We start from the raw sequence: 57671 nt of genomic DNA on the forward strand, positions 1-57671 counted from the left end.
CGTGATAAACTGCTTCGTTCGACTTGCATGTGTTAAGCACGCCGCCAGCGTTCATCCTGAGCCAGGATCAAACTCTCATGTTAATTATATAAGCAACCAAAGTTGCTTGAGTTCAATTCCAGGTCAGCACAAAACTGACTTGTTTACTGTAAATGTAAGAATCAAAGATTCTTACTAGAATATGAATTCAAGAATTCATATTCGCTTAATAAAGGTTTCGTTTCTTTAAGAAACTTAAATGAATTTCAAGGATACATGTTAACTATAAATAACTTGTATTAATTCAAGGTTTGTTTCACTGTTCAGTTATCAATCTTCGTTTATTTTTTGCTCTGTGTGACTTGCTGTCCCTCAGTGCTCGATTATAATATCATCCAATCTAGCGGTTGTAAAGTGTTTTTTCATAGTTTATTAAAGTAAATCTATTCATTTAAATGTTGGCTTTTGTGTGAATTGTGCTAATTCTTAGACCATTCGCCCAAATCGCTCTTATTGTTTAATTATACAGATATATCTGATTTTTATAAGTTGTAATACTTTTACAAAAGCATTATGTCTTACAGTTATGTTACGTTATCTCAAGTACTACCATGAAATTAGTTTAATGTTTTCTTTTATTAGGAAACAATATAATATAGAAGAAAGAGAAACTATAAAGGGGTGTATTTGATGAAGAACTTTAGTTTTGAAATTGATTTCGACGACGTGCTTGCGCCATTTTGCGGTATAGCTGTTGATATAGCGAACGAAGAAAATCCTGGGTTAAATGCTACAATTAATGACATTAAGTCATGGGGAAATGGAGAAGAGGGTTCTAAGCAATCAATCATTGCCCAGTATTATGACGATGAAAGAATACTGCGAAAACAAAAAATATCAGATGAAGCTAGAAACTTTATATATAGGTTGATGGATATTGGAGATGTATATATTAATACCGCAGTGTCTCCTAAATATGCCGGTTTACGTTATGAACAAATAGCTGATCAGCTTCCTGAATTTCCTCTGGAAAATGTAATATTGACTTTCTCTAAGCAAACTGTAAAGGTTGATTTTCAATTAGACGATGGTGGACACAATATTTTAAAGAGTCAGGCTAAATATCCCATACTAATGCGCCGACCATGGAATTCTCATCTTTCAGGTGTTTTGGCTGTTAATGATTATTCTGAATTCTTTTTGCTAGTTGATCAAATTATCCATGCATCAAGTAAAAAGATAAAGCCTACTGTTCCATCCGTATTGGCTTTAATTGGACCTAGTGGTTGCAATAAAAATGCAATAGCTGACAGGCTCGCCGAGGATGGATTTGCAAAGAGGATTCATTCTGTTACCACAGGTATGCCTAGCGATAATCACGACAAAGTTACAGAAAAAGAATTTTCTAGTCTAAAATTTATATCACATACTGTTTATGCTGGAAACAGATATGGCATTCCTAAGGATGCGATAGAAGAGGCTTTAGCATCTGGATTAAATGCTGTAATTCCTACAGATATTACTGGAGCAATTGCCATGAAAAAAGAATATCCAGTACTTTTAATCTTCTGCAAAGCAAGTCATGAATACATGATTGATAAAATACTGGATAAAGGTCTGGATAATGAAGCTATTAAATACCGATGGTTATCGATGGAAAAAGAACTTCTTAATAAAGAGTTATGCGACGTGATTGTAAACTCTGAACGTATCAACGATGCTGTTGAACTAATTAAGGGATTGTTTTCACAATGATTGTCATCATGTATCGACTATTATCAGGAATAGTCACTGCACTTGTAAAAATCTGTTCTGTCTCCATACCACAATCTATAACAGCACACACGGATATTTTTCCTTGTGCTTCCATATCAATAAGTAGCTCCTTTATAGCGGCAATATTTTTGCCGCTTTTCATTATTATTTTAGTACCTGACAGTTTTAAAATATATTCTATATTATTATTCTGTCCCGATATTATATGAATGTGCTCATCGCGCTCACTTATAAGGATTCCACAGGCAGCTGCCGTACCACAAAAAGAAGTGATACCGTTCACTATTTCCACATCAAATCCATCGGCTTTAGCCAACTTCATTATGTACCCAAAAGTTGAGTAAATAGTCGGGTCCCCTATTGTCAAAAATCCAAGATTATATCCATCCATAATAAGTTGTTTGTAATGCTGATAGAATTCTTTATGCATTGCAAATAGTGAAGCTCCATCTCGTGTCATTTCAAAATCGAAGCTAATTATTTTTTTATATCTAAGTTCTGGCACAGAGCAAACAGCAATCTGATATGCACGGCATTTTTCTTTATCCGCTTTAGGTAAACAGATTACGTCACATTCCTTTATGGCTTTAACCGCTTTGAGTGTAATTTGCTCTGGATCACCTGGACCTACTCCTATTCCATATAATATACCCGTCATGATATCACCTATTGTTATTAATGTTTTTATCTCAATTAGTCTCTTTAGTGTATTTTGTTTTATCTTTCAACTATTATTTCTGCAAGTAAATATTTGACCCATATATAAGCATCTAAAAACTATTACATTTAACTTAAAGAGTGCTAAAATGTTATTAACACAATATATTGTATCATTATTTGTTTTTTGAGTATATTGCGAATGAACTTTTAAGGACCCATTATTATGTTTGATACTACTAGAACAGAAGCAATAAAGGTTTCTGATAAGAAACAATACTCTGAATATCTATTAATAGCGTTTTTAACATACATGTCGCTATACATCATTATTAACTCTGCACTTGAACAATTCTTCAAGTCAAATCCAGTCTATAAAATTGGAAACTTTGTTGGCCTATTTCTCGCCATATGTACATTAATCCCATTGGCAAGAAAGGTTCCTACCGATTTTCTGACAGCACCACTGAAGGTAAACAAAGAAAAAATAAAACATGCACTCGTAGTAGGCCTATCAATTTGTCTACTATTTGGCAGTTTTATGATTTTTCTAAAATATTCAATTCTACAGATTAATCCCGAATTATTAAAAAGAGCCCAACCTTTCTTTTATTTCAAGAGGTTGAAACCCGAGTTTATAACTCCTAATACAATTCTTTATCCGTTTACAGCATTCTGGCAGGAATACTGCATCAACGTAATGGGATACGATGGTATGCGTACGCTCCTTGTAGGCAACCATCGAAAACATAAATCTGTTTCCGTGGTTGCACTATTCTTTGGAGCTATGCACTATCTATATGGCTTTCCAATGATAGTATTTACTGCTTTATTTGTTTTATTTATGAATTTTATCTACCGCAAGACTAAAAATCTTTGGGTATGTATGTTGGTACATTTTTTCCTGGGCCAATTGCTTTTTACTCTACAACTTCAAAAAATAGGACTTGGATTATAGTAATTATTCAAAGAATGCCATCTCTTCGTTAAGCTTTTCGGCAATCTCTTTCAAATAACTGCGGAATCTGCCAAACTAGATACAGTGGCTGACAATTCTTGAACTGAAGCTCCTGTAGTCTCTGATGAGGCAGCATTCTCTTGAGAGATTGCTGATAGCGATGACATAGCGTCTGAAACAACATCGTTAGATTTTACACATGTGTTTGCGCCTCCAGCAATCATTTTAACAACACTTACAGTCTCATAAATATCTGATAACATTCCATTAACTGAAGAAAGAGTTTGTCCCAATGCTTCCTGCTGCTCTATATTACCTTGTTTTACAAGTTCAGCTGCAGATACTGCCTGCCTAGCATCCTGCAGCAATACCAGAGATGCCCTCTACTCCTTCATTAACATCTGAAACTGCTTTCTGTGTAGCTGATATAGTTCTGGCAATATCTTCTATCTTTCCTGTCATCTCACTGCTAGATGATTGTAGATTCAACAACGAGTTGCTTGACGACTCTAACGCAATCTTCATTCTACCTGCGATATTTTCTACTTCTTCAGTAGAATTCTGTACGCCGCCAACTGCATCTGTTATTCTTCACTGAATTTGAATTACGAACTATTTCACCGAACTCATCTTTACGTACATCATAACCTTCGATTCTTCTAATCCTTCCATCAGCAAGAAGTGAAAGAGATTCGTTTACTGCAAGAATTGGCTTTGTGAAACCATTTGCTAACAGTCTCTATATAGTTGAAAGATGTATCAATTAGTTGATGTAAGCAAAATCTTGCATTGTATAATTGGAGAATACTACATAAATTTATTTTTTCTGTGCATAAAATGTGAAAATAGTTTATTTATCAAAAATCAAATAAAATAGAGGCGCAAATTGATTTTTAGAATCAATTTGCGCCTCATTACGTATAAACTTGCATCATATTTCTCATTATGCAAGTTATAAATCATTTGAACGTATATTTTGTTATCTAATAAATATATTCTCTCTATTCTAACGATTAAGCATTATTTTTTCAATTTCACTTAAATCATCATCTCTTTGTGAAAAATTATTGAATGAATTTGAGCTTTTTTTCGTAACTGCAACAGTAATTTTTCCACTTGTGCCATTTTCTATCATGGCACATAAATAGGCCAGTCTGTCTTCTACATCATTTAATTCTTGATTGTCTAATCTAGTTTTGAATGCAGAAATAATCTGCATCATAAATGCTGCATCTCTATTATTTCTTTTTGCACATTTGTATATGTTTGATATCTCAGTTGATTCAAACACAACACCTGACATATCAAGAAGCATTTTTATCTGATCTTCAAAAGGATCTACATCAATAATCTTTACTTCTTCTGGCTTTGCATCAATATAATTCTTCTTTGTTATGAGGAATCTATAACCAGCGACAGATCCATTAGCTTTTAAAGGAGAATAGTCAAAAGTAAAATCACATTCTTGAACATTATTTATACTTACTTTTGCAGGCTCTAACACTCTTCGTTCCATGTCCGTTTTGCCGTATGATTGAGGAATGGAAAACTGATGCTTTAACTCCTCCATGGACATTTCAAAAATACCTGGTTTAGCGCCTTTATATGTTTTGAAGTCTTTTTTATTTTCTAAAAACCAATATAAAGCAATAGTATATTTGCCTCTAAGCTGAGTTGTAACTTCAAGAGCTCCGTACGCACCATGAACTATCTGGGAACATAACGCTAAATCCTTAAAAAAATCTGAAGGAACAAACTCAATGAAGGCATTTTCGTCTTTAGTCGCATTATGATATCTAAGAACATTGAACCAAGGAACTTCAATATCATCTTTACCGTCTGGACCAAGTTCATCAAATACTAAGTGTCTATCCTTTAGCTTCTTTGTACCACTTCTAAAAGTCCTGTAAAGAGTTTGAACATTGTCGTACTTTGAAAACTTTACAAAATCTGTAGGTGCAATTCTGTATGATTTGTTCTCAGGAAATGATGACATTGTGCCGAGTATAGCATCAAAAACTACATTTTCTTCGGCAGAAAACTCCATTTTACAATGCATAATTAACGCATCTGTCCTATATGCAATATTTACGCCACCTTTTTTAAGTGGATGCTTGTTATCTTGCAAAGCAAGAAGCTTAAGCAGCGTTAAATGTGAGTTCTCATTGAAGGTTTCTATGAAATTATCAATGGAAATTGCTTGTTTTATAAAAGCTTTAATTTGAGCTTCATCTTCACCAGGAATTGATAGTCCTGTTTCATCAACTTCAGCTGGTTTAATTTCGTCTATCTCAACTATTGATCCAGATGCACTTAGAGATGTTTGTCCATTAATCTGTCCTATTGAACTAGCTAATGGTTGTTCATCTATAAAAGACTGGGTTTTCGTATCGAATAAACGATAGTTGCCATTTTCATCTAGTTTTCTGATTGCCATATTATTCTCCCTGTAAGACAAGACATTTTTGTGCCTTGCCTTGAATTATACCTTATTTAATGTTAATCATCAAATTAAAATATGACTTCTTTTAGACTATTTGAATAAAATGAAAGATGAAATTCATTTTTTTAATCAATATTTCCATAAGACAATATAGTTCTCCATCACCTATTTTCAAGTTCTTTTGAATGCTTCAGAATATAGAAGAATTTAGTGTCTAATTTGTCTTAATAAGACAGTTACGTTCGTTGTCTTGCTATGTGTCTAATTTGTCTTTCAATGTGTCCATTCTGTCTTATGATGCTTTTTACAGCAAAAAAATGCTTAAAAATAAGGGTTTTTTTCAGTTGTATAAGACATGAATCTGTTTTGTCTTATAATGTGTCCATTTTGTCCTACCATATTCCTTATAAATCCAAGCTGTCTTATAATAGTGTCCGTTTTGTCTTATGCTAAATCCATTTTGTCTTGCTTACTCCCGCCAAAAAGGGCTAAAAACTGGACTTTTTACTAGTTATTGTATGTTAAATCCGTTTTGTCTTATATACGATTTACTTATAATCAATAAGACAAACATATTTGTTGTCTTATTTTGGCTTTATAGGCTATTTATTCCTAATATTCAGGTGTCTAATCTGTCTTGTTTTAGATATAATGCCTTTAATTTTCGCTGTTTTATGTAGTGTCGATTTTGTCTTATGAGAATTGTTATATAATCCGATTTGCCTTGTTTTGTGTCGAAACTGTCTTATTCTGTGTCAGGAATGTCGTTAATAAAATCGAAATTGTCTTGATTGAAATCAGAACTGTCTTATTTTGTTGTCATAAATGTCTTGAGTAATATGAAAAAACCCCCAGAAAATCAACATTTCTAAGGGTTCTCTTATACATACTATACATATAATAATTATACTTTTTATATACTCTTTCCAAGAAAGAATTATAAATCCCATGCTGGACTAGGATCAGACAATCTTGCTTTATGTACACACATGGCAACAAATGCTGAACGTTTCATACCTACATTTGCAGCGGCTTGTTTGAGGTCAATAAGAAAATCTTCTTTTAAGGCAAATCTGTCATTTACCGGATTTTTAAGTCCTGTTTTTGTGTTTTGATAGGTTTGCTCTGTATAGTCGAATTTGTCTGCTTTAACTATTTCGATTGTTTCTAGCAGTAGTTCAGCTAAAAAGTCTTGGTATGTCATACCCAAGCGATTTGCTTTTATTTTGATGTAGGATATATCATTTTTATCACAAAATGCGAAAGTAGTATTTTTTCTTGTTCCTGTGTAATCTGAAAGTTTTGCTGACGAGTTTTTATAATTACGCTCATTAGATGTTTCTATACTTTGAACTGGTTCCGATTCTGTCTCAGTTTTTATCTCAAATTCATTTTGTGTTGGAGCTGGAATAGGAGTTTCAATTTCAGTTGAAACATCAGTCAACATTGTAGCTTCTGGTTCGGAAACAATTTCTTCTTCAGACACTTCTGTTGGTGTTTCAATTTTAACTGGAACTTCTTTAACAGAATCTTCTATAACAGGTTCTTCTTTTAATTGTTTTTCTGTAATTGATACGTTTTTAATTGGTTCTTCAGTAAGATTTTTCTTTGCTGGAAATTCAATTGGTTCAGTTTCAGGCTCTGGAGCTGGTTCTTTCGTTATTACAATTTCAGGTGATTTTTCAGCTACCTCGATTGGTGCTGGGGTCTTTGGTGGCTCGATTTCAGAGTTATTTTTGTGAAATGTATCGCGAGCTCTTGTATTTGTTTTCTTAGGTGCAGCAAATGGGAGATTTCCACTGTTTATTGCATATGAATTTCCTTGTCTTCCTATGGCCATTTTATGCTCCCTTCTTTGCTTCTTCAGAGGTTATAAACTCGTCTATAAGCTGTTTATAGTCTAATGATGAATTGCAGTATGGTTTATATTTTACTGCTGGCATTTGCTCTCCAATGGCGTCAGAACCGTCTTTACAGCCTCTAATGAACTGGAAGTATAATTTAGTACCTAATTCTGCTGCGATGGCTTGAGCGTTGATATAATCGTTTTTACAGCTATTATTCATTTTAAAGTCTGTAAAAACTAAACCATTAATGACCAAATTTTGGTTTAAAGAAGGTTCAACAACCTCACCTGCTTCATTTCTTACTGGATTTTTAACTGATTCTATAAGACTTATTGTTGCTTTTAATCCTTCTGTTGCATATTGATCACCTCTTGTAGGGATAATCACTTCATCAACTGCTGAAAGTACAGATTTGTTGATGTAATTTGTCAAATCTGGTGGACAATCACATAAGATATAGTCATAACCTTCAATTTTTTCCAAAACTCTTTCTTTGAAGGACTTTATATTTATTGTGCCTGAAAGAATGGCTGGGGTTACATCTGATAGAAAGCTGTCTCCTGGTATAATATCGCCCCATTCAGCTTGTTGGATACATTCCATAGGGCTTATTGGTCTACGTGGAACCCAGCAATCGTAGAGAGTTGCAATGCCTTCTGGGTTGATTCTAAAAGTATCTGTTGCGTTAGCTTGAACATCGCAGTCAATTATTAATGTTTTATAGCCTTTTTCGTTTAAAAGAGCAGCCATATTGATGGTTAATGATGTTTTCCATTGACCACCTTTTCCTATACAAATAGCAATACTTTTCATTTGATCTCCTTATCATTTTATTAATTTAAAATTTATGTTCAATTTTTAAGCATGATTCACATTATATGTGGTTTAAATGATATTTGCAATAAATATGCTATTTATATAAATACTGCAATATACATATAATACATCATTAATGTTAAATATGCAAAAAATATAAATTACAATTAAAGTGTAAATTACATATCTTATTTAAATAATATTTATAACGTAAAAAATATTTAATATAGAATATACATATATTATAGAAGAAACACATTTAGTATTAATAATGTATATAACATTTATAGTTTTAATATCATTATATATAGAAAATAGACTTATTACACATTTAATATTATTAATCATAATATTGATAATATTATAAACAGCGTAATATACATAAATAATTTTATATACATATATTACATCAAATATACAAATAATGCAAATAAGATATTAAATACTATTAGTATATATTACAAAAAACACATTAGAAACATTATTAATAATATAAGTACTAAATAAATTAAATACATAAGTAATAGAAAATATATTATATATGATAATAACACAATAAAAATTAAAAGCGTTATATACATCTAATACATCAAATATGTAAAATATATTAATAGCATAATAAATACTAATAATGTAACAAGAGTATATAATGAATATAGTGGAAAAAATATAAAAAATACAAAGAGCGTAAAAGGAGTATATAGCAATAATAATATAAAAAACACATAAAACGCTAAAGAGGGGAATGATGATATAAACAATAAAAACGAAAACAGTGTAATAAACGATAAATAAGAAAAAAATAATAAAGAATATAAAAACAATAAAAATGCTAGATATATTAAAAACAACAATAAGACTAAATGTATACAAAATGTAAAAAACACAAATATGACAAAACAATTCCCATAAATGACATGTACGGCAAGAAAAGTTGTTACAGTGCTGAAATATTAGCTTATCGCAATGAATTGGTTAAATCATTTAAAGAGCAAGGCTGGTCGCCATCAAAGATGTCAGCAAAGAGAATTATAGATAATATAATAAAGTAAAAAGAGTATAATAAGTAATAAACACAAAAAGAGAAAATATGAATATAAAGACAATACATACATATACCACTACTAAGGTTAAATTAACAACATATACTAAATATACATAAGGTAATAAACGTACTATATATACTAATGATACTATATGTACTATATGCACCAATAGAACTAAATATGACAATGCAACTAATAAACATAAAAATGTGTGAAAGGATATTTATACTAGTTGTGATATATTAACAAAATGGGTTGAATGTACGGTATACACAATTTATATTAATAAAACATATTACACAAATTATACTAATAAGACAAATCAATCGTTAAATCCCGATAATAGATAGTAAATAGTTGTTCATATATAAAGTTATTGTCTAATCATATATTCAGCTCGAATATAAGGATTTTATAGCGACTCGCCATAATAAATATGATAATTGTTATGTTGATAATACGCAATTGCTGACTTATACTTGGGCTTAGAGATTATTGGAGGTAAACGCTATATGAAATTTAAAGATATGCCATATGAACGACCTGATATAGAAGTTCTAGAAAGAAAGATAGATGAACTGATCAAAAAACAGCAAGATGCAAAATCTGGTGAAGAACAATTTGAAATAAATAAAGAATATTACACACTTCGTAAAGATTTTGAGACAGCTTACAATATTGCATATATTAGACACGATGCGGATAGTACAGATGAATTATACGAAAAAGAAAATGATTATTTTGATGAAATACTTCCTAGATGGAGTAATGCTTGCATTAAGTATAGTCGTGCTTTATTTGACAGTCCATATCGAGCATATCTTGAAGAAAAATTAGGGCCAGTGACTTTTAAGAATATGGAGCTTGATGATAAATCAATAAGCGAGGAAATTCTTCCACTTATGCAGGAAGAGAACGCTCTTACTTCTAGATATGACAAAATAATTGCAACAGCAAAAATTGAATTTGAAGGCGAAACCTATAATTTGTCTTTAATGGGACCATTTGCCAGAAATAAGGATAGAAATATTAGGAAAAAGGCTAATAAGGCTATTTCAGATTGGTTTATGAGTGTGACTGATGAAATAGACGAAATATATGATTCATTAGTAAAAAATAGAACAGCTCAGGCGAAAGCATTAGGATTTGAGTCATTTACAGATTTGGCTTACTGTAGAATGCATAGAAATTCATATGATAAGGCTAATGTAGAGATTTTTAGAAAGCAGATAAAGGAGTATTTTGTACCTTTTGTTGCTGAATTGGCGGAAAAAAGAGCTAAGCGTTTAGGATTAGATAAGCTTGCAGATACAGAAATTGGAGTTTACTTCAAAGATGGAAATCCTGCTCCAGTTGGTTCTCCGGAAGAAATTCTTAGAAGCGGACAAGAAATGTATTCAGATTTAAGTGCCGAGACGAAAGAATACATGGATTTCATGATGGAGAATGAATTATTCGATGTTTTTGGTCGAAAAAATAAGGCTGCAGGAGGATATCAGACTTATATTCCAAATTATGAGTCACCATTTATATTTGCTAATTTTAATGGAACAAGTGGTGATATTGATGTAATAACTCACGAATGTGGTCACGGATTCCAGTGTTTTATAACACGAAAAGATGAGATATTAGATCATAATAACCTGGGAATGGAGACTGCTGAAATTCATTCAATGTCTATGGAATATTTTACATATGGATGGATGAAGAACTTTTTTGGTGACAGATATAAGGATTATCTGGAAATGCATTTAGAGGATGCATGTACCTTTTTGCCATATGGAACAATGGTAGATGAATTCCAGCATATTGTATATGATAATCCAGAAATGACTCCAGTAGAGCGCAAGGAAACCTGGAAAAAACTTGAGCAGGAGTACAGACCTTATATTGATTTTGAAGATACAGAATTCTTTGCTTTAGGAGGATTTTGGCAGAAGCAGACTCATATATTTGATGTACCATTTTATTATATTGATTACGTTTTAGCATCGATATGTGCAATGCAGTTTAAGATAAAAATGGATGATGATTTTAAGGCGGCATGGGAAAAATATCTTGAACTTTGTAAGCTTTCTGGAAGTGATTACTACACAAACATGATAAAAAAGGTTGGACTTAATTCTCCTTTTGAAGATGGCGTTGTAGTAGAAATAGTTGAAAAATTAGCGAAAAAAGTAATTTAAGAAAAAATGGCGTTAGGTATAAAACCTAAACGCCATTTTCTATTTGTGCTTTTATTTCAGATAAGGGTATCCCTTTTTCTTTAGCTAGTTTGGCTAAATCATCAAACTCCAACTTACAACGATTGACCCCATAGCCGCTAGATTTCTTAATTCGGACTTCTCCAAGAGGAGTTTCAAGAGATTCAATTTTTCGGTCTAAAACGTAACGATTACATACTTTTTCTCTAATTCCAATAGTAGTGGTATTTGCAAAAATAGCTTTAACAACTGAATTTTTATTCTTAGCTGAAACAATCGCAGTAAGCAAAGTACCTGGTCTATTTTTTTTCATGTTCACAGGGGTATAGAAGACCTCTTTGGCGCCAGCATCGTAGATGGCATCGAGAGCAAATCCAAGCTCTTCTCCAGTGATATCGTCAAGGTTGCAATTAAGTTCGATAACCTGATCCACTGAGTCTTCGGTCGAACAAAGAAACATTCTTATGCAGTTGGCAATAGGAAAATCCTTTTTTCCCATGCCGTAACCAATTTTTTCAATGTTCATAGGAGGCATGTCTCCAAATGATTTGCCGAAATGGCGAAGCAGTGCAGCGCCTGTAGGTGTGCATAATTCCCCTTCTATACGGCCACCGTAAATAGGCAAATTCCTTAGCAATTCAGCAGTAGCTGGGGCTGGAACGGGTAAGATGCCATGTGCAGTATGAACAGTACCACTTCCAACATGAATAGAAGAAACAATAATATCATCTACGTCCAGCTTGTAAAGTAGGTAACAAACAGCCATAACATCAGCAACTGCATCCATGGTGCCTACTTCATGAAAATGGATGTTTGTTATAGTGGAATTGTGAACGTGCGCCTCAGCTTTTGCTAAGGCTTCGTATACCTGAATTCCATGTTTTTTAACTGAATCTGGAGCGTTTAAAGAATTGATAAGTGCTTTTATGTCATCAAGGCTATGATGGTGGTGTTCGTGATGATTATGAACGTCATGGTGATGATGATTGTGATGGTGCTCGTCATGATTATGTTCCTCATGATGGTGCTCATGGTGATGGTCATGATGTTCGTGATGATGGTCAGAATGCTCATCAATGCCATTGATAAGCACTTTAACGTGTGTTCCATTAATATTACATTTTTCGCTGTTTTCTGCGGTAAAAACAACATCAGGAATACCTAAGGAATTGAGAGAATCAAGTATCTCAGTTTTATTGTCAAATAATTCTAACAGGGCAGCTGTTAACATATCTCCAGCTGCCCCCATTTTGCACTCAATATATAGTGTTGTCATAAAAATAATCCTCAAAAAATATTAACGATGATTAATTAGGCTGGCCTGATAAGCGGCGCCAAAACCATTGTCTATGTTTACAACGGATATACCGTTTGCACAAGAATTTAGCATGGATAAAAGAGCTGCAATGCCGCCAAATGAGGCCCCGTAGCCTACGGATGTAGGTACTGCAATCACAGGCGCCTCTGCTAGGCCCCCTAAAACGCTCGCTAAGGCCCCTTCCATGCCAGCTATGGCAATTATCACGCTTGCGTCTACAATCTCGTCTAGGTGCGCTAGCGTGCGATGTAGACCGGCCACACCAACATCATATAACCTGGTGACATTATTACCAAGAAATTCGGCTGTGAGAGCAGCTTCTTCTGCAACAGGAACATCGCTAGTGCCACCGGTGGCCACAAGGATTGTGCCTTTGCCAGAAACAGGTGGCATTCCCCCTAATATAGCGAGCTTTGCATCCTCATAATAATCAATATCGTGGTATTTCATTACCTGCTGATACTTATCGGGTGACATTCTTGTAATTAAGATGCGCTCCTGGCCTGATTCCTTTAATTTGGAAATAATACCAATAATTTGTTTAGGTGTTTTGCCGGCTCCGTAAATAACCTCACCAGCACCGTTTCTGATGGATCTGTGGGTGTCGATTTTAGCGTAGCCTATATCCATAAAAGGCTTTGTCTTAAGCTGATGTATGGCGCTATCTACAGATATTTCGCCAGATTGAACACCTTCCAATAATTTTTTTATATCTTCATTCATATCTTATACCAGTGACTATATAAATATAGTCTTTTTTTGTTTAGTATAGCATAAGCAATTTAGTTGTAAATAATTGAATTCAAAGATAAATAAAAAGGGCCCTGATATTACTCAGAGCCCGTATATACGAGGATTTTATACTTTGAATACCTTTATTAAATCTTCTATTCGCATGGTAGAATCTGACACAGCGGTTGCACTATTGTCAACACCACGAGAGTTTTCTGCAACCTGCTCAGCGCCTTCAGCGAGGGTTGTAGCTGTTGAAGATACTTCTTCGGTACTTGCAGATTGTTCTTCAGAAATTGCAGCCATAGATGTGGCAATTTCATCAACACTCCCGATTTTATCAATCATTTCGCCAACAGTCTCACTGGCTTGATCCAAGCTCTTGAAAATCTTTTCAAATGTTGCACCTGCGGTATTTACGGAATCCATACTGGTGTTGATATCTTCAACGTTAGCCTTGGCTTTTTCTGAAAGCTCAGCAACTTGCGTTGTAATATCCTTTATAATTTCAGAAATCTGGCGTGTAGATTCAGCACTATTTTGTGCTAAAGCGCCAATTTCATCAGCAACAACGGCAAATCCACGACCGGCTTCTCCTGCTCTGGCAGCTTCTATAGAGGCATTAAGAGAAAGAAGATTGGTCTGACTTGAAATGGAATTAATTATGTCAACGATTGAATCAATCTGCTTAGCAGAAGCATCAACAGTGTTTACAACCTCGTTCATTTTGTTTATTGATTCAGCTACATTTGCCATACCAGATTGAACGGCTTCCATATCACGCTGGCCTTCTCTGGCTGTTGCCACAAGGTCTTCCATAGTTTCTTTGGTATTTTCACTTTGCTGAGTAAGGTCACTTACCTGCTGTGCAAGATTTGTTGCATTTTCAGCCAAATCGCCTACAGCGCTGGACATATCATCCATTGTTCTTTGAATTTGTTGCATTGCAGAAGCCTGATCATCAGCCTGCTGATTTAAGTCACCAGAAACGGTTTTACTGTTATTTGCTTCTATAGAGAGTTGGTCCGTCATGGCTTTGATTTCAGTAAGAGTATCACGCATTTTGATTACATAATCATGCATATTATCATTCATGATACCTATTTCGTTAGTGCCACCCTTTGGAATATCAACCGTAAAATCGCCACCTGCAATTTTGGTGATGCTATCAGTAAGACTTCTAACTGGTCGTGCAATAAGTTTAGTGATAACACCCTGTAAAATAATAACCATTACAAATAAAATGATGGCTGCAGCGATGACTGAAATAATCTCAAACTTGCGCAGTTCTGCTAATACATCAGCTGTTTTTACGTAGGAAACTAATGTCCACCTAGTTCCATCTACAGGATAAAACGCTACGTAATAATTTTTGCCATTGTTTCCAGGTAAAATCTGTACTTCAGAAATATCGCCTGAGCTAATGAAGGTTGAAATACCTTGAAGAAGAACATCATCAGGATGCTCTGAAACATCTGTACCAACATAAGATGTGTCAAGTGAACCAAGAATCATGGTATTATCAAGGCATAAGCTGCCACCAGTAATACCAGGTTTATATGAGCTTACAAGCTCTGATAAGCCTGCTAAAAGTATATCTATTGATAATGCTCCTGTTCTGCCATCTTTAAGTGTGATAGACCTTGAACCGCAGGAAACCATTGAATTAGTGGTTAAATCCAGTGATGGAGGACCTAGGGTAACTGTACTGTTTGTAACACCATTTTGGTACCATGCGCGAGTTGTAGGATCGTAGCCAGAATCAGGAGTCCAGTGTGCGCCATCAATAAAATCCATGTTTGAAAGACCGATATAGACATCTGAAACCTTACCTTCATAGCTTTTCATAGAGTTGGCAAGAATAGATTCTATTTGAGCGTCTGATTCAAAATTGGTTTGTTCTATAACATCAGCTATACCATCATAGTAAAGCTTAATGATATCTGCGATTTGTGCTATACCGGTTGCATTAGCACGAGTTTCTTCTTTTAAACTACTTTTGGCTTCACGTTCAATTACGGATTTAGCTTGAATTGAGAGAGTAATTGCGACAATAGAAATAGCGACAATTACAAGTGGCACAAGAATTGTCAATAGTTGGGCGCTGATGTGCGCAGTTTTAGTAGGCTGCCTTTTATCTTTTCCCATAGGAACCCCCTTCCCCTTATTTAACAGCATTTTACCAGCTGTTGTAGAAATACACCCTTGGACAATATATATCAGAATATAATGGGGTTTAGATGGAAAAAGTGTGAAAATTATAAGAAATGTGTGAATTGCTCACTCACATCAAACTATATTGTGCGCAACGATTTTTGTTATATGCTGTTTAATGTTTATTTGAAAAGCGCAATTCACATTTATAATTACAAAATAACGGCACAAATCCATATTTATATTTTTTTTCTAGTTCTGAAGTTGAAATTTCAAATACTCTACGGCACATTGGACAACGAAGTTTTACCATATCCATAAAAATTCACCTACCTGACGCATAGAATGATGTTTGTTAACTGAAATTAGCCTAATATTAGCAAATAATTGTGAAAATAGTTTTATATTTGTGTGACCTGATAAAATATCAAGTAAATTAGCTATATTTCGTATGTGTGATACTAGTGTGATTATTGAAATGCTAAGATGCAATTACAAACAAGTTAAACACACTAATTAAACTAAAAAAACAAATATTGGAGGTAAAAAATGGTAGTAGGAGATATCATTAGATGTTGCACAGTTGATGAGGTAGTTAGTAAGGCATTTGAGCTGAAAGATAAGGGAATAATTACAGAGTTCATAGCTAACTACACACTAAGAGTTGTAGCTGTTTCGGAATAAAAGAAGGTTTCAGGGTCAGGAGTTCCTGGCCTTTTTTATTTTTATAATAAAAATACCCTCAGGCACTGGCATACCTGAGGGCTGTAAAAGGAGTCTAATAACTTCCCCAAGAAACCCGGTTTGAAACTTAGGGAATAAGAAGTAAACGATTTAAACTGCTGCTAAAGCTCTACCAAGATCTTTGCAAGCATCTTCTGTAGCTGAATCTGGAGCATCCTGGCAAATGATACCTTCACCACCAACAACAGTAGCACCAGCAGCTGTCATGCGATCTACCCAATCGCGCATCCATTGACCATCACCCCAACCGTAAGAACCGAAGAGGCCGATTGTCTTTCCTGAAACAAAACCTTCTAAATCTGTTACAAATGGTTCCATTTCACCTTCTTCAAGAACTTCAGCACCCATTGCAGGGCAACCAAGTGCAAAAGCCTTTGCGGATTTTAATTCATCTATAGAGGCATCTGCGACAAATACAACGTTTGCCTCACCACCAGCAGCGGTAACACCTTCACCAATAGCATTTGCCATGTTCTCTGTATTACCTGACTGGGACCAAAAAACAATATTTATTTTACTCATAATACATCTCTCCTTTATAAATAGTTTAGCCTGCTAATTTATTGCAGGATGCTTCTTTTAAAATTTCTTTTAAGGTATATCCTCTTGATATTTTACAGACCATATCGTCTTTAACATCATCGAAAAGGCTAAATAACTGCAGGGTTTTGCATGTGTCCCCGTACACCTTCCAATATCCGGCAGCTTCAAACCCATCACCTTGATTGTTGATAAAGCCCATAACATCACATAGTGGATACCCTAAGAAAATACCCATTTCATGAGGAAAATCTATTCTATTGGTAATAAAGGAATCATAGCGCTTCTGGAAAAATCTTAATGAAGCACCGAAATTATCTGAGTGATAACCGTATCCCAATAAGAAGGATTTAACCTCATCTCTCATTAAGTAGTCATGAAGCATCTTCCTATTGAAAACAAGAAAAATAACTCTGTTTCGGTCATAGACCAAACGATACCCCAAGAGACCTGCGTTTTTAAGCGCATATCTTGCTTTGTCTTCCATATCTCTAGGAAGAATAAGAAGATTAGAGGTTTTAAGGCCTGCTAAAGTCGGTGCACACTGTAAAACAATCTGTAATTCAACTCTTCGCCTGTCCATGGCGCATAACATCTCAAATACTTCTTTGCTCATAACATACTCTCACTTTATTATTGGTTAGCCGTTGCTAACTGTGGTTATAATATACTAATGCACTCCGCAAGTCAACACAATTTGTGAAAAATATTTGAAATTAATTTTCAATAAGAGTGTGTGATAGTTGTGTGATAGTTTGTCTGCTAACATACGTATCAGGTTAGGACAAATAAAACAATTCAAATAAAAAAGGAGAAAAAAGATGAACAGGAGATTTGTTTCTAAGGTATTATGTTTGGCTTCTGTATCAACACTTGTTATCGGTACTATGACAGGATGCGGTAGTTCCGAAAGTAAGGCAACATCAATCGCTCAGATTAAGGATGAGCTTGTTGCAAGTACTGGTGCTATGGCAGCTGAATCGGTTTTTTCTAGGGGAGTGTATGTAAATTATGCCAAGGACGCTGAGAATCCAGACAAGACGTATTTTTATGTATTCAATGGAGATGGAACAGGTAGCATAGAAGATGGAGCTGCTGATACATCAAATTATTTTGAATACAAAATAGGAAAAAAGGATGTAACCTTCTATATCGGAAGTATTGATCCCATTGAAGAAAAATTTACTGTTAAATCCAGTGAAGATGGGTATGTATACGGCTCTTTTGAAGACGGATTAGAATTAGTTTTTGAGCCGGTTTCAGATGTAGAGGTTGATTCATTTAATGCAACAAATTATGTAAATGAACAAAATGGTCATGATTTTGTATATCACGATGCAAATGGCTGGAGCGTAAAGTATGATCCAGAAGTTATTACTGTAAATGCTGGTGGCCCAATGACAACATTTGTATATACAGCAGAGTCAGCTGGTACAAACATGATTACTGCAACCTATACTGTTGATAAGAACGCTGAGGAGTCTATTAAGGAACTCGGCAAGGCTCTTGGCGACAAGGCTTTCTATACAGAGGGTATTTTCCCAGGAACAGAGGATGTTAAGGGATATTGGGTAGTACTCAATCCAGAAGAAGGTACTTCAGGCGGATACGTAACTGCAATGGCCAGAGACTACATGGAAGGTGCTCTGATATTTGAAATGGATGGTCATTTCGGGGAAGATGAAGAGAACAACATGCTTGTTTCTGATACTTTAGCTGGAATAGTTGATTCACTGACATTTGAGACAAAATAATTAAAAATATAGGGGATGGCTTTCAAATCTTTCGAATGGAAGCCGTCCCCTTTTAATTTAAAACTTAAACAAATTAAAATGTCACTGTTCTAGGTGCTGAAGAGAACGATGAAAATGTTGCAGTAGCATTCTTGAAATAGAGTACTTCTGTGTTGTCATCTTCAGGTGAATACATCTGCTGAAGGCTTGGATAAGCGTCCAATAAGCTCTTCTTTGCCTCTATACGGTCGTCTCTGACTAATTCGCCAGATAAACGTACCCATTCACCCCCTGAAAAACCGCAGATTTCAACCTTTGGATTAGCCTGAATCTGTTTAGAAACATCTTTTGATTTGCCTGTCTGGATATATAGCTTGTCTTCGAAGATATGAATTGTACCAAAAGGTCTTACACGTGGCTGATCTCCATCAACAGTAGCCAAAAAGTATGTTTCACATTTCTTTAAAAACTCAAAAACTTCTTTCATAAAAAATTAACCTCCTCTTGATTAATTGTACACAATTGAATGATACTACTAAAAATAAAATTAGTCTATAGTCAAAAGAAAAATTTGTAAAAATGGTTAATTTGCTTATTGTGTTGAGCCTAAAACACATGTGATGGTAGAATTGTAGTATGACTGAAGAAAGAAGAAATAATAGAGAATTTAATAACGCTTTAGGTAATTTTATTAATGATGCCGCTGCAGGTGGTGCAGTGCGCCATTTAGCGGATTTAGGTCATTCTATAAGCGAAATAGCAGAGGAGTTGGACTATCCTATATCAAAGGAAAAAATTGCAGGGTATATGTGGGAACATTTCATAAATACAGGCAAAATTACCCTTGAGGAACCGAAAGAAACTTATGAAAAGGCTACTTTTGTAAAGGAGCAGGACGCTTTCGGTAAGGTTAGCTTCCGAAGAGTCATAGAAAAGGTGGATAATTCCCACCGTAAATACGTTATTTGCGATTATGGGATAGCACTTTATAAAAATAGCCCTGAATTTTTAAAATGGCTAAATGGCCTTCAGGAGCAGGATAGAGAGTATATTAAGCTAATGCCATGGCCTCTAAAGCCTGTGTATCATGAGTTGGATGAAAGGATGAAGAGGATACAAAAATGATTGCAAAAACAGTGTCTTGGAATTATAATAGGTTTCGCGTAATAAATTAGCGCACAATGCAAATGCTAAATAAAGATTTAGAAGGTTATTAGAAATGGGAAAAGAGTTTGATATTCAATCTTACATGACTGCAGGTGTAGAGCGAGTGGTGAAGGATTCACTTCGTGCAACTTTAAAGAACCCTGCAGAGAGTGTATTCATGGCAAAGTTTGCCATGGCAACAAAAAAAGCGTCAGATATTAGAAAGAAACACAAGGATGAAGGGCTAAATGTTCCCCCATTTTTGATTGCATCTATCACAAGTAATTGTAATTTACACTGTGCAGGTTGCTATTCCAGAGAAAATGAAGCAACAAAGGATTGTGAGCCGGTTAATCAGCTTAGTGATGAGCAATGGCTAGACATTTTTAACGAGGCGGAGGAGCTTGGAGTAAGCTTTATCCTGCTTGCAGGTGGCGAACCTCTTCTTAGAAAGGGGGTAATTAAGGCTGCTGCTAAAAAGCCTAATATTTTATTCCCTATATTTACAAATGGCGTATTTATAAGTGATGAGTATTTTGAACTCTTCAACAAAAATAGAAATCTTGTTCCAATCATGAGTATTGAGGGCCATAAAGAGGCTACAGATAGTCGCCGTGGAGAGGGAATCTATGACAAGCTTATAGCCAACATGGAGGCTTTTAAGAAAAAGAGCCTGATTTTTGGAAACTCAGTAACAGTAACCACAGAAAACTTTGATGATGTATTATCAGATGATTTTGTATCAATGCTTCAGGGTTATGGTGGAAAGGCAATTATTTACGTAGAATATGTGCCGGTTTCTGAGGAAAGCAAGGATTTGGCTTTAAGCGAAGAACAGGAAGAGAAGCTTAGGGAAAGAATAGCCCAACTTCGAGAAGATTACGAGGATATGGTATTTATTTCATTCCCAGGAGATGAAAAATCCTCTGGCGGATGCGTTGCTGCAGGTCGTGGATTCTTCCATATCAATTCACATGGTGGTGCAGAGCCATGTCCATTCTCACCATTTTCAGATACAAATGTAGTGGAAAATGGTCTAGAAGGGGCTATTTCATCACGTTTGTTTAAGATCCTTCAGGATGGAGATATCCTAAAGGATGACCATGTAGGTGGCTGTGTGTTGTTTGAAAAACGTAGCCAGGTACAGGCAATTTTAAATGCTTAAAATACACTGTAAGTAAAAGGCGCCTTCTGGCGTCTTTTTGTTTTATGGTTCACATAATTAATACAAAGATGTTGTACAATTTAGTTGTTGATAGGGCAATTTTGAGGTAGTTTATGGTTCAGAGAACGTTTTTTATAAAAAATACAACTGAGATTTATAGCATGACTGCAAGTATTCTTGCAATGCCTGAGTACAGACGGGCGAAATCCGTCTTGGGAGTCGTATATTCTTGCTGTATACCTATAAATGTAACAGGTGCATACATAAGTATTATTAATCATAAACTAGATAAGGTGAAGATGGCGGGAATTTCCGTCATTGGAAGTAGAAAATCATGGAAAGACAAGGGGCTAACTTTGTCTTTTTGTTTTTTTGAGAATTCGAATGTTCAGGTAATGTCATTTTCTCAAGATAAATATAATGATGATGAAGTAATTGAGAAAATGAATAAATTTATTCATGAAAATAATAATATAAAGGCGGTTTTTTGCTATCCTTCAGGCTTATCTGTGGATTTCACCAGAGTTCTGGAGGGAATTTCGCAAACAGATCCTAATATCATATATTTTGGTGCATTCGCCTCTACCAGGGATTTTTTTAGTCCTGAAGATTTTAAGTCAGATGATGATGTAGAAGAAGGAAATGCAAGCCATTTTGTAGTAATTGATGAAGATAGTAAGGTGCCGGAAAGTTATTCTATATGTGACAGAACCATTACTAATGGCTATGTTTTTGCTGTAATCACAAGTGATGTTTTGTCTGTTGTTGGAAAGCATATACTTGGCTGGAAGAAGATTGGAAAACCGCTAAATATCACTGGTGGCAGAGAGACCTTTGACAAGGGAAATGCTGTTATTACGGAAATTGATAATATGCCTGCAGTAGACGTATATAAAAAGTATCTTGATGTAGAGTCAGACGAATTTTTTATGGATAATGTGTGCGAGTTTCCTTTTGTACTTGAGCGTGAAGGGATTTCTACTGCCAGAGTTCCTACAAAGGTGGGAAGCAAAGGTGATTTATATTTTAATGGCGATATTAGAAGTACAGATGAAATCACCCTATCTTATGCGGATCCCTCGGAACTACTGAAGCTGACTCAGCTTGTTTCAAGCGAATTAAAAAAAATGAAGCCGGAGGCGACTTTTACTGTTATATGTCTGAACCGTTATCATTTTTTAGGAAAATTGGAAGCTAAAGAGCTAGAGTACATTTCTACTATATCAGACAATATGGTTTTTGCTTTTGGTGGAAGTGAGATTTTAAAACGTGGTAATAAAGGCGGCGTATTTAATAGTGTTTTAGCAACAATTGTTTTAACAGAAGGTGAATTTGAACAAGTAGAAGAAGAACAGATAATTGACGAAGAAGCGCTTCATAAGGGGGCAAAGCCCTTCTCAGAACGATTATTTACAATTATAGATAGGACTTTAGCGGAATTAGAGGATGCCAAGGAGCAGGCTGAAGCCGCGAGCAAGTCAAAATCTGCATTTCTCTCGAATATGTCTCATGAAATCAGGACTCCAATTAATGCAATTTTAGGCATGAATGAGATGATTTTGAGGGAATCTAAAGAGAAGGAAATAAAACATTATGCTGAGGCAATAAGAAGTTCTGGCCATAATTTGCTTGGAATCATAAATAATGTCCTTGATTTTTCAAAAATTGAAGTGGGTAAAATGGATATTATGCCGGTAGAATACGAACTGGCCTCGCTTTTGAATGATTTGGTTACCATGGTCAAATCAAGAGCGGAGGAAAAGGGCCTTTCAATTCGTGTAAATATAGACCAAAACATTCCCCATATTTTATATGGTGATGAAATTAGAATAAAACAGATAGTAACAAATATTTTGACAAATGCAGTGAAATATACAGAAAAAGGTGGCATTGTGCTGTCTGTGAAGCTCAGCAAGAACCCTGATAATGAATCAGACGATTGTTTTGTACATTCAAATGAGAGATGCTCACTGAATAAAACGGCTGTGCTTGAATTTTCTGTTGAAGATACTGGCATTGGAATTAAGAAGGAAGACCTTTCAAGATTATTTAATTCATTTGAAAGGGTAGATGAGAAAATAAACAGAACAATCGAAGGTACTGGTCTTGGTATAGCTATCACAGAAAGTTTATTACAGCTTATGGGTAGTAAGCTTATAGTTGAAAGCGATTATGGAATAGGATCGAGATTTTATTTTTATCTGAAGCAGAAAATAGTGGATTATGCGCCTATAGGAAACTTTGAGGAGGCATTGAAACGCTCCCTAAATACAAAATCTGTTTATCACGAAAAATTTGTAGCTCCTGCCGCTTATATTTTGGTGGTGGATGATACAGAAATGAACTTAAATGTTATTACAAATCTGCTTAAACGGACAAAAATTCAGATAGATACTGTGTTGAGTGGGTTCGAATGTCTGGAAATCACTAAAGATAAAAAGTATGACATAATATTTTTAGATCATCGTATGCCTCAGATGGATGGTATAGAGTGCCTTAAGTTGTTGAAAAGTGATAGTTCAGGAATTAATATTCATACGCCAGTAATTGCACTTACCGCAAATGCGATATCTGGAGCGCGAGAAATGTATTTGGATGCGGGATTTAATGATTATCTTACAAAGCCTATAGATTCAGAGACCTTAGAGGAGTCTATTGCAAAATATTTACCTAAGGAATTGCTGCTTTCTCCTGATTTATTTGAAGATGATGAGAAGGATACTGATATACCAGATTGGGTTGATGAATTACCATTTGTGGATTCAATTGTAGGAATAAATAATTGTGGCTCTGTAAAATCCTATATTCAAGCTCTTACAGCCTACATGGATGCGGTAGACGATATTCAGACTACTACAAAACAATGTCTTGAAACTGGAGATATAAAAAATTATACAATTAAGGTTCATGCATTAAAAAGCTCTTCAAGAATAATAGGTGCAGAGAGAATTGGAGCTTTAGCCGAAAAGCTTGAGACTGCCGGTGATAGTAATGACATAGATACAATCAATAAATATACGGGACAATTATTGAGTTTTCATAGTACATTAGGGTATGTTTTGAAGGAATACTTGAAAAATGATGAATTGGATGAAGGAAAACTTGAAATTTCTGTGAACAAAATGCAGGAAGCCTACGATACTATACGAGAATTATGTGAAATGTTTGATTATGATACAATAGAGATGGTAATAAAATCTCTAGAGGAGTACAGTATACCTATAGAGTTGAAAGAAAAACACAATGAGCTACTTGTAGCGTTTAGAAATTCAGACTGGGATAACATGGCAAGATTGACAGAAAGGTAAAAATTATGGAAAAAAATATTCTTTTCATCAGTCAAGGTTCGACATTTATGGTTGAAGCAATCTCGAAAAACCTGTTTGAAGCAGGTTTTAGAGTCATTCCCTGTAGTCCAACCACTACAGATTTGAAGAGTCATGCTGATGATTCCGAAATTTATCTGTTCTATCTTGGAAATTATTTAGATGATATTAAAGAACCATTGGTATTTTTGAAAGATGTATGCATTGAAAAAGAAAAATGCTTGAATATAATAGGCGATGCAGGGGAATTGGATACATTTAAGCGAACTATTCCAGAACATCTCATAGATAATATTTTCAGCAGACCACTGGATGTAAAACGCCTTGTGGACATTTTAGATGATATAGCTCAGAAAAATGATGAGAATAGTCGTAAGAAGAGTATCTTACTGGTAGATGATGATCCTACATTTTTGCGCATGGTAAAAGAATGGCTTTCCGAGAGCTATCGTGTAACCATGGTTAATTCTGGAATGCAGGCTATTACCTACATTGCTAAAAATATACCAGATTTAATACTCTTAGATTATGAAATGCCAGTGACTACAGGGCCTCAGGTTTTAGAAATGATCAGGAGTGAGGCCACCTCAGAGCAAATTCCAGTTATCTTTTTGACAGGTAAAGGTGACAAGGAAAGCGTAACAAAGGTGTTATCTCTTAAGCCAGAGGGATATATACTAAAGACTGTCGGAAAGGATAAACTTTTATCCCAAATTGGAGATTTTTTTGAAAGCCGCAAGGCTAAAAGATATTAAATAATATATTTTTAATAATACAGAACATGCTTTATTTGTAGAGAATAAAGCATGTTTTTTATTATTTCAATAATTTTCAGAAAATAGCTTGACGTAATGGGGTATTGGTGCTATGGTTAATTACACAAGTAATTAACCGATGAAGTATAGGAGGTGTGAACTTGTTAGAGAATCTTGGGGAAGATAAATCAATATATATCCAAATCAGTGAAATGATAGAGGATGAAATTTTAAGGGACATTTTAATTGAAGAGGAGCAGGTACCTAGTACAACAGAGCTTTCCAAATTTTATAAGATTAATCCTGCCACGGCTGCTAAGGGAATAAATCTACTTGTAGATAAGGGTATCTTATATAAGAAAAGAGGTATAGGAATGTTTGTAAATGAAGGTGCAAAGGAGAGAATCCAGCAATCCAGAAAGAGTAGTTTTTATGAAAACTATGTCAAAAAGATAATCAGTGAGGCAAAACTTATTGGTATCGACAAGGCTGAATTGAAAAAGATGATTGATGAGAGCTTAGACTTATAGTAGGCAGTGTTATAAGAGAAAAGGAGAGATATATGGGAACTTTAGTTGGAAGAAATATCGTTAAAACATACGGAAAAGATACGGTGTTGAAAAATGTAGATGTAGAAATTGAGACTGGAAAAATCTATGGGCTAATCGGAAGAAACGGCGCTGGAAAAACCACTCTTTTATCAGTTCTAACTGCACAGAATCCTATAGATGAAGGAACTGTTACCTTGGATGGAGAGCCAGTATGGGAAAATGAGAAAGCACTTTCAAGAATCTGTTATTCAAGAGAAATATCCAGTGTAACTCTTTTTGGACCAAATACACTTAGGGTAAAAGATTATTTAAAACTTGGTAAGACCTTTTACAAAAATTGGGATAAAGATTACGCCGATGAATTGATAAAGCTTTTCAACCTGGATGTGAAAAAACGTGTTAGCAAGCTATCTAAGGGTATGCTTTCAGCATTAACAATTATTATCGCAATGGCCAGCAAGGCAGAAATAACAATTTTAGATGAGCCAGTGGCAGGTCTTGATGTAGTGGCCAGAGAAGAGTTTTACAAGCTTGTAATTGATGAATACTCTGAGACAGGACGCACCTTCATTATAAGTACCCACATTATCGAAGAAGCGGCTAACCTATTTGAAAAAGTAATCATTATTGATGATGGACAGGTGATTATCGAGGAAAATACCGAGGAGCTGTTAAACAGAGCTTATAGAGTAAGTGGTGAAAATTTTGTAGTGGATAATGCGGTACAAGGATTTAAGGTATATCATCCTGAATCTATAGGAAGAAATAAGGTAGTAACTGTATTGGCAGATAGGCCAATAAATAGTTTTGGTGAGTCAGTGCAGGTAGAACCTGTTTCATTACAAAATCTGTTTTATGCTATGTGCGTGGATGGCAAGAAGGAGGCATAATGGGTGATTTGAGAAAAAGAACTTGCATGTATTATCTAAAGGATGCAGGGAAAATGTTGTTAATGGCTATTGGAATAGAAGCTATTATTGTTGTTGAACAAATAATATTAAGTCTGGGCGAAGAGGACAGTATAAGCAGTATGTTTACTTCAGCAATAGTGCTTTTTGGAATGTTTATTCTGCTATTAAATTCTATATATGCTATGTATGGCCCTGCATGGACAGACAGTATAGTGTTATCCATGGGAGCCAGACGAAGCGACATCTTCGTCGGAAGTATTTTAAAGGAAATAACATTTGTTGGAGCCGGGTTAATAATTTTATTGGCAGCATGCTTTCTAACAGCCAACTACGATTTAATATTTTACTCTATATATGTATGCATAGCATCCTTGGTTCTTTCAGGTATTGCCAGGATAATAGGGCATAAAATAAAAAAATTCGGCAAGATAGCAATTATGGTGTTTGCGGTAATATGCTCAATTTTTGGTATAGTTGTAGGAATGTCGATGGCTTTAGATGGGTTCATATTTGATTGGTTTAAGTTTTCAGTAAACACATCAGTGCTTACATGGGGAGTCTTACTTATTATATATGGAATCCTTCAGGATATAGTGTATAGGCTAAACCGTAAGGCCAGAGTGCAGTAGAAAGCAGGGAGGCTATATGAGAAAAAATATGAAGGCAGTATTATTGCTGCGAAGTGGAGAAATATATACATGTGGGCTTATTATGGCAATTGCAGGAATAGTGGCATTAGTAACAGGATTACTTACTTCATCTACGAATTTGGAGCTTAAAGAGGGATTGTATCTGTTTGGAATGACATTTGCTGTATATCCATTTATAAATCTTTTTCTAAGGATACTATTTCTTGTGGATGAAACATCAAAGGGGCTGTCCTTTGGAATGACCAGAAGGGTATTTTTTATCATTAGTAGAATTTATGAATTGGTAGAAATTACTTTAATTACGTTGATTATGATTCTCATTTTTGGAAGTGATTATACCATATTAATAGTGATTGGAGCAGTCCTGTATTTTGGGCTAATGATGTGGATTGAAGGTCTAGTGGGAAATAACGTGATAAAATTCGGAAAGATTGTTTATATAATATATTATGTTTCATTACTTGTATTGCTCATAGGTGGTCCTAAGTTGTTATTTTTTGCTGGCTTCGAGGATGATATGGAGTCGATAGGAAATAATATTTCGGCAATAAACGGATCTCCAACAATGTTTTTAGTAGCGACTGGTCTGTTTATATTGCTTGGAGTAGGTTGTAACTGGCTTACATTTAGAAAAATACCTATTAATACAAATTTTTAAAGGAGAGGATTATGAAAGAGAGACTAAATAAGAAGGAACTAATAAACATTATTATCGTATATGCGATAGTGCTGGCCATTATGATTGTGGCATCTGCTATTACAAGCACCCTTTCAGACAAAGGAGTTAATATACCTGTTGTTCTGAAGATGCTTCTAATCTATGGTTTGCTTCTCATACCACCAGTTGTGTATACAAAGAAAAAAGGTGATTCATTTGTAGAATCTTTAGGGCTTAAATCAATTAAGATTAGTACATTTTTTAAGATTATATTGCTTACCATAGTGTCTAGTCCTATGTATATTTTTGCAAATGCATTATCACAGCTGTTTGTCCCAAATACAGTGGTTCAGTCCATGGATAATTTCTTTTCGGATTCGGTTGTATTTGGACTTTTGACAGTAGCCGTTATGGCTCCAATTGCTGAAGAGATAATTTGCAGAGGATTTTTCCAGAACCGACTAAAGGGTATACTCCCATTTGGTTTAGCAACGACTATTTCAGGATTTATGTTTGGATTACTCCATCTTAATTTGAATCAGTTTTGCTATGCATGGGTACTTGGAATAATTTTTGCTTATGCAAATAGGGCTACAGGTAGTATTTTCTCATCAATGATTATGCATTTTTGCATAAATGGAACTAATTTTCTCTTTTTACTTTTAGTTCAGGCAGCACTTAAGACTATTGACATGGATTTAGGTGAGGTGGCAGAAACAGCACGTAATAATAACTCCGCTATGTACTCAGCAGTACTGATATGGGGTGTGCTTGCAATAGCTTCATTTTTCCTCACAAGACTTGTTCTTAAATCTATTGCCAAGACAGAAGGAACAGAAGAGATTATATCTACTGATGAAGAATTAGAAGCTGCAATATAATATAAGGAAGTTTTTAGAATGAGCAAGGTAGTTACAGACGGTATAATTTTTGATATGGATGGCACAATTTGGGATAATACTCCAGTGTTTGCGTCAAGTTGGACACGGGCTGCAAAGGATAGGGGATATGATGTAGAATTTACAGCAGAAACCCTTCAGGGACTTTTTGGCAAGACTATGACAGACATTGCAGATGCATGTATTCCTGATGAAGACCCTGAAAAGCGTTATGAAACATTAAGGATGTGTGAGGAATACGAAATGGCTGATTTGGCCGTTAGTGATGTGGATACCACATATCCAGGTCTTGAAGATGTGTTAAAGGAGCTCAGTAAGGATATCAATCTTTATATCGTCAGCAACTGTCAGGCTGGATATATTGAAACATTCCTTGAAAGAAGCGGTTTTTCAAGCTATTTCAAGGATTATATATGCTACGGTGACAACGGGCTTGGTAAGGCAGACAATATCAAAGGTCTTGTTGAAAAGAATAATATCAAGCGCCCTGTTTATGTAGGTGATATACAGTCAGACAAGGATGCCTGTGATAAGGCTGGTGTGGATTTCATTTGGGCAGCTTATGGATATGGAAAGAGCATTGATAGCTGTATAGCTGATATTCACGATATCACAGAGCTTCTGTCATGCGTAGAAAAAGCTTCTTGTTAAACGAAGTATTTTATTAAAAAACTATAAATGTTATACTAACAAAGGAACAAAATTAAGATAACTGTTCCAATCGGGGTGTGGCTCAGTTGGTAGAGCACTACATTCGGGATGTAGGGGCCGCGTGTTCGAATCACGTCACTCCGATTATCAGATAGCCGCTGTTTTAGCGGCTTTTTTAATACACTTTATTTGTGGACCGCGGATGCAAATGTGTGTAAGTTATATTATTTATATATAACCTCTAAATAAAATCTATATTATACATATACCATAATCAATTATAAACTAATATCAAGAATTCAAACTGGGAGGTTGAAAATGGACTTTATAACAGAATTTTTTAAACATGAAAAGGAAGAAAAGCTTGAGCGATTTCGCCATCTGAATCGCTATGTAAAGAAAGGACAGATTTTATTTACAGGCTCATCCCTTATGGAGCAGTTCCCTATCAATGAGATAGCTATGACAGAGGGGCTAGATGTCATTATTTATAATAGAGGCATCGGTGGATACACTATACCTGAGATGCTTGACGCAATGGATGAGCAGATTTTTGATTTGGAGCCATCAAAGATTTTTATAAATATAGGTACAAATGATATAAGTCAGCCTGACAAGACTATAGAGAGTCTTAAGGATGATTATCGCAAGGTTTTAGAACAGATTAAAAAGCGTTTGCCTGAAACAAAAGTTTATATGATGGCATACTATCCAGCAAGTGTGAAGGGAGCGTCTCATTCTCAGTGGCCTGATGCAGCAAAAACTGCAAAGAGGCGACTGGATATGCTAGAGGATGCTAATAAAGCAGTTGAGGAGCTGGCAGTAGAATTCGGTTATAAGTATATTGATGTTAACGCGGGCTTAACTGATGAAGATGGCCAGACAAAAGAGGAATACTCAATAGACGGAATCCATATGTGGAGTGACGCTTATGAGATTGTTTATAATAATATGAAGGAATACATTCTTGAGTAGGTAAATGGTGCCATGCTATAATGAAAATGTAAAGGTGCAAATGCAAAGCAGAAAGTGACAAAAACCTTGTTTTTGCCACTTGATTTTATTGTTGCAATTAAAAATCGATTGTATAATTCCCTTAAGACGTCTGAAAAATCAACGAAAAGGAGATAAGAAGATAGTACTAAAGGGTGAAAGGAATGCATAATGGCAAAAAAGGCTGTTACTCAGGGCAGGATAGCAGAAGCTCTGGGCATATCTAGAAATACAGTATCGAAAGCCCTGAATAATGATGTGGGTGTTTCAGAGGAGATGCGCAAAAAAATACGAGATACTGCCATTGAAATGGGATATAAAAAAATGGTGGTTATAGATAATAAGGGTGGTATTTATAAACAGAATATAGCCCTTGTATGTATTGGCAACGCTCTTGTGGACAGCTATTGGAACACTTTTATAGTGGCTCTTGATAAAAGACTTCGCAGCCTGAATTACAATATGACATTGTGCTTTTTGGATGAAGAAGAGGAAAAGGAATTAACCATTCCTGATACTCTTTCACCAAGCTATGTAGCAGGAATTGTTTTTATAGGGGTTTGTACAAAGGATTTTGCAAAGAAATTAATGGAGCTTCAGATTCCAACTGTTTTCATAGATACTTTTTGGGATGTGGATATCAACAACCTTTTCTCTGATACATTGATGATTGATAATTATCATGCAGTATATGATATTACAACCAGGTTGATTAAAGACGGACATAAACGTATCGGATTTTTGGGAGATATCTATACCTGTAAAAGTTATTATGAGAGATACAAGGGATATAGAGATGCTCTGATTGATAATAAAAAGGAATATGATGAAAAATACTGTGCTATAGGCAAAAATATCGATGGTACATACACTGAGGAAGAATATTTTTTCAAAAAGTTTAAGTCCATGGATATAAAGCCTACAGCCATGGTATGTTGCAATGACAGATATGCCATTCAATTTATGATTAATCTAAAATCTGCAGGGTATGAGGTTCCAGTTGATATGGCAGTTGCTGGTTTTGATAACCTTAAAGAATCCTCTTATTTTTATCCTACTCTTACTACAGTAGAAGGAAATCGAAGCCAGCTTGGAAACAGAGCTGCAGAGCAGATTGTAAAACGAATTAATTCACCACTAGAGCAGTATGAATTAGTTCGTTTGCAAACCACCCCTATTTACAGGGATAGCACAAAAAGCAAATAATTCACTTCTATTTAGTTCTATCTAAAAGAAATTCTAATGAAACAACCAAATATTTTTTATTCTCCTGCACCAGTCGTAGAGCCAAAAGCTGGCTGCGACTGGGCAGACACAATGGTTTTGAATCCAGCGCTTGTTTTAGATGAAGATGGTAAGACAATTCACATGCTTTTTAGAGCCACTGGACCATGGCCAGAAAAAAATCTTAAAGGATTATCAGATCCATACCCAATTTTTTTAGGATATGCAAAAAGTGAAGATTTAGGAGAAAGCTTTAACTGCGATTTCTCAAGACCAGCTTTGGCACCACGAGTTGAATACGATAGGGATGCCATGTATGTAAATAATTATAAGGGTGAAAAGGTGCTTGATTATGCAAATGGCTGCGTTGAGGACCCACGTATTTTCACAGTAAATGGTAAAACATATCTTACAGTAGCATCTAGACTTTTCCCACCGGGACCATATTGGGAGAAGGACGCCAGAAGGGACAATCTTCCTGACTGGGTTGCAGATGATGAAACACCAGTTGGCGTATGTGCCCGACGCAATGACACAGTTACGGTGCTTTATGAGCTCGATGTGGATGCGCTAAAGTTTGAAAATTATGATTCTGCATTTACATATGTATGTCCTCTTACAGATGGTGCATTAAGCGATAACAGAGATGTATTTTTTTTCCCAAAAAGATTCAAAATCGATGGAAAAATGCAGCTGTTGATGTTGCACCGTCCTGACAACCCAAGCAGATTTGAAGAGGTAAGTGATGTGACAACTCCTTCTATTATGCTGGCTGCGGCTGAGTCTTTTGAGGATTTTGCTGCTGGAAAAGCAAAAAATACATTACTTGCTACCAGCAAATTTGATTGGGAAGAGGAGCGTGTAGGAGCAAGCTTTCCACCTATCGATTTAGGAAATGGACAGTGGCTTATCTCTTATCACGGCAAGCAGCTTCCTGACTATGGATACACACAGTCCTTTATGATTCTTCAGGAGAGGGAAAATGATTTTCCAGAAATAATTCACAGAATGTCAGACCGATTAATCTATGCAAAGCAAAAGTGGGAGCTTCCTGATAAATTCCCATGTCCTTGCATATTTACAACGGGTGCTGTTGTGGTGGATGACACTCTGATTATGGGCTATGGGGCAGCTGATCAGAAAATCGGAATTGCAAAGACAAACCTAACTGAATTAGTTGAGTATGTAAGACGTTTTGATTCACAAGGTAACATCATTAAATAATGTAAAAAGGGTAGAAAAATGAAGAAAAGATTATTAAGTTTGGCCCTTGCAGGACTACTTTTTATAGGAAGTAATCCTGTAAAGGTAAATGCCATCTCAAAGGGTGACAGTAGTTTTAAAGATTTTATAACAACTGATGGCACTAAGCTTATGGATGGGGGAGAAGAGCTAAAATTTATCTCTTTAAACTATCCGCAGGCTACCAGCGATAATTCCTGGGAGCATGCCAATGCCATGAAGACTATCAAGGCTATGGGTGGAAATGTTACAAGAACATACACTATCCCAGTAGCTAATGGATTTAACGGCGCAAAGGCATACGTAACAGGGGTAGATGAAAACGGCAAGCTCACCTTCAATGAGGACGCTTTAAATGAGCTGGATGATGTACTTGCCCAGGCTAACAAATACGGAGTGAGAGTTATCATCCCTCTTGTAGACCACTGGCACTGGATTGGTGGTATGGATGGCTACGTATGGTTGGCTGGAGAATCTGAAGGAAATGCGCCAAGCAACAGCGGTTTCCAGAGCTGGGCATGGAATTTCTATTCAAGTGAAACCTGTAGAGATTACTTCAAACAGATGATTGAACATTTGCTTGAAAGAGAAAACACTGTAACAGGTGTAAAGTACAAGGATGATAAGGCTATTTTATGCTGGGAGACAGCAAATGAGGCTGGTGGTAATCCTACAAACCAGAAAAACTATGATGATGTATTGTCTGATTGGAATATTGATATTACAAATTTCATCAAGTCACATGATAAGAATCATTTAGTTTTAGATGGAAGAATGTCTACTACTGAACAGTCTAGAAGTGACGCAAATCCTGCAGATATTTTAGGCGCTCACTATTATGAAGGAAATTATGCAACCCGCTGTGCAGATGAGACAAATCTTGTGCATGGGGAGGCAAATAAGCCATTCATCCTGGGTGAGTTTGGTGGCAAGGTAGAGGCAAAGCCATGTATCGATGTATTCCAGAAGGGCGTAGAAAACGATACTAATGGAATCATGATGTGGAGCCTTAGAGCTCACAAGGATGGCTATGGATATTATTTCCATGATGAGGATGGATACTGGGCATCGTATCACTGGCCAGGTTTTGAGGCAGGTAGCTATTACGGTGAGACAGAGATATTAAGAGCCATTTATGCATATGCTCAGATTGTAAATGGTGAAGCTGATAACTATGAAGAGGCTAAGAATATTGCAATCCCAGCTCCAGAAACAGAGGAAGCACCTCTATTATATGCAGCTGATTCTGAGAATGCTCATGACAAATCATTCCTTGATGGTTCGGTAGGTGATATCAAGTGGCGAGGTGTTGTAGGCGGCGCATGGTATGAAATCGAACGAGCTGAAGGCAAAGTAACTGAGGCAAATGCAGACAAGACAAATTGGACACTAATTGCTGACGTAGATGACTATGTATATGATTCCGGCAGAAACTGGGAAGATAAAAAGCATGATTGTATAGCAGGATACCATGATGAGACAGCTATTGATGGACAAACATATTCATACAGACTTAGAGCCTGCAATGAATCAGGAAAGGGCTTGTGGTCAAATATTGTTACAGTAGAAAATGTGAATCATGTAGTTGTTGATGATTTGGACATGATAGCTGTATCATCCAAGGATCAAAATCCTACAGAAATCAGAAATACATACAGCTTTGCACATTCTGCAAATATCACTCAGTCAGGTGGAACCATCACAAATAGTAGTGACGAGGAGGGCTACATTGAGTACAAATCTATCATTCCTATTAAAAATGTAGATTTGCTTGCTGTAAGTGAGGTGGCAGAGGAAAATGCGCCAAAGGTTTTTGTATCTTCAAACGGACTCACTTATGACCCAGTTGAAGTGAATCATGAAAATGATACCAAGAACTATAATGTGACTGTAGAGGAAGATAATTATTACTACACACGCATTTATTTACCTGCAAAGGGAAGATGCAAGCTTGAATCAGTGACTCTTACCTATGCTAATGATGGAAATCACTATTTGTCAGATGATATTACATTTGACACAAATGTGATGATTCAAGACAGAGTATTTGATGATGGAAATGCTCACTATGCTCTGAAGGACGATACATCACTTATCTACAAGACAGGTGATGATATCAATGCCATAAGAGTGAATGCTGCTTCTGACAGTGATGTAACAGTGGAATATTCATATGATGGTATTTCATTTACAGAAATGAGTGCCAAGGAAAGCGCAGGCAAGAATGTATTTTCAAACTTTAACCTTGGCGATTCTATCAGAGTAGTAAGGATTGGCTATAGTGATTTAGCGGATGTGAAGTCTGTAGAGATTTCTTCCGGAACAAAGTCTATCCCTGCATCAGATGCGGCTCCAGCCAACATTATTGAAGATGGAGAGTACTATTTTGGAGATGATGAGGCTTTAAATGGTACATATGACCTTGAGATATCAGGCAATAAAGTGACTATTTCAAAGGCATTAGATGCTGGGGATTACTCAGGCTACGATAGCATCTTTGGATGGTTTAAATCAGCTGATAATTTCAAGAGTGCCAAAATCTCATTTGAAGATAATGCAGGTGCCAAGTGGATTAGTGATGCTTTTAATGTAACAGCAGACGGTGAAATGTCAAAAGCTACTATTGATTCTGAGAGTATTAATCTTGGTGCTGTGGAAAAAGTGTCATTTATATTAGAGAACAGGGATGATATTAAGGATGCAAAGCTAAAGCTTACATCAGATAAATACACTGGAAATTACGCTGTGGCTGTAGAGCTTACAACAGAAGCTGGCGCTAAGGAGATGCTTGTTTTTGACAGTGTTTATGTAAATTCTTCTACCAAGGTAGATGATTTCGAGGGCTACAGCGGTTCTAACAGCTTGCTTAATGCTGCATACAATAGAAACACTAATGGTGGCGCATTTGAAATGTCCCTTGATTCAGAGCATGCATACGAAGGTGGCTATGCCATGAGAATTGATTACGATTATCAGGGCAAGGGGTACGCCGGAGCAGCTAAAACTATGGATCTTTTAAATCTGGATGGATACGATGGCTTCTATATGTATCTATACGGAGATGGTTCTGATAATGATTTGAAGATTCAGGTGGAGACAGATGTATCTACATTTGCATACACAGGATACCTTTCTTTCGAGGGTGGAAGAGAGTGCTTCCTTCCTTTCAGTGGTTTTGCTGAGTGTGATTGGGCAGGAAGTGGACATCAGCTCGATTCATCAAACAATCTGAAATCAGTGGCCATTTACACAGACCAGACTGGTAAGGTTGATAAGGGAACCTTCTATATTGATGATTTACGAGGCTCTCATGAGGTAGAAGGTGCCGATGACCTGCTTAGCAGAAAGGAAATTGAAAAGCCTGATACAGGAGAAAATCTGGATAATGTAGTATTCTCATGGAATTTTGGTGAGGATGGTACAGATGGCTGGAAATTCGAAGGCTTTAGTCCATGGATTGAAAATGGAAATCTCTGTGCTTGGTCACAAAACGGATACCAGGCAGTATTCAGCTATACAGTAGAGGATGTGCCAAATGGAAGATATGCTCTTATGGAGGATATCAAGGTAAAGAGCAACATGAGAAACGTTCAGGTGGAGATTTCATCTGGTGACAACAAGGTTAAATCAGACTCTATTGATACAGCAGATGTGCTTTTAGATGATGAGCTTCTTGAGGGGAGACTTGAAGTAAAGAATAATACTGTAACTATTACTTATTATCTGGATTCACCTACAGATTCTAACGGAACCACATTTATGGTGGGGGACATAAAACTTATCTGTGTGGAGGAAGCTGAAGAAGAGGTAGATGAACCAGAAAAGGATCCAGAGGAAACTCCTGAAGAAGGTGAAAATACAAAAAATCCAGAGGAATCAGGAGAGGTAGTAGAACCTGAAAATCCTGATGATAATAATGAATCAGGTGAAAGCGAGACTATGGAGCCATCAGATTCTGAAGAGTCGGGTGAAGGTGAGACAGAAGAGCCATCAGATACTGAAGAGTCAGGCGAGGGACAAACAGATGACTCACAAGAATCAGAAGAACCAGCTGAGTCAGGAAATGTAGAAACTCCTGAGGAATCAGAGGAAGCACACGAATCTGGTGATGAAGATATTCAAACTGGTAGTGAGGATATCAATGCAGGTGCTGATTTAGGTGGAGAAGAAGGTGGTGCTGCAAGCGAAGAGACTGCACCAAGTGCGCCAACAGAAGCAAGCACACCATCAGGCGGCTATTCAGTACCAAGTCCTTCTAATAATGTAGCTGAAGCACCTACTACAACTATTACAGCTACTGAGACTCCATTGGCAGGTCAGGCTGTTAAAGATGTAGCTGATGCAGTAGATGATGATAAAACACAGGTAGCAGCTGATACAAATACAGCTGCCAATGACAAGAAGGTTTTAAATAACACAAAAGAAACAAATAAAACAAACAATCATAATAAAACTAAAAATACTAATGAAGCTAATGACACAAACGCTGACGAGGAAGCTACAGAAATAACTGATGAAACTGCACCTGCAGCTGGTGAAGCCTCTGATGATGCTGAAAATACAGCAGAAGAGGAGACAACTGTAGAGGCTGAGGAGGATGCTGAAGCTACAGCAGAATCAAATGAGCAGGAAACAAATGCAGGAAATGGTAGTGTAGTTGCAATCGTATTAGGACTATTAATTGTAGTAATATCTGTGGGGGCAGGAATAATACTATGGAGAAGAAAAAATATCTAGTTTTAGGAATGATATGTGCAAGTGTAATGTTTGGTGGGAATAAAACAAATGTAATGGCTGCTGGAAATGAAAATATAGCATACAACAGGCCTGTCACAGTCAGTTCTGTGGAAGGAGCTGGACTTGAGGGTTCAAAGCTTGTAGATGCTGATGGTAATACCAGGTGGTCATCACAATATCAGGATAATCAATATGTTAATGTGGATTTGGGACAGACAAAGTCTATCTTAAGGGTGAGAATATCTTATAATACAAACCAGGAAATTCAGAACCTATACTGGGCTGACAATGTTTTAATCAGAAGTGAGTTACCTAGTTTTAAGTAAAAATTAATTAATATTAATGTAATTAAGATTTAAATTAAGTTAAAATGATGTTATACTTCTCCTGTAGATATTTTAAACAGGAGAAGTATGGCATGAATATAACTTACAATAATGACAAAAGAATTTTCAAAATAGATACTGATAATTCAAGTTATATTATAGCTATAGTAGATGACGAGGGGTTTGTTGGTCATGTTTACTATGGTCCTTTTGTGCAGGATGATGATTTGTCCTATTTGATGCGTATAAATGAAAATCCAAGAGTTCCATCTGTAAATAATAGAGATAGAAGCTCTTTTTTAGATTCTTTTCCTACTGAGTACTCGGGGAATAATGTGGGAGACTATAGGGAAAGTGCTATAGCCGTAACAGATAAAAAGGGTCATAGTGGTATTCAGCTTTTGTATAAAAATCATAGGATTTTTCAGGGTAAACCAGTACTAAGGGGGCTGCCGGCTACATTTGCAAAAGACTCTGAAGCAATGACACTTGAAATAGAGGTAGAGGATAGAGTCCTAAATGTGGAGGCTGTATTGCGCTACAGCATTTTTGAGGGCAGTGATGCTATTGTTAGAAGTGTAAGCTTTATAAATAGTTCCTACGAGGAAATCTATCTGGAAAAGATAATGTCCATGTGTTTAGACATGGATGATGATAATTATAAAATGCTTGTGCTCCACGGCTCCTGGGCCAGAGAGAGACACATTCAGTACAGACAGATAGGTTATGGCAAACAAAGTGTTAGCTCAGTGCGAGGAGAGTCGTCCCATCAGGAGCATCCATTTATTGCCCTTGTTGGAGAAAAAATATCCCAGACTACAGGTGATGTTTATGGCTTCAATTTTGTGTATTCTGGAAATTTCATCGCCCAGGTAGAGAAAAATCAGTTTGATAGTCTAAGAATCGTAATGGGAATTCACCCAGACAATTTTAGATTTAAGCTTGGCCCAAAGGAGTCCTTTGTTTGTCCTGAGGTCGTGATGGTGTATTCAAATGAAGGATTGGGACACATGACCAGAACCTACCATGATTTGTATAGAAAACATCTTATTAGAAGCCCATATGTGGATAAACCAAGACCAATTCTCATTAACAATTGGGAGGCGACCTATTTTGATTTCGATGATGAAAAATTAATAGATATTGCCAAAGACGCAAAGGAATGCGGCATAGAGATGCTTGTTATGGATGATGGGTGGTTTGGCAGAAGAAATGATGACAACAGTAGCCTGGGAGATTGGAAGGTAAACGAAAATAAACTTAAAGGCGGCCTTAAAAAGCTGGTAGATCGAGTAAACGATATTGGATTGAAGTTTGGAATATGGTTTGAACCGGAGATGATTTCACCGGATTCTGATTTATATAGAAAGCATCCTGATTGGGCTATTTGTATTCCGGGGCGAGAGGCATGCCGAAGCCGCAATCAATATGTACTTGACTTAACCAGAGAAGAGGTTCGTAAATACGTATATGAGGCGGTGGCTTCTATTTTAAGAAGTGCCAATATCCAGTATGTAAAATGGGATATGAATCGACAGCTCACAGATATAGGAAGCGCTGCAATAGACTCTGATAGACAGGGTGAGCTTATGCACAGATATGTGTTGGCGGTTTATGAATTGCAGGAGCGACTCATAAATGAGTTTCCAGCTTTATTGCTTGAGAATTGTTCAGGTGGCGGAGCCAGATTTGATCCAGGCATGCTTTATTATAGCCCTCAGATATGGTGCTCTGATGATACAGATGCTATAGAAAGACTGTTGATTCAAGAGGGTACAGCGCTTATATATCCATTGTCTTCTATGGGCGCCCATGTTTCTGTATGCCCAAATCATACGGTGGGGCGAGTGACTCCTTTTGAAACAAGGGGAAATGTTGCATTAGCCGGAACATTCGGCTATGAGCTGGATATTACAAAATTGTCGGCGCCTGAAAAAACTATGGTGAACGAACAGGTCAAGATGTATCATAGATACAGTGGGCTCGTAAGAAATGGAGATTACTATCGTATTGCTTCATATTCCAGCGGAGGCCAGATAGATTGCTACATGGTGGTCAGCAAGGATAAATCAGAGGCAATTATTACATTTGTTCAAGTGCTAAACCAGCCAAATAGGCATAGCATAAAAATCAAAATAGATGGCTTGGATGACAATAAAAAATATCAGATTGAAGGATACGATAAGGCTTACTATGGTTCTACATTAAAACATGCAGGATTATTGATAGAGAGGCCTTTCGGTGATTTCGAGTCAAAGATTATTCATTTGGTAGAGGAGTATTAATATAATGGCGAAAAGTGTAAAATTATCTGACATTGCCGGGCAGCTTGGCGTCAGTGCAGTTACGGTGTCTAAGGCACTTTCAGGGCAGAAGGGCGTAAGCGACGAGATGCGAGAAAAGATTGTTAAGCTGGCTAATGAACTGGGATATAAGCAGCCATCTGCCAACAAACAGTCCTCTGTTGCTTCAAAAAGCTACAATATTGCAGTGCTTATTCATGAAAGATATTTGGATAAATACGATTCATTCTATCTGCGTTTGTATCAAAGCATAGCGGCTAATGCTGCTACAGTGGGCAGTTTTACACTTATGGAAGTTATTTCCTACGAAGCTGAGAAGAATTGTTCTATGCCTCTTGTGGTGCAGGAGAATAAGGCCGACGGAATTATTGTGCTTGGAAAGTATTCTAAGAATTACATCAAAGAGCTAAACGGATACTTTGGGCAGCTGCCATATGTATATCTGGATAATAGTGATGTTAGCATAGATGTAGATTGCGTTATTTCTGACAGCTTTTATGGAGCTTATTACCTTACTAATTATCTGTTTGAAATGGGTCATACCCAAATCGGATTTATGGGAAATATTATGGGCACCAGTTCAATAACTGATAGATATCTGGGCTTTTTAAAGTCTATGATGGAACACGAACAGAAGATTATAGATGAATGGATTATAGATGATAGAAAGATGGATACTGGAATCATGTATTCATGTGAGGAGCTAAAGCTGCCTAGAGTGTTGCCAACTGCATTCGTATGTAACTGCGATCTGGCGGCCAGCACTCTAATCAGGAGATTAGAGGATGACGGCTATAAAGTTCCTGAGGATTTTTCTGTAGTTGGTTATGATAATTTCCTTTATCCAGGGCTTTGTGATGTTCCTCTCACCACTTATGAGGTTGATATTCAGGAGATGGCGAGAGAAAGCATACAAATATTGACAAAAAAGCTGTCTGGCGAAGAATATAAAAAGGGAACTCACATTATCGAAGGACGAATAGTCATTCGTGATAGTGTAAAGAAAATTAAATAATCTAAAACAAAAAGGAATCTGGAATAGAATCCCCTAATTGTATGTGGTGCTGGCGATACTTCAATGGAGTATCGCCAGTTTCTTTTTTGAACTGATTTATAAAGTGGGTCGTGTTTGGTATGCCCACAGCATTTCCTATTTCTACTATCGTATTTTCGGTATCTAAAAGCAGTTCTTTGGCTTTTGACATTCTAACGGTGTTTAGATATTTTAATGGGGCTATATTATAGGTATTGGAAAAATCTCTACATAGTCTGTATTTGTTAAGCCCCAGCTCTTCCTGAAGAGAATCAAGAGTGTGAGCCTCCTGATATCTGGTGTCCAGGATTTTTTTAAGTCTGGTTACATGGTTGCTGGCGTTATGAACACCGGTGATGGTGGTGTCTTGTACATTTAAAAGACGTACAAATACATATTGAAATAACAGAGATTGTCTAAAAAGTCCCATCCTGGTTTCTTCTGTCAGTAGATAGTCTATCTTTGAAAGTGAATTGATAATAAATGAATGCATATCGAAATCCTTGTGAAAAGAATGGATATTTTCAGGATTCTTCATCAGAGATTGCATATAGGAATCCACTGCCAGGCCAGAAACAAAATAGGTGTGTATGGTGGTGTCCTTACTGAAGGATTTAATATTATAAATAGAATCTTTGTAACAAATAAAAACCAGATGTGTTTCTCCGATATAGCTTTCTGCTTCGGTCTCTATCTGAATGCGACCTTCGCTAATATAACCGCACATATAATAATCCCCTGTCTGGATGTCGGCATCTATATTACGATCAAAATGGAGCACTCCGCCATAAGATATATAAGGCAACACATCATTTTCATAGGATTGTTGGTTTTCAAAGAAATTATTAATATCCAGGCAGGAAGGCAGACTATCATTTAAAGATAGAGGCTTATTAAAATGAAAATGTTCTGAAATAAAATCTGATTTACTCAAGGTATTCATAGTACTCTCCTTAAAATTAATCAAACTAAAAGGTAAAAATTAAGTAAATTAATCACTTGGAACTTAAATTAATCTCTAAAATTAGGTTTTTGTGTGGTTAATATTAACAAATAGAGCAAAATAAAACCATCAAATGTCACAAAAAAGCCCTATAAATCAAAAATGAATGATTTATAGCAATAATAATAGATGACTAAAATATAAATGTCAATATAATTAAATTAAACCAATTGAAAAGCGAAACGCTTTTAGGGACAAGGAGGTAAGAAGAAATTGAAAAGGAAAAAAGTATTGGCACTTGCTCTTGCATCAACGATGCTTGTAGCGATGATGGGGTGCGGAAACACATCTGAAAGCAGCAATTCAGGCGCTTCAGAAAACGAAGGAGCAGCAGATCTAACATCATATGAAGATATCGTCCTCGGCGAGGATTTTACAGATCTAGAAGCTACAATCACAATGTTCAACAACAGAACAGACTTAGACTCAGACGATTACGGCGGAGTTACATGGAAGGAATACCTTGCAGCATTTAACGAGGTATATCCAAACATCACAGTAAAAATTACAACAGATACAAACTACGCAGATGATGCACTTACACATTTGCAGTCTGGTGATTACGAGACAATCATGGGCATCCCAGCAATTGATAGCGCAGACTTTAGCACATATTTCATCTCATACGGTGATTTAGAGACTATGTCAAAGCAAATCAATTATGCAGATGAGAAGATGTATCAGCAGGAAGTATACGGTGTACCTTTCACAGCAACTACACAGGGTATTGTTTATAACAAGAAAGTATTTGCAGATGCAGGAATCACTGAAACACCAAAGACTCCAGATGAGTTTATCGATGCATTAAAGCAGATTAAAGAAAACACAGATGCTATTCCTCTTTATACAAACTACGCAGCAGGATGGACAATGGGTGTTTGGGATATGTACACAGGTGTTAGTGCTACAGGTGATGAGGAATATGCAAATCAGAAGCTTCTTCACACAAAGGATCCTTTCAAGGATTATGGCGACAACACTCATCCATACTCAGTTTACAAGATTCTCTACGATGCAGTAGCTGAAGGTCTTACAGAGGACGATTATACCACTACAGATTGGGAAGGCTGCAAGGGTATGATGAACAACGGCGAAATCGCTTGTATGGTACTTGGTTCTTGGGCAGTACCTCAGATGAAGGCAGCTGGTCCAAATGTTGATGATATCGGATACATGGCATTTCCAATCACAATTGATGGAAAGCAGTACGCAAAGGCAGGCGCTGACTATTGCTTCGGTATCAATGTAAATGCACCAACAGATGAGCAGCAGGCAGCTTTAGTATTTGTTAAGTGGATGGCTGAGGAATCAGGATATTCATACAACGAGGATGGACTTCCAGTTGCAACAAAGAATACTGAGACAAAGCTTTCTTTCGATGGTGTAGATTTCATCGACGATGCTCCATCAATTGATGGCGAAGAGGATTTATTAAACGAGCTTAATGCAGAATCAGAGCTTAACGTTAACAATGGTGGTGACAGAAAGATTCAGGAGCTTATCGAGCATGCATCAATCGGTGATATGACATTTGATGAGATTATGGATTCATGGAATCAGCTTTGGACAGATGCACAGGATGTTTGTGGTGCAGAAATTCAGTATTAATCAGTATCTATAAACAGTTTAACAGTCAAAAAACAGTATTTTAAGCAGTTTTTACTCGGGAGAGCTTAAGCTTCTTGGGCTCTCCCAAGTTTATCTAAAAGAGTTGGGAGGAATTATTTATGGCGACCGCGCTGGAAAATTCGAAAAAGTGGATAAGAAGTAGGAAGGGGCAACAGGTGTTAATTTGTGTTGGCTTTACGGTCATTCCTCTGTTATTGCTCTTCGTATTTACGTATCTGCCTTTTGGACAAATGGTAAAATTCAGTTTTTATAAAATGAAGTATTCCACTCCAGTCGATAAAAGAGTTTTCGTTGGATGGAAGAACTATATTGATGTATTTAACAGAAAAGACTGTTTCGGAGCATTAAAGCTTAGCCTTTATTACTGCTTTGGTGCAATCATGCAGCTTGTTCTATCACTTTATTTAGCAACAGTTCTTTCATTTAAGGTAAAGGGCGGCAATATCTTTAAGGGACTTATGTTTTTCCCTTATCTGATTAGTGGTATTGCTATCGGTTTTATTTTCAAATTTTTCTACACCAGAGGTTTTGTGTTAGACACATTACTTGCTGGCCTTGGTATTAATTTAGAAAGTCTTCCATATTGGTTGAAGGATCAGAAAGTAAATAACTGGTCGTTGGTAGCAACATCAGTATGGCGTTATTTCGGACAGAATATGGTCCTCTTTATTGGAGCTATTATGTCTGTAGATGCAGAACTGTATGAGGCCGCTCAACTAGATGGTGCAAATAGATTTCAGCAGTTTAAAAATATTATTCTGCCAAGTATTAAAACAATTGTTACATTAAACATTATTCTTTCTATTACCGGTTCATTATCAGCATTTGAGCAGCCATATGTTATTACAAATGGTGCAAATGGAACTGGAACATATTTCGTAGTAATGAATGAAATTGCTCACACAAGCCAGAAGGTAGGACTTGCAAGTGCAATGGCGGTAGTACTTCTGATGATTATTTTTGGATGTACGATTCTTCAGAAGCTGTTCTTTAAGTACATATTCAGAGATGCAAACAGCGAGGACGAGTCATATGCAGCAAAGAGAGCAAAGCAGAAGGCTCAGAAGAAGGCTGACAAAGAATCAAAAAAGGCTCTTAGAGCTGTAAAGGCAGCGTAATAGAGGTGAATAAATAATGAAAAGAAAACAAATTAATCTATCTACATTAGTTATTAACATAATCAAATATTTTTCATTGGTATTCTTTGGTTTTGTGGCTGTTGTACCGGTAATTTCCTGTGTTATAACCGCTTTCAAAACATCAGAGGAATATCAGAATACAAATGTTATGACATTGCCAGAAAACTGGCTGAATTTTGATAACTTTATAAAAGCTTTTACGACAGCAAACATGGGCAGAGCATTCATAAACTCCCTCATTGTAATGATTTGTGTGTTATTCGTATCAATTATCGTGGGAACACAGCTTGCTTATGTACTGAATAGATTTAAGTTCCCAGGAAATACTCTCATCAGAAATCTGTTCTTGTTTGCTTCACTTCTCCCCGGTGTAGCTATGCAGGTGACGGTTTACAACATCATGTCGTCACTTGGATTTATCAATCACCTGTATGGTTACATAATTATGATGTGTGGTACAGATGTAATATCTATCTACATTTTCATACAGTTTATGGAAAACATTCCAGTTTCCCTTGATGAGTCGGCAATCATTGATGGAGCAAACTACTGGACTATCTACTGGAAAATAATGCTTCCACTATTAAAGCCAGCTATCATCACATCCTGCATCCTAAAGGGTGTTGGTGTTTACAACGAATATTACGCAGCTAACCTTTATCTTCAGGATAAGGATTTGCACACAATAGCAACATCCCTATACACCTTCGTAGGTCCTATGGGAAGCCAGTACAACCTTATTTGTGCCGGTGTGTTAATTTCCTTACTGCCAGCTCTTATTGTATTCATCATTTTCCAGAAGCAGATATATAGTGGTATCACAGCAGGTGCTGTAAAGGGGTAGTAGTAATGTTTGTAGAAGAAATAAAAAAGGAATTATTAGAGAATATTATTCCCTTTTGGAAAGGGATGGAAGACAAAAGCCATGGAGGCTTTTATGGATACTTAGATTATGATCTAAAGTTAGATAAGCAAGCGGAAAAAGGATGCATTTTAAATAGTAGAATTACCTGGTTTTTTGCCAATGCTTATCTAATTACAAAGGATGAAAGCCTTCTTTTATATGCGAAGCATGGATACACTTTCATGAAGGAAAAATGCTTTGATAAGGAATATCCAGGAGTGTTTTGGTCGGTGGATTATCAGGGAAATCCTGTGGATACCACAAAACATACCTACAATCAGGCATTTGCTATTTACGCACTTTGTGCATATTTTGAAGCTTCAAATGATGTGGAAGCATTGGAGCTTGCCTATGAATTATTCCATGTGATCGAGGATTATTGTACAGATGATTACGGATATTTAGAGGCATTCAAGAGGGATTTTTCGCCTGAATCAAATGAAAAGCTTTCTGAAAATGGTGTCATAGCAGAAAAGACTATGAACACACTGTTACATGTACTTGAGGCGTACACCCAGCTTTACAAGGTTTCAAAAGACGATAAGGTACGTCAAAAGCTGTATCGCATTTGCGATATTATCAAAAATAAGGTTTACAACCCTAGCCTGAAAAGGCAGGAAGTATTTTTTGATAAGAAGTACAACAGTATTTTAGATTTACATTCCTATGGTCATGATATAGAGACTGCATGGCTGGTGGATAGAGCACTTGAGGTTTTGGATGATGTTGAAGTTAGCAATTCGATTAGCCCTATCACTGAGGCACTTACAGAGCAGACTTTCAAGGTGGCTTTTGATGGTCACTCGTTTGCTAACGAATGTGAAAAGGGTGTTGTCAATAATCATCGTGTGTGGTGGGTACAGGCTGAAGCAATCGTTGGATTTATCAATGGTTGGCAAAAGAATAAATCAGATGAGAAATACCTTTTGGCAGCAAAATCCATATGGGAATTTATAAAAACATATGTGGTAGATAAACGAGAAGGTTCAGAGTGGTACTGGGAAGTGGATGAAAATGGAAAGCCATATGAAGGCAGACCAATCGTGGAGCCATGGAAATGTCCATATCACAACGGCCGCATGTGTTTTGAAGTAATATATAGATTAAGCGAGTAGGAGATATATCAATGTTACATGAGCGCTATTTTGTAGAAAAGGAAAAGCAGGACAAGCTTCTTTCAAAAAAGAATGTAAAGTCAGATTTTTATAATGGTATTTATGATCGCTACGTATATCCGGTATTAACCAGAGAACATATTCCTCTTACCTGGAGATACGATTTGAATCCAGATACAAATCCATATTTTATGGAGAGACTGGGCATCAATGCAGTGATGAATTCGGGAGCCATTTATTTAAACGGAAAATATTATCTGGTTGCCCGTATTGAAGGAAATGACAGAAAGTCATTTTTCGGAGTAGCCGAAAGCGATAACGGCATAGATGGGTTCAAATTCTGGGATTACCCAATTCTTTTAGATGATGTGTGCCCTGAGGAGACTAATGTGTACGATATGCGTCTCACTCAGCACGAGGATGGATATATTTACGGTGTGTTCTGCTCTGAGAGCAAGGATACTTCTGTTAATGATTTATCTGCAGCTGTTGCTGCGGCAGGAATTGTCCGCACTAAGGATTTGAAGAACTGGGAGCGACTTGACAATCTTACAACACTTAGAAGCCCACAGCAGAGAAATGTAGTGCTTCACCCTGAGTTTGTAGATGGAAAGTATGCATTTTATACACGTCCAATGGACGATTTCATCGAGACAGGAAGCGGTGGCGGAGTTGGTTTTGGTTTGTGTGAGGATATCACACATGCTGTTATCGATGAGGAAAAGATGACCAGCCTTAGAAAATATCACACTATTACAGAGGCTAAAAATGGTGCCGGAGCTACTCCTATTAAGACAGATAAGGGCTGGATTCATATTGCTCACGGTGTTAGAAACACTGCAGCTGGACTTCGCTATGTTATATATGCATTTGCCACAGATTTAAATGATCCTTCAAAGGTTATTGCTGAGCCATCTGGTTTATTAATCGGACCTAGAGGGGAAGAGCGTGTAGGAGATGTATCAAATGTAGTATTTACAAATGGTGCAATCGTCAATGAAAACAATGAAGTATTTATTTATTACGCATCCAGCGACACAAGAATGCATGTAGCTACTACTACAATTGATAAATTAAAGGATTATGTGTTTAACACACCATCTGATCCGGGTCGTTCAGTGGAGTGTGTTGCACAAAGATGTGAATTAATCAGAAAAAATCTTGAGTTTTTAAATAGATAACGGAGGAAACATAAATGTCAAAGTACACAATGATCAGCCCTGAGGTACCAAATGTTCCATGGCAGGACAAGCCAGCTAATTTAGTTGGTGCGCCAATCTGGAGATATGATAAAAATCCTATTATCGGACGTAATCCACTTGAGGGTGTTGCTAGAATATTCAACAGTGCAGTAATGCCATATGGCGATGAGTTTATCGGTGTGTTCAGAGGTGAGCAGACAAATGGTATTCCATACATTTATCTTGGCCATAGCAAGGATGGTATTAATTGGACTTTCGAGACTGAAAAGATTCCATTTGTGGATGAAGAAGGAAATTCTTTCATGCCAAAGTATGCTTATGACCCTCGTCTTGTAAAGGTAGAGGATGCATACTATATCATTTGGTGCCAGGATTTTTATGGAGCATCTATTGGTATTGCAAAGACAACAGATTTCAAGACCTTTGTGAGACTTGAAAACCCATTTATCCCATTTAACAGAAATGCTGTTTTATTCCCAAGAAAGATTAATGGCAATTATGTAATGCTTTCACGTCCATCTGACAGCGGACACACACCATTCGGTGATATTTTCCTTAGCGAAAGCCCAGACCTTGTATATTGGGGAAAGCATAGACATGTAATGGGTAGAAATGATAAGTGGTGGCAGTCATTAAAGATTGGTGGCGGTGCAGCTCCAATCGAAACATCTGAAGGCTGGTTGCTTTTCTATCATGGTGTTACAGGAACCTGTAATGGATATGTATATTCAATCGGTGGAGCTATTCTTGATATTGATAATCCTTCAAAGGTTAAGTATCGTTGTGAGAATTTCCTTCTCACTCCAGAAGAGTGGTATGAAGAGCGCGGATTTGTTCCAAATGTTTGTTTCCCATGTGCAACAATACATGATTCAAAGACAGGCAAGATTGCTCTTTACTACGGAGCTGCAGATAGCTATGTAGGTCTCGCATTTACAAATCTTGATGAGATTATTGATTACATCAAGGACCACAGCGTTGTAACAGAAGAAGATACCGAAATCGGTATAAGATAGTTGAATGATATACAAGGGAAGGTAAATGTTATGTTTATTAAGTTTGATGATGAGTTCTTGGATTATAGCGGAAGGGTTGATTATGAAACTGATAAAACAATATTTATCTTCCCTTGTTCTTATGTAAGGGTGAAATTTAAAGGAAGTAGTCTGAAGGCGATAGTAGATAACAAAAATGCCTACTGGGATAACTATCTTGGAATTATTGTCGATGGCAAACAGTCCAAGGTAAAGCTTTCGAATGATGAGGGCAAGCAGACAGTAACCCTGGTCGAGGATGAAGAGGCAAATCTCCATGAGGTGATGCTCTTTAAGAGGCAGGATAGCTGTCATCAGGTTGGATTTTATGGTTTTGAGTTGGATGATGATGGAATTCTATTGGAACCACCTGAGAAGCCTCAAGGGAAAATAGAGGTGTATGGAGATAGTGTTTCAGCAGGAGAGGTATCTGAGGCCTATGATTTTGTGGGAAAACCTGACCCAGGTTGGCATCAGGGGGAGCTTTCAAACAGTTATTATTCCTATGCCTGGCTTACTGCCAGAAAGCTAAATGCTCAGATACATGATATTGCTCAGGGAGGAATAGCACTTATAGATGATACCGGATGGTTTAACGAACCAAATTACATAGGTATGGAGTCTGTATACGATAAAGTGCGATATAATCCCGCCATTGGAGAGTCTTCTAAATGGGATTTTAGTAAATATACACCTGATGTCGTCATAGTGGCTATAGGTCAAAACGACAGTCATCCAGATGATTATATGGCAAAGGATTACCACTGTAGTCAGGCTAAAAACTGGAGAGAACATTATCGTAAATTCGTATTAAATTTGAAAACAATTTATCCCGATGTCCATATAGTTTTGTGCACAACTATTTTGGAGCATCATAAAAACTGGGATATTTCTATAGATGAAGTCTGTAATGAGATTGCAGACGACAAGATACATCATTTTCTTTTTGAAAATAACGGCTCAGGTACACCGGGACATATCAGAAAGCAGGAGGCTGAAAAAATGTCAGATCAGCTTGCGGCATATATTGAAAGCCTTGGTATACCAAGCTTAAGAAGAGGCAAATAAAGATGAAAGAATACATTAATTACAAAGAAAGTATATGTAATAAAGGCAATCTTTTCAGATTAAAGCGTGTGATGAAGAAAGCTAACGCAAAGGAAGAGATTACTATTGGTTTTATTGGTGGTTCTATCACACAGGGCTCATTAGCTTCAGCAGATGATAAATGCTATGCATGGAAGGTTTTTGAGTGGTGGAAGGAGATTTTTAAAGATACCAGCTTCAAATATGTAAATGCAGGAATTGGAGGGACAACCTCTCATTTTGGGGCAGCAAGAGTTGAGGCCGATTTGCTTAATGCTAAGCCTGATTTAGTATTTGTGGAGTTTTCAGTAAATGATGATAGTAATGAGCATTTTCTAGAAACCTACGAAGGCCTTGTGAGACATATTTATAGAAGCGGGAGTGCTCCGGCTGTAGTGCTTATAAGCAATGTTTTTTATGATACAGGAGCAAATGCTCAGCTTCAGCATTCAAAGGTGGCCCGTTTCTATGAACTTCCACTTATCAGTATGCAAAGTGCCATTTATCCTGCTGTCAGAGATGGGAAAATCGCAGTAAGAGATATTACTCCTGATGATTTACATCCTAATGATATGGGCCATGAGCTTGTTGCATCGGTGGTTAGATTTTTCCTGGATAGAACATTACAGGAGGTTCTTATAGGAGAGCAGCCAGCTTTTGAGAACGATAGTCTGCCGGCTCCTATAACAGAAAATACCTACGAAAATGCAATCAGAGTGGACAATAGAACATATGAGGCCAGCTGTCAGGGCTTTATTAAAGATGAAAGTGAACAACAGGATATTACAGATTGCTTTAAAAATGGATGGCTTCTCAGCGAAGGTGAGGGAAGGATAGCATTTGAAGTGGAATGTACTGGTGCAGCTATTCAATACCGCAAATACGTATCGAAGAATGCACCTGTAGCTGAAGTTTTTATTGATGGCAAGCCTGTTACAGAACTTGATGCAAATTTCGATGAAAGCTGGGGTGACAAGCTGGAGCTTGAGACACTGTTTGAGCATTGTGAATACAGTAATTACAAGATAGAAGTAGCTATAAAAGACGGTAATAAAGTGAAGAATCCATTTAATTTGGTTTCGGTAATTTTGGCTAGATAGGAAGTGAAAGTATGTTTAAAAAGGATTTTGTGTGGGGTGTTGCCAGCAGTGCATACCAGGTAGAAGGTACAGACCCTAACGATGGCAGAGGCGAAATGATTTGGGATGATTTCCTGGCTGAGGGAAAGGGCTATGCCAACCAGACTGCAGAAATTTCATGTGATCATATGCATAGATATAAAGATGACTATGCTCTTATGAAAAATATGGGAATAAAGGCATATCGATTTTCTCTTAACTGGTCAAGAATCTTGCCAGATGGGACTGGCCGGGTAAATCAAAAAGCCATTGATATGTATAGAGATATGATACTTACCATGAAAGAGGATGGAATTGAGCCTTATATCACACTGTTTCATTGGGAATTTCCAAAAGCTTTGTATCACAAAGGTGGCTGGCTGAATTTAGAGGTGGTTGAATGGTTTGGAGAATATGCAAAGGTTGTTGCTGAAAATTTTTCAGATATCTGTACAAACTTCATCACCTTTAACGAACCACAGTGTGTAGTTCTTTTAGGACATATGACAGGTGAACATGCCCCTGGAATCAAAGTATCTATTAGGGATTCATTCCTTATCGCACATAATCTTCTCAAAGCACATGGTGCTGGTGTTATCAATCTTAGAAAATACGCAAAGCAGGAAATCAAAATCGGATTTGCTCCTACAGGTGGGGTGGCATATCCATATACCGACTCAAAAGAAGATATTGAGGCTGCAAAAAAAGTATACTTTGGTTTTGAAAATCCTATAGAAAGATGGGCTTGGAATGTATCCTGGTTCTCAGATCCTGTTTTCCTTGGGCACTATCCTGAGGAGGGACTTAAAAAATATGCAAAATATCTTCCTGAAATCACTGAAGAGGACATGGAGCTTATCCACCAGAAGATAGATTTTATGGGGCAGAACATCTACAACGGCTATTACATTAGATGTGGTGAGGATGGAAAGCCTGAATATGTGGAGCGTGAGGTGGGAAGCCCTGTAACCGCCGTAAATTGGCCAATTACACCAAAGGCATTCTATTACGGAATCAAGTTTTTAACTGAAAGATATAACTATCCTTTGTACATTACTGAAAATGGAATGGCATGCCACGATAACATTTCTATCGATGGAAGAGTTCATGACTACGACAGAATTACATTTTTGGATGAATATATCAGTGAAATGCAGCGTGCCATCGATGAAGGAGCCAATGTAAAGGGATATTTCTGTTGGACATTCTTAGATAATCTTGAATGGGATAAGGGCTATAAAGAGCGCTTTGGACTTGTGTATGTGGATTATCACAATCAGCGTAGAATAGTAAAAGACTCTGGATATTGGTACAAGAAGCTTATAGAAACAAACGGAATGAGTCTCTCCGTAAATACGATAAATAAGGAAATCCTGTTTTTAGAGCCAGTGTGCACTCACAATATTTGGGGCGGTACAAAGCTTCATGATGATTTTGGCTACAAGGAAGAGGGATCCGACGTTGGAGAGTGCTGGGGAATTTCAGCTCATCCTAACGGAGACGGGTCAAACAAATATGGCGCCTTTGAAGGCAAAAAGCTCTCTGAGCTTTGGGAAAAGCATCCTGAAGTGTTTGGAAATCTTGATTTAGACAGATTCCCGCTTTTGGTAAAGCTTATTGATGCTAGAGATGACCTGAGTATTCAGGTGCACCCAGATGATAGCTATGCCAAGGTCCATGAGAATGGAAGCTTTGGAAAAACTGAATGCTGGTATGTACTTGACTGCCCAGAGGATGCAAGTCTTGTAATAGGCCACAATGCTTCTTCAAAGGAAGAATTGGTTCAGATGATAGAAGAGGGCAAGTGGAGTGATTTGATCAGAGAAATCCCTGTGAAAAAGGGTGATTTTATCCAGATTGATCCAGGCACAGTACATGCTATAAAGGGTGGACTTCTCATATTAGAAACCCAGCAGAATAGCGATATTACATATCGTGTTTACGATTATGACAGAATGTCAAATGGCAAGCCTAGAGAGCTTCACATTAAACAAAGTGAGGACGTTATTACAGTGCCTGCCAAGGATCCTGAAAAATCAGTGATTCATACAGGAAACTCTATTAAAAATGAGCTTGTTCCGCTGTATAGCTGTGATTTCTACAGTGTATTTCATCTTAATCTGGATGGGGATATCTCTTTTAGACAGAAATACCCATTTTTGAATATGACGGTCACAGATGGCAGCGGAATTATTAACGGCCAGCCAATTAAAAAGGGCGATAATTTGATAATCCCTAATGGCTTTGGCAAAGTGGAGATTACAGGTAAATTACAGGCAGTACTTTCTACTGCAGATAAAATAAAGGAAAAGGGTGCGGAAGATGAGTTATATTTCGATTTACGAAGAGTGGTGTAAGAAAGCTACAGAGGATGCTGATGTAGCAGGCGAATTAAAGGCAATCGAAGGTGATGAGGCAAAAATAGAGGATGCTTTCTATAGAAATCTCGCCTTTGGTACAGGCGGTCTTAGAGGAGTAATCGGAGCCGGAACAAACAGAATGAATATTTATACTGTGGCTAAGGCTTCACAGGGACTTGCAAATTATGTATGCGGCAATTTTGCTGAAGATGCAAGAAGAATAGCAGTAAGCTACGATTCCAGAATAAAGGCTGATTTATTTGCAAAAACAGCCGCTTCAGTGTTTGCTGCAAATGGAATCAAGGTATTCATATATCCTGAGTTGATGCCTACACCATGTCTATCTTATGCAGTTAGAGCACTTGAATGTGCTGCAGGAATTATGGTGACAGCATCTCATAATCCCTCTAAATATAATGGATACAAAGTATACGGACCTGACGGATGCCAGATTACAACAGAGGCAGCTGCAGAAATCTTAGCCGAGATTGAAAAGGTAGATGCATTTGAGGATGTAAAAAAGGTTGATTTTGAAGCTGCACTTGAAAATGGTGCCGTTGAATATATCAAGGAAAACGTATATACGGACTTTACTAATGAAGTGTTAGGTCAAAGCCTTGTTGGTGATGAAGAAATTGATAAGAATGTTGCTATTGTATATTCGCCTTTAAATGGTACTGGCTTAAAGCCTGTTACAAGAGCATTAAAGGAGGCTGGTTACACTAACATTACATTAGTTGAGGAGCAGAAAAATCCTGATGGCAATTTCCCAACATGCCCATATCCAAATCCTGAAATAAAAGAGGCTATGGCACTTGGAGTTGAATATGCTAAAAAGAATAATGCAGATTTACTTTTAGCTACTGACCCTGACTGCGACAGAGTAGGTATCGCAGTTAAAAATGCAGAGGGAGAGTATGTGCTTTTATCTGGAAATCAGACAGGTTGCCTGCTTCTTGATTACGTATGCTCAATGCGTGTAAAAAATGGAACAATGCCAGCTGATGCAGAGGTGGTAAAGACTATCGTTACTACTGATTTAGGTGAGCAGATTGCCACAAACTATGGCGTTAAAACAATAAATGTACTTACTGGATTCAAATTTATAGGCGAAGAAATCGGCCGTCTTGAAAAGCAGGGTAAGGATGCTTCCTATATATTTGGCTTTGAGGAAAGCTACGGATATCTGAGCGGTTCATATGTAAGAGACAAGGATGCTGTAGATGGTGCATTCCTTATCTGTGAAATGTTTGCTTATTATAAAACCCGTGGTATAAGCCTGCTTGATAAGCTTGATGAGCTTTATGCAAAATATGGCTATTGCCTAAATACACTTCACTCATACGAGTTTGAAGGCTCTGCTGGTCTTGAGAAAATGCAAGGTATTATGGCTGCAATGAGAAATGAAATGCCAGAAATCGGTGGAATCAAGGTGGTTAAAGTAAATGACTATCTTAAGGGGATTGATGGATTGCCAAAGTCTGATGTAATCAAGTTCTACCTTGAGGGAAATGGTTCTGTAGTTGTGCGTCCATCTGGTACAGAGCCTAAGATGAAGGTGTATGTATCTATCAGTGCAGAAAATGAAGCAGCTGCAAATGCAACAGAAAAAGAAGTGGTAGCTTTTATGGAGCAGCTTCTTAACTAAGATATTACAATATAGAAGAAATTTTCCTATAAAACATATCTCTAAAAGGGTTGAGGCAGGAATAATCATGTGATTATTCCTGCCTCTAAAGGGGTATATGTGGGTGTATTTCTACATCCTATCAAGGTTAGAGTGGAGCATTGGGGCCAACATTTCTGTGAGACCATCCACCTGTGTAGGGAAGGCCCATATAGTGCCCATCATCATCTCCATGGTCATTCGACCGTTTATTACCATAGCAAGGATATTAATCATTTCACCATGTCATGCAGCATGACCTGTTCCAATGTAGAGTACATCATAGTCAAAATTTCCCATCTGATAAACCTACCCTTTCAATGAATACAACTAGGAATACATCTCGCAAAAGATTAATGCATGTAATTCGATTGTGTACTATCAAAATACCATTAGAGCTCGTAAAGGTCAATGGAAGAAATGCGATAATATTATGAAAAAAATGTGTCCTAATATATATTGTGGTTTTTAGAATTCAGTTACACTCTCTAATGTATTTACGAATTCTTCAAGCCCTGCTTTGTCTTCGTCAGTAAATCTGGCAAGTGATGGGCTATCAATGTCTAAGACTCCAACAATCTGTCCATTTTTATGGATTGGTACCACTATTTCAGAATTTGAAGCACTGTCACAGGCAATATGTCCAGGAAATTCATGTACATTTTTAACTAATTGAGTTTTGTCCTCTGCCACAGCTGTGCCACAAACACCTTTTCCAACCTGTATTCTTATGCAGGCAACTTTTCCCTGGAATGGTCCAAGTAAAAGAGAACCATTGTCCATGAGATAAAATCCAGCCCAATTGATATCATCAAGATTGTCATTCAACAGGGCAGAAGCATTTGATAAAACAGGGATATAGTCTGGTTCGTCCTCAGCGAGGGCTTTTAATTGATCTGAAAGTAATTTATAGTTAGTCATAGGTGTAGTCCTTTTCTATTTAGATTATGGCTTATGCCACATCGATTAGTATATAACAGAAAAGAATTGAGTACAATGAATTTTAACAAGGAGTGACTTATGACTCTTACAACTTTAGGATATTTGATAAAGGACAATAAATATTTAATGCTTCACAGGACCAAAAAGGCGCAGGACATCAATTCTGGTAAATACATCGGGGTAGGTGGTCATGTGGAAGAAGGGGAATCTCCTGTTGATTGCATAAAGCGTGAAGTGAAAGAAGAAACCGGTTTGATTCTCAATTCTGCAAGATGCAGAGGGTACATCACATTTGTCATGGGAAAAGAAACAGAACATGCAGTTTTATTTACCAGTGATGACTTTGAGGGAAAGCTAGTGGAGGAGTGCCCTGAAGGGGACCTTTCTTGGGTGGACATGGATAAAGTGATGGAGCTTAACCTATGGCCTGGTGATAGAGTTTTTCTAAAAATGCTTGAAGAACGGGAGGATTTTTTCACCTTAAAGCTTATTTATGATGAGGATGATAATCTGATAGATACTATTGTAAATGGTTAGACTGAAATATATCGAGTAAAAATACATAGTGTGACATTGTTGTGACATAACAACTGCTATTATTGCAACCATAAAGAAAAAATATATAGAAGGAGAAAAGTTGAGTTATGGACATTCAGTATTTACTATGGTTACAGGAAATCAGAAATGCAACAGGTGGAACCTTTGATGAGCTTTTTAATGCCTTGTCAAAATTTGCAGTGGATATACTACCGTTTTTACCTATGGTAGTATTCTGGGGAGTTGATAGGTATTGGGGCTATGTATTTTTCACTACACATTGGGTTGGTGAATTAGTGAATGGTCTCATAAAATTAACAGTTTGTGCTTATCGACCATGGATACGTTCAGATTTAATCGAACCGGCAGGTGACTCAAAGGTGGCAGCAACAGGATATTCTTTCCCAAGTGGTCACACA

Annotated in this window: 49 protein-coding genes, 1 tRNA gene and 1 rRNA gene (1 of these 51 running past the window's edge); 35 read left to right on the forward strand and 16 right to left on the reverse strand. The window is 36.8% G+C overall.

Annotated elements, in window-relative coordinates; genetic code table 11:
- A 16S ribosomal RNA gene (locus BLV53_RS13325) occupies positions 1-83 on the reverse strand; the annotation flags it as partial.
- A 586-nt stretch (positions 84-669) separates the two neighbouring features.
- Here BLV53_RS13325 and BLV53_RS13330 point away from each other — a divergent pair.
- Positions 670-1734 carry a 5' nucleotidase, NT5C type gene (locus tag BLV53_RS13330; RefSeq protein WP_090301700.1) on the forward strand — a complete coding sequence of 355 codons (1065 nt, stop codon included), beginning with the start codon at positions 670-672 and terminating at the stop codon, positions 1732-1734.
- On the opposite strand, the gene cobI is transcribed toward BLV53_RS13330, so the two are convergent.
- Positions 1712-2413, reverse strand: a complete 702-nt coding sequence (gene cobI / locus BLV53_RS13335; RefSeq protein ID WP_090301702.1) for a precorrin-2 C(20)-methyltransferase — start codon at positions 2411-2413, stop codon at positions 1712-1714. The genes BLV53_RS13330 and cobI overlap by 23 nt on opposite strands.
- Positions 2414-2638: 225 nt before the next feature.
- On the opposite strand from cobI, the gene BLV53_RS13340 reads away from it, so the two are divergent.
- Entirely contained in the window at positions 2639-3370 is a 732-nt protein-coding gene (locus BLV53_RS13340) for a CPBP family intramembrane glutamic endopeptidase (RefSeq protein ID WP_090301704.1), read from the forward strand.
- Between the two features lie 50 nt (positions 3371-3420).
- Here BLV53_RS13340 and BLV53_RS17230 read toward each other — a convergent pair whose 3' ends face one another.
- The 5 genes from BLV53_RS17230 to BLV53_RS13360 all read right to left on the reverse strand — a co-directional run bounded on the left by BLV53_RS17230 (position 3421) and on the right by BLV53_RS13360 (position 8473).
- Complete coding sequence (locus BLV53_RS17230) at positions 3421-3738, reverse strand: hypothetical protein (RefSeq protein ID WP_207646241.1); 318 nt, start codon at positions 3736-3738, stop codon at positions 3421-3423.
- On the reverse strand, positions 3722-3895 hold the full coding sequence (locus tag BLV53_RS17235; RefSeq protein ID WP_207646242.1) for a hypothetical protein: 174 nt from the start codon (positions 3893-3895) through the stop codon (positions 3722-3724). The genes BLV53_RS17230 and BLV53_RS17235 overlap by 17 nt, the downstream gene beginning before the upstream one ends.
- A gap of 481 nt (positions 3896-4376) precedes the next feature.
- Positions 4377-5807: a replication initiation protein gene (locus BLV53_RS13350; RefSeq protein WP_090301707.1), complete on the reverse strand. Its 1431-nt coding sequence runs from the start codon at positions 5805-5807 to the stop codon at positions 4377-4379.
- Positions 5808-6750: 943 nt separating this feature from the next.
- Positions 6751-7653: a hypothetical protein gene (locus tag BLV53_RS13355; RefSeq protein ID WP_090301709.1), complete on the reverse strand. Its 903-nt coding sequence runs from the start codon at positions 7651-7653 to the stop codon at positions 6751-6753.
- 1 nt (position 7654) lies between these two features.
- Complete coding sequence (locus BLV53_RS13360) at positions 7655-8473, reverse strand: ParA family protein (protein WP_090301711.1); 819 nt, start codon at positions 8471-8473, stop codon at positions 7655-7657.
- Between the two features lie 1561 nt (positions 8474-10034).
- Here BLV53_RS13360 and BLV53_RS13365 point away from each other — a divergent pair.
- The gene (locus BLV53_RS13365) at positions 10035-11708 is read left to right on the forward strand and encodes a M3 family oligoendopeptidase (RefSeq protein ID WP_090301713.1); all 1674 of its coding nucleotides are present in this window, start codon (positions 10035-10037) and stop codon (positions 11706-11708) included.
- A 25-nt stretch (positions 11709-11733) separates the two neighbouring features.
- On the opposite strand, the gene larC is transcribed toward BLV53_RS13365, so the two are convergent.
- From larC to BLV53_RS13380, 3 genes are all read right to left on the reverse strand, one after another.
- On the reverse strand, positions 11734-13002 hold the full coding sequence (gene larC / locus BLV53_RS13370; protein ID WP_090301715.1) for a nickel pincer cofactor biosynthesis protein LarC: 1269 nt from the start codon (positions 13000-13002) through the stop codon (positions 11734-11736).
- Between the two features lie 21 nt (positions 13003-13023).
- Entirely contained in the window at positions 13024-13767 is a 744-nt protein-coding gene (gene larB, locus BLV53_RS13375; protein ID WP_090301717.1) for a nickel pincer cofactor biosynthesis protein LarB, read from the reverse strand.
- 135 nt (positions 13768-13902) lie between these two features.
- Positions 13903-15924: a methyl-accepting chemotaxis protein gene (locus tag BLV53_RS13380; protein ID WP_170830864.1), complete on the reverse strand. Its 2022-nt coding sequence runs from the start codon at positions 15922-15924 to the stop codon at positions 13903-13905.
- A 555-nt stretch (positions 15925-16479) separates the two neighbouring features.
- Here BLV53_RS13380 and BLV53_RS17615 point away from each other — a divergent pair.
- Positions 16480-16614, forward strand: coding sequence for a hypothetical protein (locus BLV53_RS17615; RefSeq protein WP_278335402.1), 135 nt, complete (start codon positions 16480-16482; stop codon positions 16612-16614).
- 150 nt (positions 16615-16764) lie between these two features.
- Here BLV53_RS17615 and BLV53_RS13385 read toward each other — a convergent pair whose 3' ends face one another.
- Together BLV53_RS13385 and BLV53_RS13390 are read right to left on the reverse strand one after the other, a co-directional pair.
- On the reverse strand, positions 16765-17196 hold the full coding sequence (locus BLV53_RS13385; protein WP_090301720.1) for a flavodoxin: 432 nt from the start codon (positions 17194-17196) through the stop codon (positions 16765-16767).
- A gap of 25 nt (positions 17197-17221) precedes the next feature.
- Positions 17222-17830 carry a DUF3793 family protein gene (locus BLV53_RS13390; protein ID WP_090301722.1) on the reverse strand — a complete coding sequence of 203 codons (609 nt, stop codon included), beginning with the start codon at positions 17828-17830 and terminating at the stop codon, positions 17222-17224.
- Between the two features lie 205 nt (positions 17831-18035).
- Here BLV53_RS13390 and BLV53_RS13395 point away from each other — a divergent pair, with 205 nt between their 5' ends.
- Positions 18036-18968, forward strand: coding sequence for a hypothetical protein (locus BLV53_RS13395; protein ID WP_090301725.1), 933 nt, complete (start codon positions 18036-18038; stop codon positions 18966-18968).
- 73 nt (positions 18969-19041) lie between these two features.
- Here BLV53_RS13395 and BLV53_RS13400 read toward each other — a convergent pair whose 3' ends face one another.
- The gene (locus BLV53_RS13400) at positions 19042-19434 is read right to left on the reverse strand and encodes a pyridoxamine 5'-phosphate oxidase family protein (RefSeq protein ID WP_090301727.1); all 393 of its coding nucleotides are present in this window, start codon (positions 19432-19434) and stop codon (positions 19042-19044) included.
- Between the two features lie 149 nt (positions 19435-19583).
- Between BLV53_RS13400 and BLV53_RS13405 the strand changes: the two genes are divergently transcribed.
- From BLV53_RS13405 to BLV53_RS13490, 18 genes are all read left to right on the forward strand, one after another.
- On the forward strand, positions 19584-20072 hold the full coding sequence (locus BLV53_RS13405) for a hypothetical protein (RefSeq protein ID WP_090301729.1): 489 nt from the start codon (positions 19584-19586) through the stop codon (positions 20070-20072).
- A 94-nt stretch (positions 20073-20166) separates the two neighbouring features.
- A complete protein-coding gene (locus tag BLV53_RS13410) occupies positions 20167-21258 on the forward strand; it encodes a radical SAM/SPASM domain-containing protein (protein WP_090301731.1) in 1092 nt (363 codons plus the stop codon).
- Positions 21259-21371: 113 nt separating this feature from the next.
- Positions 21372-24566: a response regulator gene (locus BLV53_RS13415; RefSeq protein WP_090301733.1), complete on the forward strand. Its 3195-nt coding sequence runs from the start codon at positions 21372-21374 to the stop codon at positions 24564-24566.
- 5 nt (positions 24567-24571) lie between these two features.
- Complete coding sequence (locus tag BLV53_RS13420; RefSeq protein WP_090301736.1) at positions 24572-25339, forward strand: response regulator; 768 nt, start codon at positions 24572-24574, stop codon at positions 25337-25339.
- A 161-nt stretch (positions 25340-25500) separates the two neighbouring features.
- Entirely contained in the window at positions 25501-25869 is a 369-nt protein-coding gene (locus BLV53_RS13425) for a GntR family transcriptional regulator (protein WP_090301738.1), read from the forward strand.
- A 32-nt stretch (positions 25870-25901) separates the two neighbouring features.
- Complete coding sequence (locus BLV53_RS13430; protein ID WP_090301741.1) at positions 25902-26780, forward strand: ABC transporter ATP-binding protein; 879 nt, start codon at positions 25902-25904, stop codon at positions 26778-26780.
- Positions 26780-27430, forward strand: a complete 651-nt coding sequence (locus BLV53_RS13435; RefSeq protein ID WP_090301742.1) for a hypothetical protein — start codon at positions 26780-26782, stop codon at positions 27428-27430. The genes BLV53_RS13430 and BLV53_RS13435 overlap by 1 nt, the downstream gene beginning before the upstream one ends.
- Before the next feature lie 16 nt (positions 27431-27446).
- Positions 27447-28109 (forward strand): hypothetical protein, encoded by a 663-nt coding sequence (locus BLV53_RS13440; RefSeq protein WP_090301744.1) that lies wholly within the window; start codon positions 27447-27449, stop codon positions 28107-28109.
- An 11-nt stretch (positions 28110-28120) separates the two neighbouring features.
- Positions 28121-28990 (forward strand): CPBP family intramembrane glutamic endopeptidase, encoded by an 870-nt coding sequence (locus BLV53_RS13445; protein WP_139298970.1) that lies wholly within the window; start codon positions 28121-28123, stop codon positions 28988-28990.
- Between the two features lie 18 nt (positions 28991-29008).
- On the forward strand, positions 29009-29659 hold the full coding sequence (locus tag BLV53_RS13450; RefSeq protein WP_090301746.1) for an HAD family hydrolase: 651 nt from the start codon (positions 29009-29011) through the stop codon (positions 29657-29659).
- A gap of 71 nt (positions 29660-29730) precedes the next feature.
- Positions 29731-29803, forward strand: a tRNA-Pro gene (locus BLV53_RS13455).
- Between the two features lie 174 nt (positions 29804-29977).
- Positions 29978-30634 carry a GDSL-type esterase/lipase family protein gene (locus BLV53_RS13460; protein ID WP_090301748.1) on the forward strand — a complete coding sequence of 219 codons (657 nt, stop codon included), beginning with the start codon at positions 29978-29980 and terminating at the stop codon, positions 30632-30634.
- A 189-nt stretch (positions 30635-30823) separates the two neighbouring features.
- The gene (locus BLV53_RS13465; protein ID WP_090301750.1) at positions 30824-31858 is read left to right on the forward strand and encodes a LacI family DNA-binding transcriptional regulator; all 1035 of its coding nucleotides are present in this window, start codon (positions 30824-30826) and stop codon (positions 31856-31858) included.
- Between the two features lie 36 nt (positions 31859-31894).
- The gene (locus BLV53_RS13470) at positions 31895-33100 is read left to right on the forward strand and encodes a glycoside hydrolase family 130 protein (protein WP_090301753.1); all 1206 of its coding nucleotides are present in this window, start codon (positions 31895-31897) and stop codon (positions 33098-33100) included.
- 18 nt (positions 33101-33118) lie between these two features.
- Positions 33119-37855, forward strand: coding sequence for a carbohydrate binding domain-containing protein (locus tag BLV53_RS13475; RefSeq protein ID WP_090301755.1), 4737 nt, complete (start codon positions 33119-33121; stop codon positions 37853-37855).
- Positions 37834-38181 carry a discoidin domain-containing protein gene (locus BLV53_RS13480; RefSeq protein ID WP_090301757.1) on the forward strand — a complete coding sequence of 116 codons (348 nt, stop codon included), beginning with the start codon at positions 37834-37836 and terminating at the stop codon, positions 38179-38181. The genes BLV53_RS13475 and BLV53_RS13480 overlap by 22 nt, the downstream gene beginning before the upstream one ends.
- 92 nt (positions 38182-38273) lie before the next feature.
- Entirely contained in the window at positions 38274-40466 is a 2193-nt protein-coding gene (locus BLV53_RS13485) for an alpha-galactosidase (RefSeq protein WP_090301759.1), read from the forward strand.
- 4 nt (positions 40467-40470) lie between these two features.
- Positions 40471-41499 (forward strand): LacI family DNA-binding transcriptional regulator, encoded by a 1029-nt coding sequence (locus BLV53_RS13490; protein WP_090301761.1) that lies wholly within the window; start codon positions 40471-40473, stop codon positions 41497-41499.
- Between the two features lies 1 nt (position 41500).
- Here BLV53_RS13490 and BLV53_RS13495 read toward each other — a convergent pair whose 3' ends face one another.
- Positions 41501-42460, reverse strand: a complete 960-nt coding sequence (locus tag BLV53_RS13495; protein ID WP_090301763.1) for a helix-turn-helix domain-containing protein — start codon at positions 42458-42460, stop codon at positions 41501-41503.
- Between the two features lie 273 nt (positions 42461-42733).
- On the opposite strand from BLV53_RS13495, the gene BLV53_RS13500 reads away from it, so the two are divergent.
- From BLV53_RS13500 to BLV53_RS13545, 10 genes are all read left to right on the forward strand, one after another.
- Positions 42734-44128, forward strand: coding sequence for an ABC transporter substrate-binding protein (locus tag BLV53_RS13500; RefSeq protein ID WP_090301765.1), 1395 nt, complete (start codon positions 42734-42736; stop codon positions 44126-44128).
- 119 nt (positions 44129-44247) lie between these two features.
- Positions 44248-45267 carry a carbohydrate ABC transporter permease gene (locus tag BLV53_RS13505; protein WP_090301767.1) on the forward strand — a complete coding sequence of 340 codons (1020 nt, stop codon included), beginning with the start codon at positions 44248-44250 and terminating at the stop codon, positions 45265-45267.
- 16 nt (positions 45268-45283) lie between these two features.
- On the forward strand, positions 45284-46132 hold the full coding sequence (locus BLV53_RS13510; protein WP_090160941.1) for a carbohydrate ABC transporter permease: 849 nt from the start codon (positions 45284-45286) through the stop codon (positions 46130-46132).
- Positions 46133-46137: 5 nt separating this feature from the next.
- Positions 46138-47307 carry an AGE family epimerase/isomerase gene (locus tag BLV53_RS13515; protein WP_090301769.1) on the forward strand — a complete coding sequence of 390 codons (1170 nt, stop codon included), beginning with the start codon at positions 46138-46140 and terminating at the stop codon, positions 47305-47307.
- A gap of 11 nt (positions 47308-47318) precedes the next feature.
- On the forward strand, positions 47319-48488 hold the full coding sequence (locus BLV53_RS13520; protein WP_090301771.1) for a glycoside hydrolase family 130 protein: 1170 nt from the start codon (positions 47319-47321) through the stop codon (positions 48486-48488).
- 14 nt (positions 48489-48502) lie between these two features.
- Positions 48503-49525 (forward strand): glycoside hydrolase family 130 protein, encoded by a 1023-nt coding sequence (locus BLV53_RS13525; RefSeq protein WP_090301774.1) that lies wholly within the window; start codon positions 48503-48505, stop codon positions 49523-49525.
- Positions 49526-49555: 30 nt separating this feature from the next.
- Positions 49556-50611 carry an SGNH/GDSL hydrolase family protein gene (locus BLV53_RS13530; RefSeq protein ID WP_090301776.1) on the forward strand — a complete coding sequence of 352 codons (1056 nt, stop codon included), beginning with the start codon at positions 49556-49558 and terminating at the stop codon, positions 50609-50611.
- A 2-nt stretch (positions 50612-50613) separates the two neighbouring features.
- A complete protein-coding gene (locus tag BLV53_RS13535) occupies positions 50614-51729 on the forward strand; it encodes an SGNH/GDSL hydrolase family protein (RefSeq protein ID WP_090301778.1) in 1116 nt (371 codons plus the stop codon).
- Between the two features lie 11 nt (positions 51730-51740).
- Entirely contained in the window at positions 51741-54104 is a 2364-nt protein-coding gene (locus BLV53_RS13540; protein WP_090301780.1) for a GH1 family beta-glucosidase, read from the forward strand.
- A complete protein-coding gene (locus BLV53_RS13545) occupies positions 54070-55755 on the forward strand; it encodes a phospho-sugar mutase (protein ID WP_090301782.1) in 1686 nt (561 codons plus the stop codon). Before BLV53_RS13540 ends, BLV53_RS13545 begins: the two co-directional genes overlap by 35 nt.
- Before the next feature lie 111 nt (positions 55756-55866).
- Here BLV53_RS13545 and BLV53_RS17080 read toward each other — a convergent pair whose 3' ends face one another.
- Positions 55867-56010 carry a hypothetical protein gene (locus BLV53_RS17080; RefSeq protein ID WP_170830865.1) on the reverse strand — a complete coding sequence of 48 codons (144 nt, stop codon included), beginning with the start codon at positions 56008-56010 and terminating at the stop codon, positions 55867-55869.
- A gap of 231 nt (positions 56011-56241) precedes the next feature.
- Positions 56242-56694: a GAF domain-containing protein gene (locus BLV53_RS13550; protein ID WP_090301784.1), complete on the reverse strand. Its 453-nt coding sequence runs from the start codon at positions 56692-56694 to the stop codon at positions 56242-56244.
- Positions 56695-56793: 99 nt separating this feature from the next.
- On the opposite strand from BLV53_RS13550, the gene BLV53_RS13555 reads away from it, so the two are divergent.
- Positions 56794-57252, forward strand: a complete 459-nt coding sequence (locus BLV53_RS13555) for an NUDIX hydrolase (RefSeq protein WP_090301786.1) — start codon at positions 56794-56796, stop codon at positions 57250-57252.
- A gap of 107 nt (positions 57253-57359) precedes the next feature.
- Positions 57360-57671 carry the beginning of a phosphatase PAP2 family protein gene (locus BLV53_RS13560; protein WP_090301789.1) on the forward strand. 627 nt of this gene lie beyond the right edge of the window, so 312 of the gene's 939 nt are visible here — the first part of the coding sequence; its start codon is at positions 57360-57362; its stop codon lies off the right edge, out of view.

Source organism: Pseudobutyrivibrio sp. ACV-2, from assembly GCF_900107545.1.
Classification (GTDB): domain Bacteria; phylum Bacillota; class Clostridia; order Lachnospirales; family Lachnospiraceae; genus Pseudobutyrivibrio.

Bases quoted from the DNA above. Each gene is read 5' to 3' on its own strand.
- BLV53_RS13330 (WP_090301700.1), top strand. From the start codon at position 670: ATGAAGAACTTTAGTTTTGAAATTGATTTCGACGACGTGCTTGCGCCA.
- cobI (WP_090301702.1), bottom strand. From the start codon at position 2,413: ATGACGGGTATATTATATGGAATAGGAGTAGGTCCAGGTGATCCAGAG.
- BLV53_RS13340 (WP_090301704.1), top strand. From the start codon at position 2,639: ATGTTTGATACTACTAGAACAGAAGCAATAAAGGTTTCTGATAAGAAA.
- BLV53_RS17235 (WP_207646242.1), bottom strand. From the start codon at position 3,895: ATGAAGATTGCGTTAGAGTCGTCAAGCAACTCGTTGTTGAATCTACAA.
- BLV53_RS13350 (WP_090301707.1), bottom strand. From the start codon at position 5,807: ATGGCAATCAGAAAACTAGATGAAAATGGCAACTATCGTTTATTCGAT.
- BLV53_RS13355 (WP_090301709.1), bottom strand. From the start codon at position 7,653: ATGGCCATAGGAAGACAAGGAAATTCATATGCAATAAACAGTGGAAAT.
- BLV53_RS13360 (WP_090301711.1), bottom strand. From the start codon at position 8,473: ATGAAAAGTATTGCTATTTGTATAGGAAAAGGTGGTCAATGGAAAACA.
- BLV53_RS13365 (WP_090301713.1), top strand. From the start codon at position 10,035: ATGAAATTTAAAGATATGCCATATGAACGACCTGATATAGAAGTTCTA.
- larC (WP_090301715.1), bottom strand. From the start codon at position 13,002: ATGACAACACTATATATTGAGTGCAAAATGGGGGCAGCTGGAGATATG.
- larB (WP_090301717.1), bottom strand. From the start codon at position 13,767: ATGAATGAAGATATAAAAAAATTATTGGAAGGTGTTCAATCTGGCGAA.
- BLV53_RS13380 (WP_170830864.1), bottom strand. From the start codon at position 15,924: ATGGGAAAAGATAAAAGGCAGCCTACTAAAACTGCGCACATCAGCGCC.
- BLV53_RS17615 (WP_278335402.1), top strand. From the start codon at position 16,480: ATGGTAGTAGGAGATATCATTAGATGTTGCACAGTTGATGAGGTAGTT.
- BLV53_RS13385 (WP_090301720.1), bottom strand. From the start codon at position 17,196: ATGAGTAAAATAAATATTGTTTTTTGGTCCCAGTCAGGTAATACAGAG.
- BLV53_RS13390 (WP_090301722.1), bottom strand. From the start codon at position 17,830: ATGAGCAAAGAAGTATTTGAGATGTTATGCGCCATGGACAGGCGAAGA.
- BLV53_RS13395 (WP_090301725.1), top strand. From the start codon at position 18,036: ATGAACAGGAGATTTGTTTCTAAGGTATTATGTTTGGCTTCTGTATCA.
- BLV53_RS13400 (WP_090301727.1), bottom strand. From the start codon at position 19,434: ATGAAAGAAGTTTTTGAGTTTTTAAAGAAATGTGAAACATACTTTTTG.
- BLV53_RS13405 (WP_090301729.1), top strand. From the start codon at position 19,584: ATGACTGAAGAAAGAAGAAATAATAGAGAATTTAATAACGCTTTAGGT.
- BLV53_RS13410 (WP_090301731.1), top strand. From the start codon at position 20,167: ATGGGAAAAGAGTTTGATATTCAATCTTACATGACTGCAGGTGTAGAG.
- BLV53_RS13415 (WP_090301733.1), top strand. From the start codon at position 21,372: ATGGTTCAGAGAACGTTTTTTATAAAAAATACAACTGAGATTTATAGC.
- BLV53_RS13420 (WP_090301736.1), top strand. From the start codon at position 24,572: ATGGAAAAAAATATTCTTTTCATCAGTCAAGGTTCGACATTTATGGTT.
- BLV53_RS13430 (WP_090301741.1), top strand. From the start codon at position 25,902: ATGGGAACTTTAGTTGGAAGAAATATCGTTAAAACATACGGAAAAGAT.
- BLV53_RS13435 (WP_090301742.1), top strand. From the start codon at position 26,780: ATGGGTGATTTGAGAAAAAGAACTTGCATGTATTATCTAAAGGATGCA.
- BLV53_RS13440 (WP_090301744.1), top strand. From the start codon at position 27,447: ATGAGAAAAAATATGAAGGCAGTATTATTGCTGCGAAGTGGAGAAATA.
- BLV53_RS13445 (WP_139298970.1), top strand. From the start codon at position 28,121: ATGAAAGAGAGACTAAATAAGAAGGAACTAATAAACATTATTATCGTA.
- BLV53_RS13450 (WP_090301746.1), top strand. From the start codon at position 29,009: ATGAGCAAGGTAGTTACAGACGGTATAATTTTTGATATGGATGGCACA.
- BLV53_RS13460 (WP_090301748.1), top strand. From the start codon at position 29,978: ATGGACTTTATAACAGAATTTTTTAAACATGAAAAGGAAGAAAAGCTT.
- BLV53_RS13465 (WP_090301750.1), top strand. From the start codon at position 30,824: ATGGCAAAAAAGGCTGTTACTCAGGGCAGGATAGCAGAAGCTCTGGGC.
- BLV53_RS13470 (WP_090301753.1), top strand. From the start codon at position 31,895: ATGAAACAACCAAATATTTTTTATTCTCCTGCACCAGTCGTAGAGCCA.
- BLV53_RS13475 (WP_090301755.1), top strand. From the start codon at position 33,119: ATGAAGAAAAGATTATTAAGTTTGGCCCTTGCAGGACTACTTTTTATA.
- BLV53_RS13480 (WP_090301757.1), top strand. From the start codon at position 37,834: ATGGAGAAGAAAAAATATCTAGTTTTAGGAATGATATGTGCAAGTGTA.
- BLV53_RS13485 (WP_090301759.1), top strand. From the start codon at position 38,274: ATGAATATAACTTACAATAATGACAAAAGAATTTTCAAAATAGATACT.
- BLV53_RS13490 (WP_090301761.1), top strand. From the start codon at position 40,471: ATGGCGAAAAGTGTAAAATTATCTGACATTGCCGGGCAGCTTGGCGTC.
- BLV53_RS13495 (WP_090301763.1), bottom strand. From the start codon at position 42,460: ATGAATACCTTGAGTAAATCAGATTTTATTTCAGAACATTTTCATTTT.
- BLV53_RS13505 (WP_090301767.1), top strand. From the start codon at position 44,248: ATGGCGACCGCGCTGGAAAATTCGAAAAAGTGGATAAGAAGTAGGAAG.
- BLV53_RS13510 (WP_090160941.1), top strand. From the start codon at position 45,284: ATGAAAAGAAAACAAATTAATCTATCTACATTAGTTATTAACATAATC.
- BLV53_RS13515 (WP_090301769.1), top strand. From the start codon at position 46,138: ATGTTTGTAGAAGAAATAAAAAAGGAATTATTAGAGAATATTATTCCC.
- BLV53_RS13520 (WP_090301771.1), top strand. From the start codon at position 47,319: ATGTTACATGAGCGCTATTTTGTAGAAAAGGAAAAGCAGGACAAGCTT.
- BLV53_RS13525 (WP_090301774.1), top strand. From the start codon at position 48,503: ATGTCAAAGTACACAATGATCAGCCCTGAGGTACCAAATGTTCCATGG.
- BLV53_RS13530 (WP_090301776.1), top strand. From the start codon at position 49,556: ATGTTTATTAAGTTTGATGATGAGTTCTTGGATTATAGCGGAAGGGTT.
- BLV53_RS13535 (WP_090301778.1), top strand. From the start codon at position 50,614: ATGAAAGAATACATTAATTACAAAGAAAGTATATGTAATAAAGGCAAT.
- BLV53_RS13540 (WP_090301780.1), top strand. From the start codon at position 51,741: ATGTTTAAAAAGGATTTTGTGTGGGGTGTTGCCAGCAGTGCATACCAG.
- BLV53_RS13545 (WP_090301782.1), top strand. From the start codon at position 54,070: ATGAGTTATATTTCGATTTACGAAGAGTGGTGTAAGAAAGCTACAGAG.
- BLV53_RS17080 (WP_170830865.1), bottom strand. From the start codon at position 56,010: ATGATTAATATCCTTGCTATGGTAATAAACGGTCGAATGACCATGGAG.
- BLV53_RS13550 (WP_090301784.1), bottom strand. From the start codon at position 56,694: ATGACTAACTATAAATTACTTTCAGATCAATTAAAAGCCCTCGCTGAG.
- BLV53_RS13555 (WP_090301786.1), top strand. From the start codon at position 56,794: ATGACTCTTACAACTTTAGGATATTTGATAAAGGACAATAAATATTTA.